This is a genomic window from Aromatoleum evansii, from assembly GCF_012910805.1.
GTDB lineage: Bacteria > Pseudomonadota > Gammaproteobacteria > Burkholderiales > Rhodocyclaceae > Aromatoleum > Aromatoleum evansii.
Genome location: NZ_WTVK01000040.1, coordinates 1 through 51,534, shown reverse-complemented (window position 1 = coordinate 51,534; position 51,534 = coordinate 1). Strand labels below are relative to the sequence as shown.

Annotated in this window: 46 protein-coding genes; 31 read left to right on the top strand and 15 right to left on the bottom strand. The window is 65.2% G+C overall.

The annotated features are described in order from the left end of the window. Positions 1 to 414: 414 nt before the first annotated feature. Positions 415 to 960, bottom strand: a complete 546-nt coding sequence (locus GO615_RS19215) for an SDR family NAD(P)-dependent oxidoreductase (RefSeq protein ID WP_211167233.1) — start codon at positions 958 to 960, stop codon at positions 415 to 417. Between the two features lie 321 nt (positions 961 to 1,281). Next, positions 1,282 to 3,120, bottom strand: coding sequence for an alkaline phosphatase D family protein (locus GO615_RS19210; protein ID WP_169130983.1), 1,839 nt, complete (start codon positions 3,118 to 3,120; stop codon positions 1,282 to 1,284). A gap of 370 nt (positions 3,121 to 3,490) precedes the next feature. Between GO615_RS19210 and GO615_RS19205 the strand changes: the two genes are divergently transcribed. From GO615_RS19205 to GO615_RS19180, 6 genes are all read left to right on the top strand, one after another. Further along, the gene (locus GO615_RS19205) at positions 3,491 to 4,768 is read left to right on the top strand and encodes a glycerophosphodiester phosphodiesterase family protein (RefSeq protein ID WP_169130981.1); all 1,278 of its coding nucleotides are present in this window, start codon (positions 3,491 to 3,493) and stop codon (positions 4,766 to 4,768) included. A 169-nt stretch (positions 4,769 to 4,937) separates the two neighbouring features. Further along, positions 4,938 to 6,968: a bifunctional metallophosphatase/5'-nucleotidase gene (locus tag GO615_RS19200; RefSeq protein ID WP_169130979.1), complete on the top strand. Its 2,031-nt coding sequence runs from the start codon at positions 4,938 to 4,940 to the stop codon at positions 6,966 to 6,968. Between the two features lie 711 nt (positions 6,969 to 7,679). Beyond that, positions 7,680 to 8,345: a ParA family partition ATPase gene (parA, locus tag GO615_RS19195; RefSeq protein WP_169130977.1), complete on the top strand. Its 666-nt coding sequence runs from the start codon at positions 7,680 to 7,682 to the stop codon at positions 8,343 to 8,345. Then, complete coding sequence (locus GO615_RS28675) at positions 8,342 to 9,100, top strand: hypothetical protein (RefSeq protein ID WP_211167227.1); 759 nt, start codon at positions 8,342 to 8,344, stop codon at positions 9,098 to 9,100. Before parA ends, GO615_RS28675 begins: the two co-directional genes overlap by 4 nt. Positions 9,101 to 9,298: 198 nt before the next feature. Beyond that, positions 9,299 to 11,248: a methyl-accepting chemotaxis protein gene (locus tag GO615_RS19185; RefSeq protein WP_169130975.1), complete on the top strand. Its 1,950-nt coding sequence runs from the start codon at positions 9,299 to 9,301 to the stop codon at positions 11,246 to 11,248. Between the two features lie 86 nt (positions 11,249 to 11,334). Next, a complete protein-coding gene (locus tag GO615_RS19180) occupies positions 11,335 to 13,179 on the top strand; it encodes a GGDEF domain-containing protein (RefSeq protein WP_169130991.1) in 1,845 nt (614 codons plus the stop codon). A 150-nt stretch (positions 13,180 to 13,329) separates the two neighbouring features. On the opposite strand, the gene GO615_RS19175 is transcribed toward GO615_RS19180, so the two are convergent. From GO615_RS19175 to GO615_RS19165, 3 genes are all read right to left on the bottom strand, one after another. Continuing rightward, on the bottom strand, positions 13,330 to 14,517 hold the full coding sequence (locus GO615_RS19175; RefSeq protein WP_169130973.1) for a glycosyltransferase: 1,188 nt from the start codon (positions 14,515 to 14,517) through the stop codon (positions 13,330 to 13,332). After that, positions 14,514 to 15,197: an HAD family hydrolase gene (locus tag GO615_RS19170; RefSeq protein ID WP_339380085.1), complete on the bottom strand. Its 684-nt coding sequence runs from the start codon at positions 15,195 to 15,197 to the stop codon at positions 14,514 to 14,516. Before GO615_RS19170 ends, GO615_RS19175 begins: the two co-directional genes overlap by 4 nt. A gap of 268 nt (positions 15,198 to 15,465) precedes the next feature. Then, positions 15,466 to 15,723, bottom strand: coding sequence for a hypothetical protein (locus tag GO615_RS19165; protein ID WP_169130969.1), 258 nt, complete (start codon positions 15,721 to 15,723; stop codon positions 15,466 to 15,468). A 437-nt stretch (positions 15,724 to 16,160) separates the two neighbouring features. Between GO615_RS19165 and GO615_RS19160 the strand changes: the two genes are divergently transcribed. The 6 genes from GO615_RS19160 (at position 16,161) to GO615_RS19135 (ending at position 21,982) form a co-directional block, all read left to right on the top strand. Continuing rightward, positions 16,161 to 17,252 (top strand): M14 family metallopeptidase, encoded by a 1,092-nt coding sequence (locus GO615_RS19160; protein WP_339380084.1) that lies wholly within the window; start codon positions 16,161 to 16,163, stop codon positions 17,250 to 17,252. Next, positions 17,221 to 18,030, top strand: a complete 810-nt coding sequence (locus GO615_RS19155; RefSeq protein WP_211167226.1) for an alpha/beta fold hydrolase — start codon at positions 17,221 to 17,223, stop codon at positions 18,028 to 18,030. The genes GO615_RS19160 and GO615_RS19155 overlap by 32 nt, the downstream gene beginning before the upstream one ends. A gap of 283 nt (positions 18,031 to 18,313) precedes the next feature. Then, positions 18,314 to 19,510, top strand: coding sequence for a glycosyltransferase (locus GO615_RS19150; RefSeq protein WP_169130962.1), 1,197 nt, complete (start codon positions 18,314 to 18,316; stop codon positions 19,508 to 19,510). A 319-nt stretch (positions 19,511 to 19,829) separates the two neighbouring features. Next, positions 19,830 to 20,129 (top strand): metal-sulfur cluster assembly factor, encoded by a 300-nt coding sequence (locus GO615_RS19145; protein ID WP_211167229.1) that lies wholly within the window; start codon positions 19,830 to 19,832, stop codon positions 20,127 to 20,129. Positions 20,130 to 20,207: 78 nt separating this feature from the next. Further along, a complete protein-coding gene (locus GO615_RS19140) occupies positions 20,208 to 21,269 on the top strand; it encodes a DUF8744 domain-containing protein (protein WP_339380083.1) in 1,062 nt (353 codons plus the stop codon). Between the two features lie 206 nt (positions 21,270 to 21,475). Next, entirely contained in the window at positions 21,476 to 21,982 is a 507-nt protein-coding gene (locus GO615_RS19135; protein ID WP_169130959.1) for a TIGR00645 family protein, read from the top strand. Between the two features lie 67 nt (positions 21,983 to 22,049). Here GO615_RS19135 and GO615_RS19130 read toward each other — a convergent pair whose 3' ends face one another. Both GO615_RS19130 and map read right to left on the bottom strand, forming a co-directional pair. Next, entirely contained in the window at positions 22,050 to 24,629 is a 2,580-nt protein-coding gene (locus tag GO615_RS19130) for a [protein-PII] uridylyltransferase (RefSeq protein ID WP_169130957.1), read from the bottom strand. A gap of 22 nt (positions 24,630 to 24,651) precedes the next feature. Next, entirely contained in the window at positions 24,652 to 25,467 is an 816-nt protein-coding gene (gene map, locus GO615_RS19125) for a type I methionyl aminopeptidase (RefSeq protein ID WP_169130955.1), read from the bottom strand. A 282-nt stretch (positions 25,468 to 25,749) separates the two neighbouring features. Between map and rpsB the strand changes: the two genes are divergently transcribed. From rpsB to GO615_RS19040, 17 genes are read left to right on the top strand one after another with little or no spacing between them, the layout of a single operon-like run. After that, positions 25,750 to 26,505 carry a 30S ribosomal protein S2 gene (gene rpsB, locus GO615_RS19120; RefSeq protein WP_169130953.1) on the top strand — a complete coding sequence of 252 codons (756 nt, stop codon included), beginning with the start codon at positions 25,750 to 25,752 and terminating at the stop codon, positions 26,503 to 26,505. Positions 26,506 to 26,559: 54 nt separating this feature from the next. Next, a complete protein-coding gene (tsf, locus tag GO615_RS19115) occupies positions 26,560 to 27,465 on the top strand; it encodes a translation elongation factor Ts (protein WP_169130951.1) in 906 nt (301 codons plus the stop codon). Between the two features lie 10 nt (positions 27,466 to 27,475). Continuing rightward, entirely contained in the window at positions 27,476 to 28,192 is a 717-nt protein-coding gene (pyrH, locus tag GO615_RS19110; RefSeq protein ID WP_169130985.1) for a UMP kinase, read from the top strand. 10 nt (positions 28,193 to 28,202) lie between these two features. Continuing rightward, complete coding sequence (frr, locus tag GO615_RS19105; RefSeq protein WP_169130949.1) at positions 28,203 to 28,760, top strand: ribosome recycling factor; 558 nt, start codon at positions 28,203 to 28,205, stop codon at positions 28,758 to 28,760. A gap of 49 nt (positions 28,761 to 28,809) precedes the next feature. Beyond that, positions 28,810 to 29,625, top strand: a complete 816-nt coding sequence (gene uppS / locus GO615_RS19100; protein WP_169130947.1) for a polyprenyl diphosphate synthase — start codon at positions 28,810 to 28,812, stop codon at positions 29,623 to 29,625. Next, positions 29,612 to 30,439 carry a phosphatidate cytidylyltransferase gene (locus tag GO615_RS19095; protein WP_169130945.1) on the top strand — a complete coding sequence of 276 codons (828 nt, stop codon included), beginning with the start codon at positions 29,612 to 29,614 and terminating at the stop codon, positions 30,437 to 30,439. Before uppS ends, GO615_RS19095 begins: the two co-directional genes overlap by 14 nt. A 3-nt stretch (positions 30,440 to 30,442) precedes the next feature. Further along, the gene (gene ispC, locus GO615_RS19090; RefSeq protein ID WP_169130943.1) at positions 30,443 to 31,645 is read left to right on the top strand and encodes a 1-deoxy-D-xylulose-5-phosphate reductoisomerase; all 1,203 of its coding nucleotides are present in this window, start codon (positions 30,443 to 30,445) and stop codon (positions 31,643 to 31,645) included. Beyond that, positions 31,642 to 33,006 carry an RIP metalloprotease RseP gene (gene rseP, locus GO615_RS19085; protein WP_169130941.1) on the top strand — a complete coding sequence of 455 codons (1,365 nt, stop codon included), beginning with the start codon at positions 31,642 to 31,644 and terminating at the stop codon, positions 33,004 to 33,006. The genes ispC and rseP overlap by 4 nt, the downstream gene beginning before the upstream one ends. 7 nt (positions 33,007 to 33,013) lie before the next feature. Beyond that, positions 33,014 to 35,365, top strand: a complete 2,352-nt coding sequence (gene bamA, locus GO615_RS19080) for an outer membrane protein assembly factor BamA (RefSeq protein WP_169130939.1) — start codon at positions 33,014 to 33,016, stop codon at positions 35,363 to 35,365. 34 nt (positions 35,366 to 35,399) lie between these two features. Continuing rightward, entirely contained in the window at positions 35,400 to 35,903 is a 504-nt protein-coding gene (locus GO615_RS19075; RefSeq protein WP_169130937.1) for an OmpH/Skp family outer membrane protein, read from the top strand. 17 nt (positions 35,904 to 35,920) lie between these two features. Further along, positions 35,921 to 36,943, top strand: coding sequence for a UDP-3-O-(3-hydroxymyristoyl)glucosamine N-acyltransferase (gene lpxD / locus GO615_RS19070; RefSeq protein WP_169130935.1), 1,023 nt, complete (start codon positions 35,921 to 35,923; stop codon positions 36,941 to 36,943). Between the two features lie 5 nt (positions 36,944 to 36,948). Beyond that, positions 36,949 to 37,386: a 3-hydroxyacyl-ACP dehydratase FabZ gene (gene fabZ / locus GO615_RS19065; protein WP_169130933.1), complete on the top strand. Its 438-nt coding sequence runs from the start codon at positions 36,949 to 36,951 to the stop codon at positions 37,384 to 37,386. Beyond that, positions 37,383 to 38,153, top strand: a complete 771-nt coding sequence (gene lpxA / locus GO615_RS19060; protein WP_169130931.1) for an acyl-ACP--UDP-N-acetylglucosamine O-acyltransferase — start codon at positions 37,383 to 37,385, stop codon at positions 38,151 to 38,153. Before fabZ ends, lpxA begins: the two co-directional genes overlap by 4 nt. A 4-nt stretch (positions 38,154 to 38,157) precedes the next feature. Beyond that, positions 38,158 to 39,333 (top strand): lipid-A-disaccharide synthase, encoded by a 1,176-nt coding sequence (lpxB, locus tag GO615_RS19055; protein WP_169130929.1) that lies wholly within the window; start codon positions 38,158 to 38,160, stop codon positions 39,331 to 39,333. Continuing rightward, positions 39,306 to 39,920, top strand: a complete 615-nt coding sequence (gene rnhB, locus GO615_RS19050; protein ID WP_169130927.1) for a ribonuclease HII — start codon at positions 39,306 to 39,308, stop codon at positions 39,918 to 39,920. Before lpxB ends, rnhB begins: the two co-directional genes overlap by 28 nt. Then, complete coding sequence (locus GO615_RS19045) at positions 39,917 to 40,372, top strand: CopD family protein (protein ID WP_169130925.1); 456 nt, start codon at positions 39,917 to 39,919, stop codon at positions 40,370 to 40,372. The genes rnhB and GO615_RS19045 overlap by 4 nt, the downstream gene beginning before the upstream one ends. A gap of 24 nt (positions 40,373 to 40,396) precedes the next feature. Further along, a complete protein-coding gene (locus GO615_RS19040) occupies positions 40,397 to 41,191 on the top strand; it encodes a TrmH family RNA methyltransferase (protein WP_169130923.1) in 795 nt (264 codons plus the stop codon). 20 nt (positions 41,192 to 41,211) lie between these two features. On the opposite strand, the gene bioD is transcribed toward GO615_RS19040, so the two are convergent. From bioD to bioA, 5 genes are read right to left on the bottom strand one after another with little or no spacing between them, the layout of a single operon-like run. Continuing rightward, on the bottom strand, positions 41,212 to 41,889 hold the full coding sequence (bioD, locus tag GO615_RS19035; RefSeq protein ID WP_169130921.1) for a dethiobiotin synthase: 678 nt from the start codon (positions 41,887 to 41,889) through the stop codon (positions 41,212 to 41,214). Next, positions 41,882 to 42,697 (bottom strand): methyltransferase domain-containing protein, encoded by an 816-nt coding sequence (locus GO615_RS19030; protein ID WP_169130919.1) that lies wholly within the window; start codon positions 42,695 to 42,697, stop codon positions 41,882 to 41,884. Before GO615_RS19030 ends, bioD begins: the two co-directional genes overlap by 8 nt. After that, on the bottom strand, positions 42,690 to 43,439 hold the full coding sequence (locus GO615_RS19025) for an alpha/beta fold hydrolase (protein ID WP_169130917.1): 750 nt from the start codon (positions 43,437 to 43,439) through the stop codon (positions 42,690 to 42,692). The genes GO615_RS19030 and GO615_RS19025 overlap by 8 nt, the downstream gene beginning before the upstream one ends. After that, entirely contained in the window at positions 43,436 to 44,596 is a 1,161-nt protein-coding gene (gene bioF, locus GO615_RS19020; RefSeq protein WP_169130915.1) for an 8-amino-7-oxononanoate synthase, read from the bottom strand. The genes GO615_RS19025 and bioF overlap by 4 nt, the downstream gene beginning before the upstream one ends. Before the next feature lie 5 nt (positions 44,597 to 44,601). Then, positions 44,602 to 45,936, bottom strand: a complete 1,335-nt coding sequence (gene bioA / locus GO615_RS19015) for an adenosylmethionine--8-amino-7-oxononanoate transaminase (protein WP_169130913.1) — start codon at positions 45,934 to 45,936, stop codon at positions 44,602 to 44,604. 124 nt (positions 45,937 to 46,060) lie between these two features. Here bioA and yaaA point away from each other — a divergent pair, with 124 nt between their 5' ends. Both yaaA and GO615_RS19005 read left to right on the top strand, forming a co-directional pair. Continuing rightward, positions 46,061 to 46,846: a peroxide stress protein YaaA gene (gene yaaA, locus GO615_RS19010; protein WP_169130911.1), complete on the top strand. Its 786-nt coding sequence runs from the start codon at positions 46,061 to 46,063 to the stop codon at positions 46,844 to 46,846. Between the two features lie 10 nt (positions 46,847 to 46,856). Further along, positions 46,857 to 47,984 (top strand): M14 family metallopeptidase, encoded by a 1,128-nt coding sequence (locus GO615_RS19005; protein WP_169130909.1) that lies wholly within the window; start codon positions 46,857 to 46,859, stop codon positions 47,982 to 47,984. A 109-nt stretch (positions 47,985 to 48,093) separates the two neighbouring features. On the opposite strand, the gene serB is transcribed toward GO615_RS19005, so the two are convergent. From serB to GO615_RS18990, 3 genes are all read right to left on the bottom strand, one after another. After that, positions 48,094 to 48,924 carry a phosphoserine phosphatase SerB gene (gene serB, locus GO615_RS19000; RefSeq protein ID WP_169130907.1) on the bottom strand — a complete coding sequence of 277 codons (831 nt, stop codon included), beginning with the start codon at positions 48,922 to 48,924 and terminating at the stop codon, positions 48,094 to 48,096. Next, positions 48,921 to 50,000, bottom strand: coding sequence for a 3-deoxy-7-phosphoheptulonate synthase (locus GO615_RS18995; protein ID WP_169130905.1), 1,080 nt, complete (start codon positions 49,998 to 50,000; stop codon positions 48,921 to 48,923). The genes serB and GO615_RS18995 overlap by 4 nt, the downstream gene beginning before the upstream one ends. A 272-nt stretch (positions 50,001 to 50,272) precedes the next feature. Then, positions 50,273 to 51,433 carry an NAD(P)/FAD-dependent oxidoreductase gene (locus GO615_RS18990; RefSeq protein ID WP_169130903.1) on the bottom strand — a complete coding sequence of 387 codons (1,161 nt, stop codon included), beginning with the start codon at positions 51,431 to 51,433 and terminating at the stop codon, positions 50,273 to 50,275. Positions 51,434 to 51,534 lie beyond the last annotated feature (101 nt).

Here is a 51,534-nt window from a genome sequence, read left to right as displayed (position 1 = left end):
GAGATTTGTATAAGAGACAGGTTGATGAGGGCGTCGTGCGGGCGGCGACGCAGGTCAGCGCCGATGTGCAGGTCGTCCCGATCGTTGGGCGGGCCTTCGGTCATGCAGGTCGTAGCGCTCGATCGACGCTGCGCCGGGGCGGTAGCGCGGTCTGCCGACAATTTCACCCAGCACATCGACATCGGCACTGTGGACAGCGCATTCCCGAAGGGGAAGCTGCTACTCGTCGTCGCAGCCGCCGTAGCAACGGCGCCTCTGGAGCGACACGACCGAACTGGCACTAACGGCCGAGCCTGTGCAGAAACGCTGGCTTCAAGGTCCCAATGAACGTGCCGGGCAAGGTTTCGAACAATTTCGTACTTGCCGGGCGGATTTTCGGATCAGTCCGGCAACTTTGCCTCCTGCCAGCACCGATTACCGGATATAGCTACCGCCGTTGAAATCCAGGGTAGTGCCGTTGAGTGAGGCTTGCGAGGGCCGGAGCGCGAATGCAACGAGTTCGGCAACGTCTGATGGCGCTGCCATCTCGCCGATGGGAATATCAGCGACCGCAGCGGCCTTGCCATGCGTCGCGATGAACTCTTCGGCCATGTTTGTCCGTATCCAGCCCGGTGCGATAGCGATGGCCGTCACGCCGTCCTGCGCAAACGATCGAGCGATGGACTTGGTCAGGTTGACCAGTGCCGCCTTGGTTGCCCCGTAGGGCATCGCATCGCCGACATAACCGCGCTGCCCGGCCCGGCTTGCCATGTTGACGATCCGCCCTCCACCGTTTTCCTTGAAGTGCCGGATCGCTTCCTTGCAAAGGTCAGCGGCGGCGAATAAGTTGATCTGGAATTCCTTCTCCCAAGCGGCCTTCCAGTCCTCTGGTGACGCTTCGATAGAAATCTCAGTGCGGATGCCGGCATTGTTGATGAGACCATGGATGCGGCCCGCTGCTTCGACGGCCGTACGCCACAGCGCGAACGGTCCGCGTCACGTGGGACCGGAGGGCCGCGTGGTCGCGCTGTGTCGATAGGGATGAGTGGCGGAGGACGTTCGTCGAACAGGATCCGGATGTCGTACGGGCGGCAGCGCGTGGGCCTTCGATTTCCGGGATTGTCCGACGGATGGCTGGTAGCGTAGAGCGATTTTGCGTCCGTGAGCGAGCGGGAATATCGTTCGCTGAAACAGTTCAGACATCAGCACCGATGTGGCTTTCAGTCGCGAGTCGCAATGAAAAATAATCTGAACGTTTCAGCTGACGCTCAGGCGCGCGTTTTTGCGTCACCCTGATGAGAATCAGCCCGCCTTCGCGGATCCTGGTCTATTACCGAACGGCACCGAAGCCCGTCTTGCGTTCAGGTGCAGTGCGCTACCCTGTGTCCGCGCTGTGGGGTGGGATACCGCGACAGGGAGTGCGTGTTCTGCCGGGCGCAGCACTCGATTTCCCGCGCCCGGCAAAACGCGCAGCGTCGGCCCGGTGATCTTCTTGTAGCTGGGGCTCTTGACCGTGCTCACGAAATGCCAGGTCGCCTGACAGTGATCGGGGGTGGCGGTCACAACCATGAAACCGCGGTGGCCTGTTTCGGCAAACTCCAGCGCTTCGATGAGCCGGACCAGGCCGGTCGCCAGCGCGGCGGGTTGCTCGCTTGGGCGGTAGTGCTCGAGGCCCGGGGAGGACACTGATGCGGTCGCGAATTCCACGCCAACCGCAATGCCATTCTCGTCCGTGAGGTTGCTTGCCCAGGCGTTGTGTGTGTCGCCGGCGAGCACCACGAGGTTCTTGTCCAGGTCACGCGCCATGGCCAGGACGCTTTCGCGGGCGGCGGGGTAGCCGTCCCATGCGTCCAGATTGTAGGGGAGGTGTGTGCCGGCAAGCCGGTCGCGGTCCCGTCCGCTCAGTGCGGCCGGTATGAGCGTGGCCTCGTCGCGCAGTGCGAGGTACTCGGAGATGCCCAACTGGTCGAGGGCGACCGGCGCAGGGACTTTCATGCGCGCCATCAGCACCTGCTGCCCGAGCACCTGCCAGCGCGCACCCGAGCGGGTCATGGCCTGTTCCAGCCAAGCGGTCTGTGCCTCGCCGATGAGCTGCCGCGTCGGGTCGTTGAGATCGCGCGAGAATCGCGCCTCGTCGAGCTCGCCCTCGGTAGAGAGGTAATCCCAGAAGTTGAGTTGCCTGTCGCGCGCGATTTGGCGGGTATCCAGCATGTGCAGGCTGACAAGGTCGCCGAAGTCGAAGGAGCGCGTGATCTTCTGGCGGTCGGTGGAGTCCGGTGCGCGAATGGGGATCCACTCGTGATAGGCCTGCACGGCTGCCGCGCGGCGGACAAAGAAATCCCCTTCGGTATCCGCGTCGTGGTTGTCGGCTCCCTCGCGCCACACGTCGTTGCACATCTCGTGGTCGTCCCAGACGCAGATGAAGGGGACGGCGGCATGCAGGGTCTGAAGGTCCGGATCGGTGCGGTATTGGGCGTGACGCAGCCGGTAGTCCGCCAGCGTCGTCATTTCATGCCCGGGTTCCACCTCACGCCCGAGCGCGGCAGCGTCCTCGGAGGCGTAGCCACCGCGCTGGTATTCATACAGGTAGTCACCGAGGTGCACGGCAGCATGGATGCCTTCCAGCCGCGCTGCCTCCCGGTAGGCATGAAAGTAGCCCGCCGGGTAGTTCGAGCAGGAGAACACCAGCAGTTTCACCTGCTCGGTGGGACCGACGGGCAGGGTCCGCGTGCGTCCGGTGCGTGAAAACTGCTCGCCGACCCTGAAGCGGTAGAAGTAGGTCGTGTCCGCCGTGAGCCCGGTCGCATCCACCTTGACCGTGTAGTCCTGCCGCGGACCAGTCACGAAGAAGCCCGTGCGGTGGATGTGGCGAAAATCCGCGTCTGCTGCGATCTGCCACACGACCGTTTGCGGACCGGGCCGTTCCGGTGTCACCCGCGTCCAGAGAATCACGCGGTCCGAGAGCGGATCTCCGCTCGCGACGCCGTGAAGAAATGACGATTTTTCCTCGCCCCGCGTGGTCGCATCCGCCGTGCTCGGGCTCGCCAGCGACTGAAAGCTCGATAGCGTCAATGCGCCACCTGCTGCGGCTGCTCCCAGCGTGAAGTTGCGGATGAATCGGCGACGACCGGGGCGATGCATGGCGGGCTCCTGGCTGGGTTGCGGCCAGTCTCGCCGGTGTTCATGAAGGAATGATCAAGCTGGGATTGCGATTGCGTTGCAAGGGGAATGCCGCGCGGGTGGGCTGAGACGGGAAACGCGGATCATGCGTTCGCTTGACCGATGCGGATCAGTCGAATAGTCCGCCGATGCAGTCCTCGGGCTGCTCCAGGGGCGGCCGCGGAAGATCTTCCCGGTGCGATCGAACTCGATCGATTCGCGACCCCAATAGCGTCGCAGCGCTGCGGTTCCTGTCATGCGAGGGCAATACAAGAGGAATAGCGTAGGCACCTGCATTGGCAAAGTGATTCGCCTGCCACCCCCACCGCAGCTCGTCAATGAGGAGCCTTCCATGCGTATGATCCTGAATGACCTGATGGTGGTGACCGCCCTGGTCGCCATGTTTCCCCACTCCGCTTTCGCAGGTCAGGGCGCGATGTCCGGCCAGAACTACAACATGGGTCATGGAGACAGCGTCCAGCTCGGCCCACGTCCGTTTTTCCTTGTCGATGACATGGCTGACAGCCCCTTAAAGCAGGACCTGCTCGCCTGCTCGGAAGGCCCATTCAAGCGCACGGAATTCTCGATCGGCCACCGCGGGGCCGCGATGCAGTTCCCTGAGCACACGCGCGAATCATATGAGGCGGCGGCCCGGATGGGGGCAGGCATCGTCGAGTGCGATGTGGTGTTCACGAAGGACAGGGAGCTCGTCTGCCGCCATGCACAGAACGACCTGCATACGACGACCAACATCCTCGCGATTCCCGAGCTTGCTGCGAAATGCACGGTGCCCTTCACTCCGGCGACCTTCGATGCCGCGGGCAACATGCTGAGTCCCGCCAGGGCCGAGTGCCGTACGAGTGACATCACGCTGGCGGAGTTCAAGCAGCTGCGCGGCAAGATGGACGCCTTCAACCCGCGCGCGCTTACCGTCGCAGAATTCATGGGCGGCACCGCGAACTGGCGCACGGATCTCTATTCCGGCCCGACCAGCGGTACGCTGATGACGCACAAGGAGAGCATCGAACTCTTCAAGGTGCTCGGCGTGATGATGACGCCCGAACTGAAGACGCCGGCGGTGCGCATGCCGTTCAACGGCTTCACGCAGCAGGCGTACGCGCAGAAGATGATCGACGAGTACAAGGCCGCCGGCGTGCCGCCGAGCAAGGTCTGGCCGCAGTCCTTCGACAAGGCCGATGTGCTCTACTGGATCGCCAAGGAACCGGCCTTCGGTGAGCAGGCGGTGTACCTCGACGACGCAGAGTCCGTCAGCGACCTGCCGGGCGCGGCGGAATTGGCGGGCTACAAGGCGGCAGGGATCAACATCGTCGCGCCGCCGATCTTCGCCTTGCTGGCCACCGATCCGGCCGGGACGATCGTGCCGTCGGACTACGCGCGAAACGCGAAGGCCGCAGGTCTCGACATCATTACCTGGACGCTCGAGCGCTCCAGCGTGCTGGCCGACGGCAACAACGGCTTCTATTACCAGACCTTCGATTCCGCCGTCCGGCGCGAGGGCGACATGATGCAGGTGCTTGATGTACTTGCAAGGGACGTAGGCATCCGCGGCATCTTCAGCGACTGGCCGGCGACGGTCACTTATTACGCCAATTGCATGGGTCTGAAGTAACGGGCAGGGCAGGGGCGAGGCTGCTTCGTCGGCCTCGTTCCGCCCGGCTCGTTCCCGATCGCTCAGTCAGGATTCTGTGGCGGTGGTCCGCTGAGGTGCTGCGCCGCAGTCGCACTTTGTCAGCAAGGGGAATGGTCTGCTCGCCGTTCCATGCTCCCGGAGAACTGAAATGTCGCTCACGTTGAAGTCCATCGTGCCCGTCGTCGCTGTTGCACTTGCGGGCCCGGTCCTTGCGGCCGTTCCCGAATGCGGCGGTCCGGTTACCCTCGGAGACGGCCCCGCGGCCGTGATCACTACAGTCGCGAACCGGCCGATCGGCGAGGCCTGTCTCGACGCACTGATCATCGACAAGGCCGCGGAGGGCGCGCAGTACGCGTCCCACGGGGCTTTCGTATCCGTCGTCACGCATCAGGTCGATCAGTGGCTCGAAGGCGCTTTCATTGACGTGCGCGAGGCGGGGGAGCTGACGAGCGCCGCGGCGCGGTCCCGTGTCGGCAAGACGCTAAGCGTGCGCGTGATCGCGTTCAACGACTTCCACGGCAACATCGACGGCGCGGCGCTGACCCTGCGCAGTGATCCAGACGGCATTTTCGCGACGACGCCGAGCGGCGCACGAACGGGCGTGCCGGCGGGCGGCGTCGACTATCTCGCGGGCTTGGTGCGGCAGCTTCGCGCAGACGTACCGCACAGCGTGGTGGTCTCGGCGGGGGACCTGATCGGCGCAAGCCCGCTGAATTCGGCGCTGTTCCACGACGAGCCCACCATCGAGACGATGAATCGCCTCGGCCTGGAATTCAATGCCGTGGGTAATCATGAATTCGACGAGGGGCGTAGCGAACTGCAGCGCATGCAGGATGGCGGATGTCATCCCACGGATCCGAATTCCTGCCAGGGCGCACAGGTGGGTACGCCCGTGCCGTTCGAAGGTGCCGCCTTCAAGTTCCTTGCCGCGAACGTCGAAGATACCGCGACCGGTGCCCCCTTGTTTCCCGCGTATGGCATACGCGAATTCGGCGGCATCCGCGTTGCGTTCATCGGCATGACCCTGCGCGACACGCCCTCGATCGTGACGCCGTCGGGGATCGCGGGGCTTGAGTTCCGCGATGAGGCGGAGACGGTCAACCGCCTGATCGGGGAACTGCGCCGCGAAGGCATCGAAGCCATCGTGGTGCTGGTCCATGAAGGGGGTCTCGCGCCTGGCAGCATACAGCGTTGCAGCGGCGTCTCGGGGCCGATCGTCGACATCGTCCGCCGACTCGACGACGCCGTCGATCTGGTTGTTTCCGGCCACACGCATCAGGCCTACGATTGCACGCTCCCGAACGCAGCAGGACGCACGATCCCGGTGACGAGCGCCGGCTCCTTCGGGCGCCTTGTGACGAGCATCGACCTCACGCTCGACAGGAAAAGCCGGGACGTCATTGCGGCCCAGGCCGGGAACCGACTCGTCGATCGCACGAACTTTCTTGCGGCCGCTACGCCGATCGTTCCGGATGCCGAAATTGCAGCCATCGTCGCGAATTACAACGCGCTGGTGGGGCCGATCGCGAACCGTGTGATCGGCTCGATCACGGCCAACATTACCCGCAGCGCCAATGCGGCGGGGGAGTCCGCACTGGGCGACGTGATTGCCGATGCCCAACTCCGTTCGACCGAGGATGTGGAGAGGGGCGCTGCGGTCGTGGCCTTCATGAATCCGGGCGGCATTCGTGCCGATTTCATGTTTGCAGGGAGTTCTGCCGGGGAGAGCGACGGCCAGGTGACCTACGGGGAGGCCTTCACGGTGCAGCCGTTCGGCAACAGCCTGGTCGTGAAGTCGCTGACCGGGCAGCAGATCTACGATCTGCTCGAGCAGCAGTGGGCGGCCAATCAGCCTGCGTCGGGTCGCATCCTGCAGGTGTCCGGGGGCTTCTCGTATGAGCATCGCTTCTCACCCAACCAGAGTTCGCTCGGGGGCAGCTACGTGTGCGATGGTTCGGTGACGCTCGGTGGGGTGCCGGTCGATCGCGGCGCGACCTACCGCGTCACGATGAACTCCTTCCTCGCGACGGGCGGCGACAACTTCAGCGTCTTCAGCCTCGGCACAGACCAGCTGGGGGGAGAGGTCGATGTCGATGTGCTCGAGGCCTACTTCGTCAGTCACAGTCCAGTGGTGCCGGGGACGCAGGACCGGATTCGCCGGGTCGTCGACTGCAACTGACTCTGCATGATCGCTGACCGCGGGCCATATTTGGGGGCGGCCCGCCGTCAGGATTCGCTGTCACGCATGTTGCTTATGTGGGATCGTCGGCGCTGCTCGCGCGTAAGCGGGCCAGGTTTCGGCGCCAATCAGACAGGGCGTCCTGGTCGTCCACCAAGTCTGCGATCGTCCGCTTCGGCTTGGTTGCCCATGGCCGATATGCGAGGGAGACATCTGGCCAGTTGTACGCAGAATCCGTGCCGTCGACGATGGCTTGGGCTTGGTGACCGTGTTGGGTCGAACTACGCTGTTCGGGCATTAGGGCTACTCCTTGCGACACGAAGAGCTCTCATGTGTTGCGTGCGGTGAAATGCGAGGCACTCGCCACACCGCCGCCAGCACGACAAGGTAACAGGAGTTTACGCCTGTCTTTTTGCCCCGCGTATTACGGTTTCGTGAACTTGATGGTCCGATGTGAAGCTTCTTCCGAGCGAATTGAGCGACGGCTTTTCCTTTCCCGGCATAGGGGGAAATGGACGCAGACGTAGAACGCCTTGCGAGGATGCGAACCGGATTGTGTAGAAGATCATGTGCCTCTGGCGTTGCGTGTCTGTGACGCCTGGGGGGCGGCGTCACCCGGGTGCATCCGATTCCAAGATGCAGGGGATTCCGTCCCTTGCCACTTCCATTTCTCGATACGATAATAAAGTATTACTGTAAAACGAGTGCGGAATGGACGGCTGCAGCATCGTCGCTTTGGTATCGCAGAAGGGTGGGTCGGGAAAAACAACCGTGACGATGCAACTCGCGGCCGGCTTGATCTTGCGCGGCTATCGGGTCGCGGTCTGCGACCTGGATCCGCAGGAGAGCGCCTTGCGGTGGGCGGAATCGGCACCGGCGGCAACCCCGTTTCCGGGGCGGATGCTGCGGCTGGGCGGTGGCCTCGATGAGATGAGGCATGACCTTCGATCGCTCGTGCAGCATGTCGATTTCATCCTGCTGGACTGCCCACCGTCGATCGAGCACCCCAATACGGTCGGTGCGCTCGATCTGTGCGACCTGGCTGTCGTTCCGGTTGTGCCGAGCCCAACGGACCTGTGGTCGACACGCGCGATCGAGAAACTGATCCTTCAGCGCATGGAAAAGCGGCGGGGCCTGCTGGGGGTTCTGCTGCCCAACCGGGTGATGCGCACCTCGCTGGCCGCGGACGTTCTGGAGGTGATGCGCGATTTCACGCTTCCCGTCCTCGCTGCTCCGTTATCGCAACGCAGCGCCTTCGCCCAGAGCGCGGTTCTCGGAGCCTCGGTTTATGAACTCGGCCGCGCCGCCGCGGCTGCCCAGGAAGAAGTCGATCAACTCGTATCAGCCGTTCTCGAACACTTGGAGAGCAAGAAATGAACGCAAGCACGAAGACCCGTACAGCACTGCGCGCTGCACTCAAGCAGGAGGATGCTGCAATCACCGAACGCCTCCGCGAAGATGTGCAGGCCGCTGTTGGCGAACTTCGGGAAAAGGTGCAGCAGCCTGCAGCGGTTGCAACGGCACCGGAAGTCGGGACGCAGGAAGCCACTGCCGCGCAGGCGGAAAATACGCAACCGGCCAAGGTGGCGAAGATGAAGACGGTAAAGGCAAAGGTGGTGACCGCCAAGACGGCGAAGGCAAAGGAGCTTGTCCCGGCGGCGGCTGGGCGTCCTGCGGCCAGATCGCGGTCCGGCAAGCCCGTGCCCAAGGTCAAACCTGCGGAAGCGGTCGTTGCTGCACCGGCGACGGCCGAGCCGACCGCGCCGACCAAGGGCAAGGTAACGAAGAGGGCGGGCGCGGGACGTGCAAGCGCAACGGTACCCGCCGAGATCGCTGCGAAAAAGGCACCGGTAAAGGCGGCCCCAGTGAAGTCGGTTGCGGTAAAGGTCAGTGACGCAAAGAAGGAGAAGCCGGAAAAAGTGGTGCGGGACTCGTTCTCGATGCCGGCGAGCGAGCATCGGCACATCAAGGCGCTACGTGAGCGGCTGGGCAAGACCGGCCGATTGTCGAGCAAGTCCGAAGTGCTGCGCGCTGGCTTGTTCCTGCTAGGCGAGCGCAGCGACGAAGAACTCGTGGCGTTGCTGGATGGGCTGCCCGCCGTCGCCAAGGGCAAGCGCAGCAAGAAGCACTGAAGCGCCGGTGTGCCCGCCCTGTCGTCCTTGAACGGATGCGTGTTAGGGGGCATCGGGCAGGCACATCGCGTCGACCGGGAACAGAACGGTCGTAGTGGCTCCGAAAGGATGATTTGTTTCCGGCTGTAACGCGACGGACACGATGCGGCGGTATTCTCGCCCGCTTCTGCTTCTATAACTTTCGTCGTGTCGCAACCTGTGTCGCACCTTATCCTGTATCCCGCCGTTCGGCTTTCGGGCCGACTGAGCTTTCGCGGAAAGCTGCTCGGGACCTTTGTCCTCTTCGCGATCCCCCTGGCCGTGCTCGCGGTCTTCGTGCTGCGCGATGCGCTGGGGTCGATCGAACGGATCGAGCTGCAACGCGAAGGCCTTGCGCTGCAGCTCCCCTTGCTCTCGCTGATCCGTAACGTGCAGGACCACGACATCGCGACGAATGCCCCGTTGCGCGGAGACGCGGCGGTGTTCGAGCACCCCCTTGCAGGAGCGGCCGGCAAGGAGCTCCGGCGGCAGTGGGACGCGTTCGCATCGCGCGCCGCGGGCGATGCCGATTCGGCGGAGTCCGCGCGCGAGGCCCTCCTGGCCGGACTGTTCCTACTGCGGGAGACGGTCGTCGATGCCAGCGGCCTCGGCCTCAACGACGTTGTCGCGTTGCAGGCGCCGGTCGATCTCCTCGACAAGCAACTCGTCCCCCTGCTACAGATGCTCGGCGAGGCGCGCAATCTGGGCGTGAGCATCCTCGAACGCGGGCGCATCAGCGGCTCGCAGCGCGAGGCAGTCGGGGTCATGCGTGCGAGTTTCGATCCGCTGCTCACATGGATGGGCCGCAGTGTCGAAAAGACCGGGGAATCCGTTTCTCACGTGCGTGAGGCGCTCGAACCGCGGCTCTCCGACCTGAACGCCGCAACGCTCGGCCTGCAGGAATACCTGACGACAAAGCTCGTCAATGCGATCGAACTCGATTCATCACCCAGCGATTTCCACGCCCGCGGCAGTGCGGCACGCGATGCCTCGATGGCGCTGGCAGACGTTCTCGTGCCGAAGATCGACCAATTGCTGGCGACGCGCATCGATGAGGCGCGCGCCGTGCTGCGCGCAATCGTCGTGGCGTCCGCGCTCACGGTCGCACTGATCGCTTACCTGTTTGCCGGTGCTTACGTGTCCATCCTGAGCTCGATCCGGGAACTCGGCAGCGCCACACGCGCCGTTCGGGACGGCGACCTGCGGGCGCGCGTTGAAGTCCGCACGCATGACGAGATCGGCCAGGTGGGCAGCGGCTTCAATGCAATGGCCGACAGCTTTGCGCGCCTGATCGGGGAGGTGGCAGCCGCTGCGGGCGAAACACAATCGGCGGCGCGCGAGCTCACCGAGCAGGTTGCGAAGGTGACCTCGGCGTCGGCGCGCCAGAGCGACGCTGCCGCGCGCTCGTCGTCGTCGGTGCAGGAACTGGCGGTGAGCGTGCAGCAGGTGGCTGCCCATGCCGAGGATACTTGTCGGATCGTCGGTCAAGCGGCCGCATTGTCCTCCGAGGGACGCGAGATCGCGATTCGCGGCGCGGCGGAGATGCAGCGCATCGTCGACGATATCGGGCAGGCCGTTGCGGCAGTCCTTGCGCTCGAGGAACGCTCGCGCGCCGTCGAAACGATCGTCGGCGTCATCGACGAGATCGCCCAGCAGACGAACCTGCTCGCCCTCAATGCCGCAATCGAGGCCGCGCGTGCCGGTGAGGTCGGACGCGGGTTTGCGGTGGTCGCCGACGAAGTGCGCAAGCTCGCGGACCGTACGGGAAGCTCCACGCGCGAGATCGCCGCGACGATCCGGGAGATGCATGCCGGGATCGGGCACGCGGTTGACGGCATACGCCACGGCAGCGACCGGGTCGGCGCCAGTGCGACCGTGTTCGCGAACATGCGTGCAGCCCTGGATTCCATCCATGGGGAGGTGAGCCGTTCGGCAACGCTCGTTGCGGAGATCGTCGACGCGACCCAGGCCCAGACGCAAGCCAGCAACGAGATCGCGCGCAGCATCGAGAACATGTCTTCGATGGCGGGCGAGAACCACCTCACGGCCCAGCAGACTGGCGGGGCCATCGACGACCTGCTGCTGCTTTCCGGGAATCTGCGGACGGCCGTCGTGGACCTCAAGGTGTGAGTGGGCGGGGCACGTCCGCGAAGCCGCCCGGGCCCGGGGTAACCAAATCTTCACAGAGAGCGCATCCCCACGGATGCGGAGTCGCCATGCAAACAGAACCGAACCGGTCCGGCCCATCCGCCGTCGAGCTGCCATCCCTCGAGTTCGAGTTTCAGCCCATCGCCGACATCGGCGGTGCCAGCGTCTTCGGCTACGAAGCCCTTATGCGTGGTCCCGCCGGCAGCCCGCTGCGCGCCCCTGAGGAGCTGTTGCGGCTCGCGAAGCGCGAAGGACGGATGGTGGAGCTTGAGCAGCGGGCATGCTGCGGCGCGATCGCAGCCTTCGGTACGCTAGGTCTTCCCGGGCGTCTGTTCCTGAACGCATCCGCGCCCGCGATCGAGGAGCTTGCCCGCGACGGTGGCGCGATCCTGCTGCAGGCCGCCACCGCTGCAGACGTCGTAGCGTCGCGAATCGTACTCGAGCTCACCGAACACGAGCGAGTCGAAAACGTCGCCGCGCTGCAGAGGGCGATGGAGGTGCTCGGCGCGCACGGCGTCGCGTTTGCGATCGACGATTTCGGTGACGGCCGTTCGAGCTTGCGCCTTTGGGTGCAGCTGAGGCCGCAGCTCGTCAAGCTGGATCGGTTCTTCGTGCAGGGCCTGCAAGGCGACGCCCGCAAGGTGGAAGTGATTCGCGCCGTCGTGCGGCTCGCCGACGTGCTCGGCACGCCCCTGGTCGCTGAAGGCATCGAGGACGTCGGCGAACTCGCCGTGTTGCGCGACCTCGGGTGCCAGTATGCGCAGGGCTACTGCATCGGGCGGCCGTCTGCTTCACCGGAGGCAGCGCTCGCCGATGCAGTTGCGGCGGTATTGCGCTCGCCGAAAATCGCGGTCATTCCGACGGATTCACCACGTCGAGTCGGATACAGCGTCGAGCGGTTGCGCGTCGAGGCGCCCTCCGTTCCTCCCGACCTGCCTTGCGGGGAACTCTTGCGGATCTTCAACGCCAACCCTGCGCTGCACGCGATCGCGGTCGTGAGCGACAGAAGGCCCGTGGGGCTCGTAAATCGGCGTGATTTCGTCGAACGCTACACCCATCCGTTCCACCGCGAATTGTCGAGCCGACTGTCCGTAAGTCAGTTCATGAATGCTGCACCACTCTGCGCCGAGGCGGACGCGCCGCTCGATTCGCTCGTAAACGTGCTGACCGGTGAGGATCAGCGCTATCTGCATGACGGTTTCATCGTGACGGCCGGCGGCCGATACTCGGGCATCGCCACCGGGGAGAGCCTCGTGCGCGCGATTACGGAACTGCGGGTCGAGGCGGCGCGCCACGCCAATCCGCTCACGCTGCTCCCCGGAAACATTCCGCTGACCGAGCATATTGGGCGCCTGCTGGACGCTGGACGACCGTTTGCGGCCTGCTATTTCGATCTCAACAGCTTCAAGCCGTACAACGACCTGTATGGCTATTGGCGCGGCGACGAGATGATCAAGCTCGCCGCGCGGGTGATTGCCGCCCGCTGCGCCCGTAGCCTGGACTTCGTCGGCCATGTCGGCGGTGACGATTTCGTTGTGTTGTTCCAGAGCGATGACTGGAAGGAGCGCTGCGCAAGCATCGTCGAGCAGTTCAACCGGGAGGCCCGAGCCCTGTTCGATCCCCGCGAGTTGGAACAAGGCGGATTCTTCAGCGAGGATCGCCGCGGATTTGTCGCCTTCTTCCCGCTTACGACAATCGCGGTCGGTCAGGTCATCGTGACCGCCGGCCGCTTCCGCGATCCGGAGGAAGTCGCCATTGCCGCAGCTGCGGCGAAAAAGATCGCGAAGGTTTCGAGCGGCGGCCTGCATCGGGAGCTCAACGCCAAGATCATTCCGCTGCGTGGACGCGCGGAAAGCATGAACGGAATGAAGTCCGGCGCGCTAAGCGCAGGATCGCCGGGTTCGGCAAGATGAACTCCAGCCATCCTTGTCTCCCCCATCTACTCCGAGTCGCGGTTATGGCATTGCTCGATGATCTGGGCGCAGGCTTGGTGGAATAGCTCGCTCACCCATCTCGTGACCGAGCAGATCCGAACGGGAGAGGGCTGATGCTGCCCTTCGTCTTCACGACGGTATGCGCAGGAATCGCGGTGGATGGCACGCGGCCTGCGCTTCATCGGAATGAATGCGGCTCGCGTCATCGAGAATGTCGTGAAGGATCTCCGGCACCTCGAAAAGGGCGCGATTGTCGATGCGGCGCACACTGGTGCGGAACTCCTCGAGTCGGCTCAACAATTCGGCGACGGCGCGGTCGATCGTGCGGAAGCTGCCGTGGACGATGCCGAGATGGTTGTCGCGAACCCACTCGGCGTTATAGCGCTCCTGCGGCATGGTCCAGGCGTTGTCCACGATGATGACAGGCAGGCCTTGCTGCACGGCTTCGCTGATGCTCCCCGGACCGGGTTTGCCGATGAAGAAATCCGCGAGTCGCATGTAGTAGGGGATGTCCGGGCTGAATTCGACGACGAGCCTGGGAGCCCCCTGCGGCAAGGCGCGTAGCTGGCGGGCGAGTGACTTGTTGTGGCCACAGACGAGGATCAGTTGCGTCGTTTCGGCGAGCTTCCGCGCGATGCCCAGCATCGCTTTCGACCCATGGCCGCCGAAAAGGACGATGCCCGTCGGCCGCAACGGGTCGAGTCTGTGGCGGCGCAGCTCCCGAACGCGGTCGAAATCGCTCACTTCATAGAAATCCGGCCGGATGATCATCCCCGAGGTCGCATGAATGCGCTCATCGGCATGCCCCAGGGCGCGGGCCTGCTCGACTGCCTTGGGTGTGCCGCAGATGAAATGCTGGGCCTGATCGGGTTCGATCCAAAAATTCGGGGGAACGTCGGCGAGATCGGTGAGCACCGTTACATAGGGCACGCCCGGTAGTGCTGACGCAACACTCTCGAACATCGCGCGATTGAAATTGGGGACCAGTGAAACCACCAAATCAGGTTCGGTTTGGGCCCAATGTTGCTGGAGCTGCTTCACGAGGGGGCCGTGAGCGAGCCGGATGCAGGTTTGCAGCAGCTTGAGTTCCTGGGCCATGCCGATCGTCCATCCGCGCGCCAGGCGTTTGTTGTACCAGTCTTCCGGAGCGCTGCCGGTGATGGCACGAAACCGGTTCTGTGGGTCGAGGACTTCGAAGAGATTTACGAGCCGCACCTGCCAATCCGGCTTGCGCTCTCGCAGCACGGCGCCGAGGGCAACGGCGGTGGCGCGATGCCCGCCCCCGGCATTGAAGTAGATCAGGTCGACGGTTTTCATCCTTGCTCCGGGTTTCGTGGGCTCGGGAGATCCAGGGCGTGCAGCAGCCGGCTGCAGAATTCCTCGGGGGAGGGCACGATGCATTCCTCCGGGACGTCGAAGGCGTCCTTCAGGCGCAGCCGGTCCTCCGCACCGTAGGCCACGACGAAGGGGCACATCGCCGCCCCGATTGCGGCCCGATAGTCGCTGTACTCGTCACCGCAGGCATAGGCACGGGCGGGGTTGACCGCATAGCGTTCCCGCGTGCGCCGGAAATGCGGCGTCTTGTCCTCGCGCAAGGGAAGGCAGAGGAGAAAATCGAATTCGCGCGTGTCGATCCCGTGCCGGCGGAAGAGGCGGGAAAGCGTTTCTTCCGGTTCCATGGTGACGTTGCGCGTGACCATGCCGATGCGCACGTCGGGTGTAGCCAGAAGCGTCCGCAGCAATGACTCAATGCCGGGGTACAGGGAAGCCTCGTACCGATAGAATTCGGTCAAGGTCGATAGCAGGTGCTTGCGGCTTTGCTTGCCGAACTGGCGCCGCAGGTTGTTCGGAAATTCGCGCAGGCCGCCAAGGTATTTGAACAACTTCCGACGCTTCTGGAATCGCTCGAGGTCACCGAGAGCCATGCCGTGGCGAAGGAAACTTTGTTCGACCGCATGGAACGCGTCGATGGTCGTGCCATCGGCATCGAAGATCACCAGACGGTCGCGATTTGGATAAGTCGTCACAGGGTCAAGCTATCCAACTGGTGTGACAGAGCAATGACAAGTCCTTCAGAAATGCTCGCGGCGGATCGCCCGCCGCGCGGTGCAAGTGTCATCCACAGGACCGCGCAATGCGGAATCGCCATGACGACCAGGGCGATGGCCCAGCGCGTGGGATCGGGGGAGGCGAGGCCGTTCTGGAATCCTGCGTGACCAGGCCTTTCGGACGGAACTCACGGTCGAGCCGACCGGCAGAAGGGAGTCAGAGCAATAGTTGCCGTTCCTGCATGGACAGGAATTGCCGTTTCGCGCGGTCACGCGCAAGATCACGGTTGATCTGCGTTTGCTGCCTGCCGAACGCGTCACGATCGGCGACGCTGCCCTGCGCCGCTTCGACCGAGCGCCGGCAGCGCCACCGGTAACCGAGTCGGGTGAGATAGCGGCACATGTCCGCGCGCGGGTGGTGAATGCGACAGCAGTGACAAAACAGCGTTTCCGACATCGAATTCAGCTTTTCCATGCGTTCGAATGGGTTTCGGCAAGAGATTGCATTCAATGTTCGCCGAACGCTGAGCGTTCGCCTTTGGTTCGGGGAGGATTGGATGCAGCGAGGTCGTCCCGTGCGATTGCCGCTATGCCGCCCGAGGGAGCAGGGATCGGGCTTTGCGCTGCGGGTTGTCCCGGAAGGTCGAGCGCCAGCAAGCTGCCAGGCGATGAGCGGAGGCTCCGCCCGGCGCGGTGTAGCAGGACGTTCATTGCGAGACCGTGGCGGTCACTGCATCCGCCTGCCACGGATAGAGCCAGTCGTCGACGAACATCTCATCGATGATTCGTTGCAGATCGAAGAATCTCCACCTCATTGGCGCTCCCGGGGGTCTGCGATGACTGACGGTGCCCACCCTATCAAGGGAATATGGCAATCGCGTTTCAGTGGGGTGACGCTCGCGCGACCAGGGAGTGACGGCATTTTCGCCCGGATCTTCACTGCTGGCCGCCCTGTCCTTCCATTCAGTCTCTTCTGACGATCCGATCGTGGCGAATTCTGCGATTTCCGAGCTGACCGAACTGGAAAACGTCATCGAGGCGGGGAATCGCTACCTCGAGACGCGCGTCGTGGCCGAGATCGATGGCGGCGGAGGAGCCCGATTCCCGCTCTACGCGATCGCATTGGGCAATCCGGACCGTGAGGTGCCTGCGATTGGCTTCTTCGGCGGCGTGCACGGGCTCGAAAGGATCGGCGCCGACGTCGTGATCGCATACCTGAAACATCTCGTGATGCGCTTGCGCTGGGATTCCACCCTGCATCGGCAGCTGGAGTCGGTTCGCCTCGTATTCATGCCCCTCGTCAACCCTGGCGGCATGTGGCGCGGCACGCGCGCCAACCCAAACGGCGTCGACCTCATGCGCAATGCGCCCCTCGACGCGCACGAGCGCGTTCCGCTGCTGCTCGGCGGACAGCGGATCAGCTCCCGCTTGCCCTGGTACCGCGGTCATCGAAACAAGGCCATGGAAACCGAGAGTCGCGCCCTGTGCGACATCGTTGTCCACGAACTGCTCTCAAGGGACTTCAGCATCGCGCTCGACTGCCATTCCGGATTCGGCCTGATCGATCGCATCTGGTTTCCGTACGCTCACACGCGCACACCGCTGCGCCATCTCGCGGAAATCCATGCATTGAAAGAGATCTTTCGCCAGACGCATACGCATCATCCCTACGTCTTCGAACCGCAAAGTCGCCAATACCTTACCCATGGCGACCTGTGGGATTTCCTGCACCTGCGCGCGTGCGAGACCGACGGGCGGGTTTTCCTGCCGCTGACGCTGGAGATGGGGGCGTGGTTGTGGATCAAGAAGAATCCGCGCCAGTTATTCTCCCGTCAGGGCATCTTCAATCCTCAGGTCGCACACCGGCAGCAGCGCGTGCTTCGTCACCACCTCTCGCTGCTGGATTTCCTCTCGCGGGCGACCTGCAGCTGCCGGCTGTGGCTGCCCGAGGGGGACGCGCGCACGAACCATCATGCACTTGCGCTCGACCACTGGTACCGGTGATACGGTGAAGACTTGGATCTTCCTCCGGGGCCTTACGCGGGAAAGTCGTCACTGGGGGGACTTTGTAGACGTTTTCCGGCGAACCATGCCGGACTCGCGTGTGGTGACGATCGATCTGCCCGGTAACGGTTCGCTGCATCGCCTGAGCAGCCCTTCCGACGTGCGCGAGATGGCCGCCTATTGCCGGAAGACCTTATCGCGGCTCGGCATAGAGCCCCCCTACAACCTGCTCGCGATGTCGCTCGGTGCCATGGTCGCCGTGGCTTGGGCGCATGCGTGTCCGGGCGACGTCGCCCGCTGCGTGCTGATCAATACCAGTTTGCGACCGTTCAGTCCCTTCTATAAACGTCTGCGCCCGCGCAGCTATCTTCCGCTGTTGAAGCTGGCACTGTTCGGGGGAAGCGGGCGCGAATGGGAGGAAAGGATCCTCGCCCTGACGAGCCGGCTACGCGTCGGCGCGGCAGACGTGCTGGATTCCTGGATTGTGTTCCGCACGGAATATCCGGTCACGCGGAAAAACGCGTGGCGCCAGCTTCGCGCGGCTGCGCGATTTCGTGCCCCCGGCGACAGTCTCGGGACGCCCGTGTTGATTCTTGCGAGCCGTAACGACGGACTGGTTCACGCAGATTGCTCCCGGGCGCTTGCTCGCGCGTGGAACTGTGCGATCAGAATCCATCCCCGCGCGGGGCACGACATACCGCTCGATGACGGCCCGTGGGTTGCCGCGCGGGTGCGGGAATGGGTGGCGCGTTCCGATTGTGCCTGCGACGCCGAATGAAGGGTGGCCTGCCCCTTGGTGCGATCCGGCAGTTGTGTCGGCCTGGCCGTGTCAGGCGACACCGTAAATTGACCCCGGCATTGACTCATCCGTAGTGTTACCGGCTAGGTTTCCGTCACGAGCGCGACATGCAAACGAGTGTCGGGACGGACATAGCTGACATCGACCGTATTCATGTTGATCGCGCTCAGGCGGCCGGCGCAACGGGTACGTTACGGTCGTGTGGCGATTCTGTGATGTTGTCCTTCAACCGGCTGTAACGAACCGGCGTCACGCTGACGGAATGAAACGCGTGCTCATGATTTCGGACGTCTACTTTCCCCGGATCAACGGTGTCTCAACGTCGATTGAAACCTTCCGCAGGGCACTGCGCGAGTTCGACGTGGAGGTACGGCTGGTCGTGCCTCGCTACGGCAACGAGGTGGAGGAGGACGGCGTCGTCCGCGTACCGGGTCGTTCCGTGCCCCGCGACCCCGAGGACCGGATCGTGGCTTGGCGGGCAATTCGAGACGCGGCACTTCGCGAGGCGGAGCAGTGCGACGTGGTGCATGTGCAGACGCCGTTCCTGGCCCACTACGCGGGACGTATTGCCGCCCGCGCGCTCGGACTTCCGCTCGTGCTGACTTATCACACGCTCTTCGAGGAATACCTGCATCACTACGCGCCATTCGTTCCCAGACAACTGCTGAGTTTTCTTGCACGCAAGGTGTCGCGTGCGCAATGCAACGAGGTCGACGCGGTAATCGTGCCCTCCACGGCAATGCGCGATCGGCTGCTGGCCTACGGGGTCCGGACGCCGCTTCAAGTGCTGCCTACCGGAATTCCTCTTTCGCGGTTCCAGAACGGGAATGGCGATAGATTCCGACACGCGCGGGGGATATCCGCAGCTACGCCCCTGGCGCTCTTCGTCGGGCGCGTGGCGCACGAAAAGAACATCGGATTCTTGCTCGACGTCGCTCGCGAAGTGCGCGCAGCCGTGCCGGACTTCCTGTTGGTTATATGTGGTGAGGGGCCTGCGCTCGCCGCTCTTCGGCGGCGAGTGGCGCACGATGGGAGCGAAGCGTTTGTCCGTTTCGTCGGCAATCTGCAGCGCCCCAGAGCGTTGAGCGATTGCTACGCGGCGGCCAACGTCTTCCTGTTCGCGTCTCGCACGGAAACACAGGGCTTGGTGCTGCTCGAAGCAATGGCGGCGGGCGTGCCGGTCATAGGGTTGGCGGCGATGGGAACCATCGACATCTTGGCGCCCGGGCGGGGGGCTATCGCTGCGGCAGATAACGTGAGTGCGTTCAGCCAAACCGTGATCGGATTGATGAGGGACCAGATCCGACAACGCCAGCTAGCCGGTGAGGCGCGGCGGTTCAGCGCAGAATGGACGGACATGGCCATGGCCTCGCGACTGGCATCGCTCTACGCAGGGCTGTGGTGCTCTCCGAGGTCTACATCCGGTAGGCCCGACGGACCTCTCAAAACTCCGCCGTAGTTCCGCGCCGTTAATGGGTTTGGCGCGACGTTGTTTTGAAAAAAAATGACGTAAGTGTTTGAGTTATTGGCCTGTCGCCCAGTCTTGTGGCTCCAGCTGTCATCAGTTTGATCCCAGACGACCCTAGGCGTCTGTTCTATTTTCTTGCGCGATTTTTTTGCCCTTTTCGCGTAAAACGTCCTGCCCCGCGCATTGTCCGGGCGGCACTTCCGTCTGCCTGAAATTCAAACCGTTGCTGACGGGATTGGAATATTTCGGGCCTTCGAGCTCATAATCCGACGTTCGAATTCGACCCAAGAGGAGGTTTACCATGCCGGAAATGCCCGACGTGGAATCCGTCAGGGAAGTGCTGCGGCAGGTTATCGACCCCGAGGTCGGGGTCAATATCATCGATCTCGGCCTCGTGTACGGCATAGACATCACCCCCGGGCAGATTTCAATCCGTCTGACGATGACCTCGCCTGCGTGTCCCATGGGCGACATGATCATGAGCGACATCGATGCGGCACTGGATGCGGCCCTGCCGCCGGAGATCGGTGTCGTGGTCAATCTCGTGTGGGAGCCGCCATGGTCCCCGGAGATGATGAACAAGGATGCGCGCGGTCATTTCGGTTGGTAAGCATGCACTACCGGGTACGCGGGGGAGCTGGGGCAGGGAGGGTGCGTGGTGAGTTCTGATTCGCGGAACGTTCCGCGCGTGCCGTTGCTGGTGCTGGGGATGCTGTCACTCGTGCTTGGCGTCGGTGCGGGGTTGGCACGCCTGGGTACGGACGTGCCGGCACCCGCGGCGGCGCTTGCCGGTTGGCATGCTGCCTTGATGATCTGTGCATTCTTCGGGACCGTCATCGGGCTAGAGCGGGCGGTGGCGCTGGGGCGTGCCATCGCCTATCTGGGACCACTGCTTTCCGGCATCGGGGGCGTCGCGCTGCTTGCCGGCTTGCCCTTGCCGTGGGCGCAATCGCTGTTCGTCCTCGCGTCATGCGTGCTCGTCGGCGGCGCGATCGCAGTCGTGCGCCGGCAGTCGGCATTGTTCACGCGCACGCTGGCGGTCGGGGCTGGGTGCTGGCTGGCGGGAAACCTGGCCTGGGCCGCAAGTGGCTCGATCCAGACCGCGATTCCGTGGTGGCTCGCGTTTCTCGTCGTCACGATTGCCGGTGAGAGACTCGAGCTCACCCGTTTTCTCCCCGCGCGGCGCGAGGCAGCGCCACTTTTCCGCATCGCCATCGCGACAACGCTCGGCGGCGCCGTCGCGGCGTGGTTCTCGTCGTACGGGCTGGTGTTGTTCGCTGCCGGACTCTTGGCGCTATCGCTGTGGTTGCTGCGCTACGACATCGCGCGGCATAACGCGCGACAGCGCGGGCTCGTTCGCTACATTGCGCTCTGCCTGTTGTCCGGCTATGCGTGGTTGGCCGCAGGGGCGCTCATCGGGCTCGCGGGAGGCTTCGCGCCAGGTCATCCGCTGCGCGATGCGGCCCTGCATGCGATCGCGCTCGGTTTCGTATTCGCGATGGTGTTCGGACATGCTCCGATCATCTTCCCGGCCATCGCGCGGGTCAGAATTCCCTATCATCCGGTGTTCTATCTGCCGCTGGTGCTGCTTCATCTCTCACTCGTGGTCCGCATCGCGGGGGGCATCGGCGGCGGCGAAGCAGGGGCGCTGCTGCGCATCGGAGGGATGGCCAACGCGTTCGCGCTTCTCCTCTTCGTGCTGACCATGGTGGGGAGCGTGCTGCGCGGCCGGGGCGCCGGGCGGGGCTGAGGTCGAGCGATTCCGGGCACGCTGAGCGGGTACTCGCTACATGCGTATGAAATGTGGCAGCCCGCGCTGCGGCCGCTACCGCCGGTCGGGTTGGGGCCGGTGCGTTGCAGTATGTATCGGAGGCCGCAGGGGCCGACCAGGTGGGCGTGCGACAGCTGCTAGAATTGCAGCCCCTCCTGATTCACTGCATAAATTCTGCCTGAGAAATGAAAAGACTCGAGTCGGCCTTCGAACACATGCTCTTCGCCAGCCGCTGGCTGATGGCGCCCGTCTATTTCGGACTGATCCTGGCCTTGCTGGTGCTGCTCGTGAAGTTCGGCAAGGAGGTCTGGTTCCTCTTCAGCCACATCATGAGCGCGACTGGCTCAGAGATGATCATCGGGGTGCTGTCGCTGGTCGACATCGCGCTGATCATGAGCCTGCTCATCATCATCATGTTCAGCGGTTACGAGAACTTCGTGTCGAAGATGGAGGATCTGCATTCGCACACCGACCGTCCTGAGTGGATGGGACATATCGGCTTCTCCGACCAGAAGATCAAGCTGATCGGTTCGATCGTGGCAATTTCGGGTATCGAGCTGCTGAAGGCCTTCCTCAACGTCGATAACGTGAGCGACCGCCATCTCGCATGGATGGTCGGGATCCACGTCACCTTCCTGGTGTCCGGCGTGCTCTACGCCTTGATGGACCGCCTGCAGGGCAAGGGGCACTGACGCCCCGCATCTGTCCGGTCCGTGTGCCGGGAGGAGGCAGCCGTTTTCCTCGCCCTCCGCCGGGAGCCTAGACCTGCAGGCGTTCGAGCAGCTCGCGTTCGACCTGCAGGATCTGGCCGTCGAGAGTGAGGCGCGGCCCGCTGATCAGGAAGGTGTCTTCGGCCCGCTCGCCCAGTGTCGCGATCTTTGCCGTGTGCAGACGAATCTCGTAACGTGCGAGCACCTCGGCGACGGCGAACAGCAGGCCGGGGCGGTCGGCCGCGACGAGGGACAGGATGAAGTGCTTGCCCGGTTCGTCGGGCTGGATGCTGATCTGCGGGGTGATCGGGAAATGCTTCATCTGGCGGGAGAGCCGGCCCTGCGTCGGGCGGTCCGGCGGTCCCGGATGTTTGAGCCGTTCGGTCAGGTCATGCTCGAGTAGCTGGACGACGTCACGATAGTGTGCGGCATTGCCCGGATCCTGCAGGATGAAGCTGTCGAGCGCGTAGCCATGGCGCGTCGTGTGCACTTTGGCGTCCAGGATCGAGAACCCGAGCCGGCCGAAGAAACCGGTCATGCGTACGAACAGGTCCTTCTGGTCGGGCGTGAACACCATTACCTGCACGCCCTCGTCGCCGTCCAGAACCCGGGCCTTGACCACCGGTTCTTCGCTCAGCGGACGGAAATAGAGGACGCGTGTATGCCAGGCGATTTCCTCCGCGGAATGGCGCATGAAGTAGACCGCATCGAGCTGCGTCCATAGTGCTTCCTCGATGCCGGGGCGCAGGCCGTGATAGCGGAGCAGCCCGCGGGCGTCCTCCTGGCGGTCGTCGAGCCCCAGCGCCTGCTGGGGGGTGGCGCCGCGCAACAGGCGCTGCGTGGCGAAGAACAGGTCCTCGAGCAGCTTGCCCTTCCAGCCGTTCCAGACCTTGGGGCTTGTGCCGCGGATGTCCGCATGCGTCAGGAGGTAGAGGGCCGTGAGGCGCCGTTCGGTCTGCACCGTGTCCGCGAAGCGGCGGATGACCTCGGGATCGGAGGTGTCCTCCTTCTGGGCGACCTGCGACATGGTGAGGTGGTGTGCGACCAGCCATATGACGAGATCGGCGTCCTCCGGCGGCAGGCCGTGATGCTCGCAGAATTCCCGTGCGTCGGCCATCCCGAGCTGGGAGTGGTCGCCACCGCGCCCCTTGGCGATGTCGTGGAAGAGGGCGGCGATGTACAGCAGCCAGTGGCGCTCGAATCCCAGGATCAGGCGCGTCATCAGCGGGTACTCGTGCGCGTGCTCGCCCATCGTGAAGCGGCGCATGTTGCGCAGGACCATGAGGATATGCTGATCGACCGTGTAGACGTGGAACAGGTCGTGCTGCATCTGGCCCACGATGCGCCGCCACGCAGGCAGATAGTGGCTCAGGATGCCGTACTGGTTCATCCGTCGGAACTCGTGCACGATTCCGCGTTTCTGCTTCAGCAGCTCCAGGAACAGCGCACGATTGGCCGGATCGGCGCGGAAGGCCGCATTGATGCGGGTGCGGTTCAGCCACAGTGCGCGCAGCGTCCGCGCCGTCATGCCCTTGAGTTCGGACCGCTGCTGTAGTAGCAGGAAGCACTCGAGGAGCGCCTGCGGATAGCGCTCGAAGGTGTCTTCGCTGCGGATGTCCAGCAGTTCGCGCACTGCCTGGAAGCGTTCGTTGATCCCGAAGGCGGCGCCGCCCCGGTTGGGGAAGATCTCGGCGCCATAGTTCTGCAGCAGGATGGTGTTGGTCTGCGTGACCTTCTTCGCATTCACATAGTAGCGCTGCATGAACACTTCGGAGGCGCGCTTGGCCGCCGTCGCCTCGATGCCGAAGGCGCGCGCCAGCTTTTCCTGGTGGTCGAACAACAGGCGATCCTCGGCCCGACCCGTCAGGTAATGCAGGCGGATGCGCACATGCTGCAGGAAGCGCTCGATGCTGCGCAGCTCGCTAGCCTCCGCGCCGGTTATGAGCCGCCGCCGCGCCAGGTCGCGCCAGTTTCGGCCCAGTCCCGCTGCGCGTGCGATCCAGCCCAGCATCTGCAGGTCGCGCAGGCCGCCCGGGCTCTCCTTGCAGTTCGGCTCGAGCGAATAGGGCGTGTCGTTGAAGCGCGCGTAGCGGTTTTCCTGTTCGAGTTGCTTCGCCTTGTAGAAGGTGCGCACATCGAGCTGCTCCCGATAGCGTCGGGCGAACTCCTCGAAAAGATGTGCGTTGCCGTCGAGCAGCCTGGCCTCCAGCAGGTTGGTCTGGATGGTGATGTCGTCCTCGGCGGCTTCCAGGCATTCGTCGGGCGTGCGCACGCTTTGGCCGATCTCGAGGCCGACGTCCCACAGCGCCCCGATCAGGGTGCTGATTCGCGCCTGCAGCGGGTTGTCGGCCGGGGTCGGCAGAAGCACCAGCAGGTCCACATCCGAGTGCGGAAAGAGTTCTCCACGTCCGTAGCCGCCCACGGCGAGCAATGCCACGTCGCGCGGCATGGCGCATGCGCGCCAAAGGTGCACGATCGCCTCGTCGACCAGCTGGGCGCGCCCCTTGAGCACGGTCGACGTCGCCGGATGGGCCTCGTAGGCGGCGCGGATGCGGGCATTCCCGTTTGCGAGGCGCTCGCGCGCATGCGCCAGCGCCGCCTGGAAGTCATCGATCGACATGGCGCTCATGGCTTCCTCGGCATGTGGGCTGTTACCGGACGGATGGCGTGGCGATCGCAGGGGCGGGCGGGCAGCCCGGCGACAGGGTCAGGACCTCGAAGCCGGTATCGGTCACGAGTATGGTGTGCTCCCACTGCGCGGACAGGCTCCGGTCCTTCGTGACGATGGTCCATCCGTCGGGCAACTCCGAGATTGCCGCCTTGCCGGCGTTGATCATGGGTTCGATCGTGAAGGTCATGCCAGCCTGCAATTCGGGCCCGGTGCCCGCCTTGCCGTAGTGCAGCACCTGAGGCTCCTCGTGGAACTTCGCGCCGATGCCGTGACCGCAGAATTCGCGCACGACCGAAAAGCCGTTGCCTTCAGCGTGCTTCTGGATGATGTGGCCGATGTCGCCGAGCCGGGCTCCGGGCTTCACCACCGAAATCCCCAGCCACAGGCATTCAAGCGTCACCTGGCACAGGCGCTTGGCGAGAATGGATGCGTCTCCGCCGACGATGAACATCCTGCTCGTGTCGCCGTGGTAACTGTCCTTGATCACGGTGATGTCCAGATTGACGATGTCGCCTTTCTTCAGCGCCTTGTCGCCGGGGACCCCGTGACACACCTGATGGTTGATCGAGGTGCAGATGGACTTCGGGTAGGGCGTGTATCCGGGCGGCGCGTAGTTCAATGGCGCCGGAATGGCCTGCTGCACGTTGACCATGTAGTCGTGGCAGAGGCGGTCAAGTTCGCCCGTGGTGATGCCCGGCTTGACGAAGGGTTCGATGTAGTCGAGCACTTCGGCCGCAAGGCGGCCGGCAACGCGCATTTTTTCGATTTCGTCGGGCGTCTTTATGGTGATGCTCATTTTCTGGGGTTGGTACGCAAATGAGAAAGGCTAGCGCATGGTGGGAGTTGCGGCAAATGCGGGCCGCGCCGCCTGTGCGTGAGCGGCATGTCTATCTTGAGCGGGGTGGTGCGAACCTGCTATCATCACGGGCTTGGCTGCCAATGGTGGCAGGCAAAATCCACACGCCCGGCAGAATGCCGTGAGGGTCCGTCGAACAGCCATGTGCTCGGGACGGTTCGGGTCATCCTCGAATGACCATGTCGGGCGGAGGCTCAACCCTTATAGTTCGGAGTAGTACAAATGTCCGTCACGATGCGTCAGATGCTGGAAGCCGGCATCCACTTTGGTCACCAGACCCGCTTCTGGAATCCGCGCATGGCCCCCTACATCTTCGGCCAGCGCAACAAGATCCACATCGTCAACCTCGAGAAGACGATGGTCAAGTACAACGAGGCGATGGACTTCGTGCGCAAGCTGTCCGCCAATCGCGGCACGATCATGATGGTCGGCACCAAGCGCCAGGCGCGCGAGATCATCGCCGAGGAAGCTCGCCGTGCAGGCATGCCCTTCGTTGACGAGCGCTGGCTCGGCGGCATGCTGACCAACTTCAAGACCGTCAAGCAGTCGATCAAGCGCCTGAAGGAAATGGAAGCGATGGTCGAGGACGGCTCGATCGAGCGCCTGTCCAAGAAGGAAGCGCTGATGGCGTCGCGCGAAATGGAAAAGCTGCAGAAGTCGATCGGCGGCATCAAGGACATGGGCGGCCTGCCGGACGCGCTGTTCGTCATCGACGTCGGCTACCACAAGATCGCCATCACCGAAGCCCAGAAGCTCGGCATCCCCGTCGTCGCGGTGGTCGATACCAACCACTCGCCCGAAGGCATCAACTACGTGATCCCGGGTAACGACGACTCGTCCCGCGCGATCCGCCTCTATGCCCGCGGTGTTGCCGACGCCGTGCTGGAAGGTCGTAGCCAGGTTCTGCAGGACATCGTCGCCGCCGGTTCGGACGAGTTCGTCGAAGTCGACGAGTCGTCGTCGGACGAGCAGGCCTGAGTTTCGTCGGCCCCGAAATCGGGGCCGATATGCATACGAATTTGAGGAGTTAGCATGGCGGAAATCACCGCAAGCATGGTCAAGGAACTGCGCGAGAAGACCGACGCGCCCATGATGGAGTGCAAGAAGGCTCTGGCCGAAGCCGCTGGCGACATGGGCAAGGCCGAGGAAATCCTGCGCGTGAAGCTTGGCAGCAAGGCCACCAAGGCGGCGTCGCGCGTTGCCGCCGAAGGCGTCGTTGCGATCAATATCAGCGCCGATGGCAAGCTCGGCAGCATCCTCGAGATCAACTCGGAAACCGACTTCGTCGCCAAGAACGACGAGTTCCTGAAGCTGGCTGCCGATTGCGCCGCCCTGGTCGCCGAGCGCAATCCGGCCGACGTTGCCGCCCTGTCGGCCCTGCCGCTGGGTGACGGTACGGTGGAATCCGTGCGTGCCGGGCTGGTGGGCAAGATCGGCGAAAACATGACGCTGCGCCGTTTCGTGCGCGTCGAGGCGAAGGGCAGCCTGGCCTCGTACATCCACGGCGGTGCCAAGATCGGCGTGCTGATCGACCTCGTCGGTGGCGACGAGCAACTGGCGAAGGACCTGGCGATGCACATCGCCGCGTCGAAGCCGCGGGCCCTCGACGCTTCCGGCGTGTCGCAGGAACTGATCGAGTCCGAGCGCCGCGTTGCGCGCGAGAAGGCTGCCGAGGACGCCGCCAAGTCCGGCAAGGCGATCCCCGAAGACATCCTCGCCAAGCGTGTCGAAGGTTCGGTGCAGAAGTTCCTGAAGGAAGTTACCCTGCTCGGCCAGCCTTTCGTCAAGGACGACAAGCTCACCGTCGAAGCGCTGCTCAAGTCGCGCAATGCCTCGATCGCGAGCTTCACGCTCTACGTCGTGGGTGAAGGCATCGAGAAGAAGGTGACCGACTTCGCCGCCGAAGTCGCCGCCCAAGCCGCTGCCGCCAAGAAGTAAGAGGTCCATGATGAGTGTCGCCGCCTACAAGCGCATCATGTTGAAACTGTCCGGCGAAGCCCTGATGGGTGACGACGCGTACGGTATCAACGAAGAGGTGGTCAGCCGCATCGTCGCCGAGATCGCCGAGGTCACCCGCCTCGGCGTGCAGGTCGGTGTGGTGATCGGCGGCGGCAACATCTTCCGCGGAATGAAAGGCGCAGCGTCCGGCATGGACCGCGCCACCGCGGACTACATGGGTATGCTCGCAACGGTAATGAACGCCATGGCGTTGGCCGATGCGTTCCGCCGTGCCGGCGTCGAGGCGCGCGTGCAGTCCGCGCTGCGCATCGACCAGGTCGTCGAGCCGTATATCCGCGGCCGTGCCATCCGCCACATGGAGGAAGGCCGAGTCGTCATTTTTGCTGCCGGTACCGGCAACCCGTTCTTTACCACCGATACGGCCGCAGCCCTGCGCGGGTCGGAAATGGCTGCGCAGATCGTGCTCAAGGCGACCAAGGTCGATGGCGTATATACCGCCGATCCGCACAAGGATCCGCAGGCCCAGCGCTACCACCGCATCAGCTTCGACGAGGCGATCGGCCGCAATCTCGCCGTGATGGACACCACCGCGTTCGCGCTGTGCCGCGACCAGAAACTGCCGATCAACGTGTTTTCGATCTTCAAGGCGGGTGCGCTCAAGCGCGTCGTGCTGGGCGAAGACGAAGGCACGCTGGTTCATTCCTGAGGATTCGAGAATGATTGCCGAACTCAAGAAAACGACCGAGCAGAAGATGCACAAGTCGATCGAGGTGCTGAAGGCCGACCTGGCCAAGGTGCGCACCGGTCGCGCCCACACCGGTCTGCTCGATCACGTGATGGTCGAATACTATGGCAGCCCCGTGCCGATCAACCAGGTCGCCAACATCACCCTGGTCGACGCACGCACGATCGGCGTCCAGGCATGGGAGAAGCCCATGCTGGCGAAGATCGAGAAGGCGATCCGCGACAGCGACCTCGGCCTCAATCCGGCCAACATGGGCGAGATGCTGCGGGTGCCGATGCCGGCCCTGACCGAAGAGCGCCGGCGCGACCTGACGAAGGTCGTGCGCCACGAAGGCGAGAACGCCAAGGTGGCCGTGCGCAACCTGCGTCGCGATGCCAACCAGCAGCTCAAGGATGCGGTCAAGGACAAGGCGATCTCGGAAGACGACGAACGCCGCGCCCAGGACGACATCCAGAAGCTCACCGACAAGCACATCGCCGAGATCGACAAGCTGCTCGCACAGAAAGAGCAGGAACTGATGCAGATCTGATCCCCTCGGGATCGGACCTGTCGGCGGGATACAACGCGGGAGACGCTTGATGGCGCGTAAACCCTTTACCAGCTCCACGCGCGAAATCCCGGAGGTGTCGGGCGTTCCGCAGCACATTGCCATCATCATGGACGGCAATGGGCGCTGGGCGCGCAAGCGCTTCATGCCCCGTGTGGCCGGCCACGGCAAGGGCGTCGAGTCCGTTCGCGCCGTGATCCGCGGGTGCATGGCGAAGGGTGTGTCGCACCTGACGCTGTTTGCCTTCAGTTCCGAGAACTGGCGTCGCCCCGCGGACGAAGTCTCGTTCCTGATGCAGCTCTTCATGCGCTCGCTGCAGAAGGAAGTCGATCGCCTGCACGAGAACGGCATCCGCTTTCGGGTGATCGGCGATCTTTCGCGCTTCGAACCCTCGCTCGTCGACATGATCCGCCGCGCCGAAGCGCTGACGGCGCGCAACGACAGGCTTACGCTCACGATTGCCGCCAACTACGGCGGACGTTGGGACATTCTGCAGGCGGTCGAGCGCATGCTGGCGAAGGACCCGGAGCGCCGAACGGGGTTCTCGGAAGAGGATCTGAGCGCAGAGCTGTCGCTGAACTACGGTCCCGAGCCGGATCTCTTCATCCGCACCGGCGGCGAGCAGCGCATCAGCAATTTCCTGTTGTGGCAACTGGCTTATTCGGAGTTGTACTTCACGGATACGCTCTGGCCGGATTTCGACGAGAAGGCGCTCGATCTCGCGATCGCGTCCTACCAGTCCCGCGAGCGCCGGTTCGGCCGCACGAGCGAGCAGTTGTGTGCGGCGGAAAAGGCTCCGAATCAGGATGAGGTGGGCCGGAACCCGGCCGATCATGCTCAAGACTAGGATCATCACCGCGTTCGTTCTGCTGGGTGTCCTGCTCGGCGCGCTATTCTTCCTTCCGCCCTTCGGGTGGCTTGCTTTCGCCAGCCTGATCTGCGCAGGGGCCGCATGGGAATGGGGCGGGCTGGCACGTTTCGCGGGCGCTCGGCGTGCCACGTTTGCCGTGTTGATGGGGGCAGCCTGCTTGCTGCTCGGAGCCGTTGCCGGGCTCGCGAGCGATGCGCCGCAGCGTCCGGTCGGGCTTTTAGGTTTCTATGGTGTCAGTGCGGCGTTCTGGCTTGCCGTGGTGCCGTTCTGGCTGAAGCATAAATGGCGTTTGCAGGGGAATGCGAGTGCGATGCTGGTCGGCCTCATCGTGCTTCTTCCCCCTGCTCTTGCGATGGCGCATTTGCGCGCGGTCAGTCCGCTGCTGCTGCTGGCTGTGATTGCTGCCGTGTCGATCGCCGATATTTCGGCCTACTTCACGGGGCGGGCTTTCGGGCGGCGGAAGCTTGCACCGGAGATCAGCCCGGGAAAGACCTGGGAAGGGGCCGGCGGGGCGGTGGTGGGCGTCACGGTCTTCGGCTTCGTGTTGGCCCTGGGCTCTTCGCTGGCGATCACAAGCACTCCGCTCATCGCGGGACTGGTTCCGCTGCTGGCAGGGTTCACCGCGGTGAGCATCATCGGCGATCTGTTCGAGTCCCTGCTGAAGCGGCAGGCCGGACTCAAGGACAGCGGCACCTTGCTGCCGGGGCACGGCGGCATCCTCGACCGCATCGACAGCCTCACCTCAACCCTCCCGCTGGTGGGGCTCGCCGCCCTCTGGCTCGCAATTTGATCGATGCCTGATACGACAATGCAACGTGTGACGGTGCTAGGAGCGACGGGCTCCATCGGCATGAGCACGCTCGACGTCATCGCCCGTCATCCCGACCGCTTCGAAGCCTTTGCGCTCACGGCGCAGGAGAGCGTCGACCGGATGTTCGAGCTGTGTGTCCGCTTCTCGCCGCGCTTCGCGGTGATGGTGAATCCGGCCGCGGCTGCCCGGCTGCGTGAGCGGCTGCATGGCGTCGGGGGGAAGACCCATGTGCTCGACGGCGCCGATGCGCTGATCGAGGTTGCGCGCCACGAGGAAGTGGATGCGGTCATGGCGGCGATCGTCGGCGCCGCGGGACTCGCTCCGACGCTGGCCGCGGCGCGCGCCGGCAAGCGCGTGCTGCTGGCGAACAAGGAGGCGCTGGTTCTTTCGGGCGCACTGTTCATGGATGCCGTTGCCGCGAGCGGGGCGCAGTTGCTGCCGATCGACAGCGAGCATAACGCCGTGTTCCAGGCCCTGCCGCAGGATTTTCGGCGCAACGCCGATGAACGCGGTATCCGGCGCATTCTCCTCACGGCGTCGGGCGGACCGTTCCGTGAGCGGTCGGCGGAGAGCCTCGCCAGCGTCACGCCGGAGGAGGCCTGCGCGCATCCGAACTGGGTGATGGGGCGGAAGATTTCCGTTGATTCGGCGACGATGATGAACAAGGGCCTCGAAGTCATCGAGGCGCATTGGCTCTTCGGCCTGCCGGCAGAGCGCATAGACGTCGTGGTCCACCCGCAGAGCGTGATCCACTCGATGGTCGAGTATGCCGACGGCTCGGTCCTGGCGCAGCTCGGCAACCCGGACATGCGCACGCCCATCGCGCACGCCATGGCTTACCCCGACCGCATCGACGCAGGGGTGCGTCCGCTGGACCTGTTCGAGATCGCGCGTCTGACCTTCGAGCGCCCGGATTTCGAGCGCTTCCCCTGCCTCGTGCTGGCCTACCAGGCGCTTCGAGAGGGCGGCGCAGCGGCGGCGGTGCTCAATGCGGCGAACGAAGAGGCGGTGGCGGCATTCCTCGACGGGCGCCTTGGTTTCCGCGGGATCGCGGACGTGATTTCGGCGACGCTGGAACGCGCGCACGGCTTGTCGGTCGACTCGCTCGATGCAATCATCGATGCGGATGCGCGGGCGCGTGACATGGCGTGCACGGAGATCCTCGCCCGCAGCACGAGCCAATGAATCTTTTCGAATACCTGATCCCCTTCATCCTGGCCCTCGGGCTGCTGATCCTGGTCCATGAGCTGGGGCACTACCTCGTCGCCCGCTGGTGTGGCGTCAAGGTGCTGCGCTTTTCCATCGGCTTCGGGCGCCCGCTACTCAGTTGGACCGCGGGCGCCGATCGCACGGTGTGGGCGCTCGCCGTCTTCCCGCTTGGCGGCTATGTGAAGATGCTTGACGAGCGCGAGGGCGACGTCGCGCCCGCGGAGCTGCCTCGCGCCTTCAACCGGCAAAAGGTCGGCAAGCGTTTTGCGATCGTCGCCGCCGGTCCGATCGCCAATTTCCTCCTCGCGGTGGTGCTTTACTGGGGGCTCTTCGCGACCGGCACCGAGGAGCTCAAACCGCAGCTCGCGGTGACCGGTCCGGCGACGCCCGCAGCGGTTGCGGGAATCCGCGACGGCGATCTGGTGCTGGCGGTGGACGACGAGGCCGTGCGGAGCTGGCCCGAACTGCGCTGGGTGCTGCTGCGCCATGCACTCGATGCGCGCGCGATCTCGCTGCGGGTCCGCACCGCGGAGGGTGTCGAAACCTATCGGTCGCTCGATCTCACCGGCGTGAAGATCGAGGATGGCGAGCAGGATCTGATTGCGAATGTCGGCTTGCGGGCGTGGCGTCCGGTAATTCCGCCCGTCATCGGGAAAGTCGTCGAAGGTGGTGCGGGGGCACGCGCCGGCTTGCTGCCGGGCGACCGCTTCGTCGAACTCGACGGGCAGAATCTCGTGTCGTGGAGCGAGCTGGTCGAACGCGTGCGCCAGCGCGCCGGACAGTCGATCGCGGTGGTGGTGCAGCGTGGCGAGCAGCGGATCGAGCTGAAGCTGGTGCCGGATGCGGTCGATGAACGTGGCACCCAGGTCGGCAAGATCGGGGTGGCGGTGGCCGACGGCGGTGCGGGCAGGGAGGCGCTGTTTGCCGTTGTCCGCTACGGTCCGGTAGATGCGCTCGGTAAGGCGCTGGCGCAGACTTGGGAGACTAGCGTGCTGAGTCTCAAGATGATCGGGCGCATGATCACCGGCGAGATTTCGTGGAAGAACTTGTCCGGTCCGGTGACGATCGCCGACTACGCTGGCCAGTCGGCGAAGCTCGGCCTGGATCACTACCTGAAGTTCATCGCCCTCATCAGCATCAGCCTCGGGGTGCTGAACCTGCTGCCCATCCCGGTGCTGGATGGAGGGCATTTACTGTATTATGTGATAGAGATTATCAAGGGCGGTCCCATCCCCGAGCGCATCATGGAGATCGGTCAGCAGATCGGTCTGGTCGCGCTTGCGATGCTGATGGCGTTTGCCTTCTACAACGACATAACCCGTCTCATTTCCGGCTGACTCCCCGATGAAACTGAAGCTCCTGTCCGGGCTCGTAGCGGCCCTTTTTGCCGCTGCCCCGGTGTTTGCATTTGAACCGTTCGTCGTCAAGGACATCCGCGTCGAAGGCATCCAGCGCACCGAAGCCGGTACCGTCTTCAACTACCTGCCGGTGCGTGTCGGCGAAACCTTCACGGAAGCACAGGCGGCAGAGGCGATTCGCGGCCTGTTTGCCACCGGGTTCTTCAAGGACGTGCGCATCGAAGCCGAGGGCGATGTCCTCGTGGTGCTGGTCGAGGAGCGTCCCGCGATCGCGCAGATCGACTTCGTCGGCGTCAAGGAGTTCGACAAGGACGCGCTGAAGAAGGGCCTGAAGGATGTTGGTCTCGCCGAGTCGCGGATCTTCGACCGCGCGCTGCTCGAGCGTGCCGAACAGGAACTCAAGCGCCAGTACCTGAGCCGCGGCAAGTACGCCGCCGTGATCGAGACGACCGTGACGCCGCTGGAGCGTAACCGCGTCGGCATCAACTTCAAGGTCGATGAGGGCGATGTCGCGAAGATCCGCCAGATCAGCATCATCGGCAACAAGGCCTTCAAGGAGTCGGAGCTGCTGGACCTTTTCCAGCTCACGACGCCGGGCTGGCTGACGTGGTATACGAAGAACGACCAGTATTCGCGCCAGAAGCTGTCGGCCGACCTCGAAACCCTGCGTTCGCACTACCTGAACCGCGGCTACCTCGATTTCAACATCGACTCGACGCAGGTATCCATCACCCCGGACAAGAAGGACATCTACATCACCCTGAGCATCACCGAGGGCGAGCGCTACTCGGTGTCCGCAGTGCGCTTCGCGGGTGACCTGGTGCTGCCCGAGGAAGAGTACAAGAAGCTCGTCGCGATCAAGCCGGGCGAGATCTTCTCGCGCGAGAAGCTGACCGAGACGACCAAGGCGGTGGCCGACCGACTGGGCAATGAAGGCTACGCGTTCGCGAACGTGAACGCGGCGCCGGAAGTCGACAAGGAGAAGCGCGAGGTCGCGTTCACGATCTTTGTCGACCCCGGTCGTCGAGTGTATGTACGCCGCATCAACGTCGGCGGCAACACCAAGACCCGCGACGAGGTCATCCGCCGCGAGATGCGCCAGATGGAAGGCGCGTGGTACGACGCCGCACAGATCAACCGGTCGCGCACGCGGGTCGATCGCCTGGGGCACTTCGAGGAGGTCAACGTCGAGACCCCCGCCGTGGCGGGCACGACCGACCAGGTCGACGTGAACTTCAACGTCAAGGAGCGCGCGACCGGCAACCTCTCGCTGGGTGCCGGCTTTTCGAGTTCGGAGAAGGTCGTGCTGTCGGCGTCGGTGTCTCAGCAGAACCTGTTCGGCTCGGGCAATGCGCTGACCCTCGCGCTCAACACCAGCAAGTCGAGCCGTACCTATGCGCTGTCCTTCACCGACCCGTACTACACGATCGACGGCGTGAGTCTGGGTTGGGATCTCTACCACCGCACCTACGACCCGTCGAACACGCTGTCGGTCGCACCCTACAAGACCGTGTCGACCGGCGCCGGCGTGCGCATGGGCTATCCGATCGGCGAGGATGACTCGATCAACTTCGGTCTTGCGGTGGACCGCACGAAAATCACGACCTTCGCGGACAGCCCGATCCAGTACATCGATTTCTGCAAGGAACAGGGTTGCAGCGACGATAGCGGCGTCGGTAACGTCACCGTCAACAGCCTGCTCGCGTCGGCCGGTTGGGCACGTGACACGCGCGACAGCGTGATCTATCCGCGCAAGGGCAATTTCCAGCGCGTGTTCGGCGAAGTCGCGGTGCCGCCGGGGGAGCTCAGGTACGCCAAGCTCAACTACCAGTACCAGCACTGGTTCCCGTTCGGTCGCGACTATGCGCTGATGCTCAACACCGATCTGGGTTGGGCCAAGGGCTATAGCGGCGAGACACTGCCGTTCTACAAGAATTTCTATGCCGGCGGTATCGGCTCGGTGCGCGGCTTCGAACAGAGTTCGATCGGCCCGAAGGACAATCGCGCGATTCTGAATCCCGATGGCAGCGTATTGCGTTCGGCGACCGGCGATTCGCTCGGCGGAAACCGCCGCTTGATCGGCAACGCGGAGTTCTATTTCCCGCTACCGGGCTCAGGCATGGACCGCTCTTTCCGCATGTCGGCCTTCATCGACGCGGGTACCGTGTGGGCATCCGGGGACAAGGCGAATCTGGCCGACCTGCGCTACAGTACCGGCTTGGCCTTCTCGTGGAGTTCGCCGATTGGTCCGCTGAAGTTCAGCCTCGGCATCCCGCTCAAGAAGGAAAAGGATGACGATCTGCAGAAATTCCAGTTCCAGCTGGGCTCGGTGTTCTGACCGACACGCCCCCTGATATCCGTTGGAGAGATAAGTGAAAGCAACGACTTTGTCCGTTCTCGCCGCTGCCGTTCTGAGCATTGCGGCTCCGACGGCATTCGCCGAGTCGAAGATCGGGTTCGTGAATTCCGATCGCGTCATGCGCGAGGCGGCACCGGCAGTGCGTGCCCAGCAGCGTCTCGAGAAGGAGTTCGAGAAGCGTGACCAGGAGCTCCAGCGCCTCGGGAAGGAACTGCAGGCGACCCAGGAAGACCTCGAGCGCAATGGCGTGACGATGGCCGAAGCGGATCGCCGCACCAAGGAACGCACGTTCAACGACCTGAACCGCGACTTCCAGCGCAAGCAGCGCGAGTTCCGCGAGGATCTCAACCAGCGCCGCAACGAGGAGCTCGCGTCGGTCCTCGATCGCGCCAACCGCGCCGTCAAGCAGATCGCCGAAGCCGAGAAGTACGACGTGATCCTTCAGGAAGCCGTTTACGCCAGCCCGCGGATTGACATCACCGACAAGGTGATCAAGGCGCTGGCCGATACCAAGTAAGGCGGACGTCGGGCCACATGTTCAGGCTGGAAGAGCTGGTCGCCCGCCTGGGCGGCGAACTGGTGGGCGATCCGGCCACGGTCGTGCGGCGTGTTGCGACACTGGATCAGGCCGGCGAGGGCGATCTCGCATTCCTCGCGAATCCCAAGTATCAGTCGCGTCTGAGCGCCTGTCGGGCCTCGGCGGTCATCGTCGCACCGGCTGCGCGATCGCTCAGCGACCGGCCGCTGATCGTCACCAAGGATCCGTACGCCTATTTCGCACGCGTCGCGCAACTGTTCAATCCGCCCGAGGCGTTTGCTCCGGGTGTGCATGCGATGGCGAGCGTCGCGTGCCCCGTTCCGGCCTCGGTGTCGGTGGGGGCCGGGGCCTCGATCGAGGCCGACGTGACCCTGGGCGAAGGCGTGGTGGTGGGCCCGGGGTGCCGTGTCGGCAGGGGGGCGAGCATCGGCGCACGCACGCGCCTGCATGCCAACGTCTCGATTTATTCCGGCTGCGTGCTCGGAGCCGACTGCATCGTGCATTCGGGCGCGGTAATCGGATCCGACGGTTTCGGTTTTGCGCGCGAACGCGACGGCAGCTGGATCAAGATTCCGCAGGTCGGACGTGTCGTAATCGGTGACGACGTGGAGATCGGCGCGAACACGACGATCGACCGCGGCGCGCTCGACGACACCGTGATCGGCAATGGCGTGAAGCTCGACAATCAGATCCAGATCGGCCACAACGTGCGCGTCGGCGACTACACGGCGATCGCGGGCTGCGTAGGGGTGGCGGGCAGCACGACCATCGGGGCTCGCTGCATGATCGGCGGCCAGGCCGGGATCATCGGTCACCTCAACATCGCGGACGACGTCGTCGTGTCCGCAGGTACATTGGTCACGAAGTCGATCGCCAAGCCCGGCGTCTATACCGCCAACCTCCCGGTGCAGGGCCACGCCGACTGGGTCAAAAACTTTGCGCATCTGCGCCATCTCGACGCGCTCGTGGATAGAATACGCGCCCTCGAACAACGCCTCGAAGAACACAAGCCTGAGTGAGCTCCATGGACATCAACGAAATTCTCCAATACCTGCCGCATCGCTACCCGTTCCTGCTCGTGGACCGGGTGCTGGAGCTCGAGGAAGGCAAGCGCATCCTGGCGCTGAAGAACGTCACGATGAACGAGCCCTTCTTCCCGGGGCATTTCCCGCATCATCCGGTGATGCCGGGCGTGCTGATCGTCGAGGCGATGGCCCAGGCCGCTGCGCTGTTGTCGTTCAAGACGATGGGCATCAAGCCGGACGAGAATTCGGTGGTGTATTTCGCGGGCATCGACAACGTGCGCTTCAAGCGCCCCGTCGTGCCCGGGGACCAGCTCCAGTTCGACGTCGAGATCACGCAGGGCAAGCGCAACATCTACAAGTACAAGGGCGTTGCGCGCGTTGGCGGCGAGATCGCAGCCGAAGCCGAACTGATGTGCGCGCTCAAGACCCTGTCATGATTCACGCGAGCGCCATTGTCCACCCCCGTGCCAGGCTCGGGGAAAACGTCTCGATCGGCCCGTACTCGATCATCGGCGAGCACGTCGAGATCGGCGACAACACTCGCATCGGCCCGCACGTCGTGGTCGAGGGGCGCACGAAGATCGGCCGCGACAATGAGATCTTCCAGTTCTGCTCGATCGGCGCCGCGCCGCAGGACAAGAAATACGACGAGGAGCCGACGCGGCTCGAGATCGGCGATCGCAATACGATCCGCGAATTCTGCTCGTTCAACGTCGGCACCAGCCAGGATGCGGGGGTCACGCGCATCGGCAGCGACAACTGGATCATGGCCTACGTGCACGTGGCGCACGACTGCCATGTCGGCGACCACACGATTTTCGCGAACAATGCGACGCTCGCGGGACACGTGCATGTCGGCGACTGGGCGATTCTCGGCGGCTTCACGGGCGTGCATCAGTTCGTGCGCGTCGGCGCGCACAGCTTCTGCGGTGTCGGCACCGTGCTGCTGCAGGACCTGCCGCCGTATGTGACGGTCGCGGGCAACCCCGCCAAGCCGCACGGCATCAACAGCGAAGGGCTGCGCCGGCGCGGCTATTCGGCCGACGGCATCGCCGCGATCAAGCGCGCCTACCGTGCGCTGTACCGCGCTGGTCTGAGCCTCGACGATGCGCGTGCGCGCGTCGGCGAGATCGCCGCCGAGCATGCGGAGGTCGCAGCCTTCGCCGACTTCATCTCTGCGTCGGGGCGCGGTATCGTCCGCTGACGCCATGGCAATCCGCATTGCGATGGTGGCGGGCGAGGCTTCGGGAGACCTGCTCGCGAGTCACCTGATCCGGGCGATCCGGCACAAGATCCCCGATGCGGAATTCTTCGGCATCGGCGGGCCGAAGATGCAGGCCGAGGGCTTCGATGCGCGCTGGCCGTGCGAGTTGCTCGCGGTGCATGGCTATGTCGATGCGCTGAAGCGCTATCGCGAACTCTCGGGGATACGCAGGACGCTGCTGAAGCAGGTGAAGGCCGAGCGGCCCGACGCCTTCATCGGTGTCGACGCACCCGACTTCAACCTCTGGCTGGAGGGGAAGGTCCGCGCCGCGGGCATGCCGGCGATCCATTTCGTCAGTCCGTCGATCTGGGCATGGCGCGGCGGGCGGATCAAGGGCATCGCGCGTTCGGTGTCGCACATGCTGTGCCTCTTCCCGTTCGAGCCGGCGCTGTACGAGCGGGCAGGTGTTCCGGTCAGCTATGTCGGCCATCCGCTGGCGGACGCGTTCCCGCTGCATCCGGATCGCGCGCAGGCGCGCGAACTCCTGGGCTTGCCGGCCGAGGGGCGGGTGATTGCCCTGCTGCCAGGCAGCCGGCAGTCCGAGGTGCGGAATCTGGCACCGACCTATATCCAAACGGCGAAGATCCTGCTTGAACGCCACCCGGAGCTGTCCTTCGTCGTTCCGCTGGCGACGCGCGAGACGCGCGAGCTGTTCGCCGCGGCGCTGTGCAGCGCGCAGGCAGGGGAGCTGCCGATCCGCATGCTGTTCGGGCATTCGGTGGAGGCGATGACGGCGGCCGACGTAGTGCTCGTCGCGAGCGGCACGGCGAGCCTCGAAGCGGCGCTGCTGAAGCGGCCAATGGTCATCAGCTACCGCATCGGCAAGTGGCAGTACCGGCTGATGAAGCGCATGGCCTATCTGCCGTGGGTGGGCCTGCCGAACATCCTGTGCAACGAGACCGTGGTGCCCGAGCTGTTGCAGGACGATGCGACGCCGGTGGCGCTGGCGGACGCGCTCGAACGCTGGCTCGGCGATCCCGACGGCTGTGCTCAGCTCGCCGAGCGTTTCGACGCGCTGCACCGGCAACTCCGCCAGAACACCGCCGAGAAGGCGGCGGCGGCGATCCTTCCCTACCTCAACAGGACGCCAGAATGGAATCCGTCCCGGCAACCGGCCTGATCTGCGGCGTCGATGAGGCGGGGCGCGGGCCGCTCGCCGGGTCGGTGGTTGCGGCGGCGGTGATCCTTGATCCGGCGCGGCCGATCGAGGGGCTCAACGATTCGAAGAAGCTCAGCGAACGTGCGCGCGATCGATTGGCGCCGGTGATCCGCGAGCGGGCGCTGGCCTGGGCGGTGGCGGAGGCGACGGTGGATGAGATCGATCGGCTCAACATCCTGCATGCGACGATGCTCGCGATGCAGCGGGCCGTCGCAGCGCTGGGGCGGGCGCCCGATCTGGTGCGCGTCGACGGCAACCGTTGCCCGAAGTTGAATGTTCCGTGCGAGGCGGTGGTGAAGGGCGATGCGACGGTGCCGGCGATCGCAGCCGCCTCGATCCTTGCCAAGACCGTGCGCGACGCGCAGATGCTGGAGCTGGATGCGGCCTTCCCGCAGTATGGCTTCGCGGCCCACAAGGGCTATCCGACCGCGGCGCATCTGGCTGCCTTGCGGCAGCACGGGGTGATCGGCTGCTATCGGCGCAGTTTCGGTCCCGTGCGGGCGCTGATCGACAATCCCGAACTCTGGCCTGCGGGGACCTTGCTGTGACACTTCGACATCTGGTGCTCTTCCTCCATCTGGCCAGCGTGATCGTGTGGGTGGGTGGCATGGCCTTCGCGTACCTGTGCCTGCGGCCGGCTGCGACCGCGCTGCCGCCGTCGCAGCGCCTGCCCTTGTGGGTGGGCGTGTTCGAGCGCTTCTTCCCGATGGTGTGGGGGGCGATCGTGCTGCTCCCGGTGACCGGTATCGGCAGGCTGATCGAGGTCGGGTTCGGCAATGCGCCACGCGCCTGGCACGCGATGATGCTGACGGGGCTGGTGATGATTGCGGTGTTCCTGTCCATCTGGTTCGGCCCATGGCGGCGCCTGCGCGCGGCCGTGGCGTGCGAGGAATGGGCGGCGGGCGCGGTGGCGCTCAACCAGATCCGGCAACGGGTCGGGTTCAACATCGTGCTCGGCGCGGTGACGGTGGCGATCGCGACCTTGGGGCTGGGCGTCTGAGACGCGCGGTTTTTCGGTGCCGGCTTGAAAGCGATCTCCTCCCGTGACAACGCCAATGTGAAGCGCCTGCACGCGCTCGCGACCTCGGCGCGCGAGCGCCGCAGCAGTGGATCGACCTTGCTGGATGGCGCCCATCTGGTTCAGGCGGCGCTCGATGCGGGCTGGCCCCTGCGCGAGATCGCGGTGAGCGAGCAGGGGCTGCAACGGCCCGAGATCGGCGCGATCATCGCACGCTGTGGTGCTCTGCCAGCGCTGCAGCTCACCGATCCGTTGTTCGCGCATGTGAGCCCGGTGGATTCACCGTCGGGCATCCTTGCGGTGATCGACATTCCCCATGCGCGGATGCCGAAGGGGCTGCGGGAATCGGTGCTCGTCCTCGATGGCGTGCAGGACGCGGGAAATCTCGGCACGATTCTCAGAACGGCTGCGGCTGCGGGGCTGAAGGAGGTCCTGCTTACGCCCGGCTGTGCGCAGGCGTGGTCGCCGCGCGTGCTGCGCGCCGGGATGGGAGGGCACTTCTGCCTGAACATTCATGAGCATGTGCAGGTCGGCGAGGCGCTGCGCGGCTATCCGGGGCAGATCCTCGCGACGGGGCTCGGTGCGGGGGCGCGGGAGCTCTACGACTGCGACCTGCGCGGGCCGGTCGCGTGGCTGTTCGGGGCGGAAGGGCAGGGACTGTCTGATGAGGTTGCGGCGCTGGCGAACGGACTGGTCGTGATTCCGATGCCGGGGGCGGTGGAGTCGCTGAATGTCGGGGCGGCGGCTGCGATCTGTCTGTTCGAGCAGGTGCGCCAGCGGCGTGCGGACGGGCGCGCGTAGTCGGGTACTGCGGCGCGGTATCAGTCCGGCAGGCGCAGTGCGTCGCTCGCCTTCGCTGGATCGCCATCCGCGAAGTGTGGGACAACTCCCAACAGAGGGGCGGGAATCCTCGCTTTCAGCGCAGCGAGGTTTTCATCGAAACGCAGCATCGCGGGATCGACGCGGTTCGCGATCCAGCCGGCGAGCTGCAGGCCGCGGGCAGCCAGCGCCTCGACCGTCAACAGGGCGTGATTGATGCAGCCCAGGCGCATGCCGACGACGAGGATCACGGGCAGCGCGAAGTCCACGGCGAGGTCAGCGGTGTCGTAGCGTTCGTCGAGCGGGACACGGAAGCCGCCGACACCTTCGACGATGACAACATCGGCACGTACGGCGAGCTCCTCGAAGGCGCGCAGGATGCGTGCGGGTTCGAGCCTGACGCCTTCCTCCGCGGCGGCGATGTGCGGGGCGATGGGGCTCGTCAGGCAATAGGGGTTCAGCAGCTGCAGGCCCGGATCGAAGCTGCCGGCGGCGCGGATGCGGGCGGCGTCTTCGTTCACACGCTCGCCATCGACGAGGTCGGCGCCGGCGGCGATGGGCTTCATCCCGACCGCCTGGTGGCCGGCGGCGCGTGCGGCGTGCAGCAGCGCGCAGGTGACGAAGGTCTTGCCGATTTCGGTGTCGGTGCCGGTGAGGAACCAGGCGCGGCGCTCAGTCATGGTCGGTCTCCTGTTTCCTGAGGGCTAGCAGGATAAGGTCGTAGGTGGCGGGCAGCTGGCCGTCGGGCCGGCGGTGCGTTTCGTAGGCGGCTTCCAGCGTGCGCCATGCGGCGCGGCCGAGGGGTTTGCGGCGCCGTTGTTCGCCGACGCTGTGGGCGCCGATCGCCTTGATGTCGCGCAGGAGGCCGCGCAGGTCGGGCGCCAGGGCGTAGGCGGGCTCCAGGTCGCTGGCGACGGCCGTCAGGCCGGCTTTCTCCGCGGCGGCGATCCAGTAGGCCGGCGGGTGGAAGCGGATCACGTGGCTCGCCTCGTCGACGCGTGCGAAGGCTTCGCGCAGCTCCCACAGCGTGGCCGGGCCGAGGGTGGCGATCCAGGCGACGCCACCGGGGCGCAGTGCATGGGCGATTTGGGCGAGGGAGAGTGCGGGGTCGCACCATTGGAGTGCGAGGCTGGACCAGGCCGCATCCAGGCTGCCGGCGGCGAGGGGCAGTGCTTCCAAATCGGCGCACAGCGGTGAAATCGTTGAGGCGGAGCTGTTCTGGCGCACGCGCGCGAGCATGGCTGGGGCGAAGTCGAGCGCGACGATGTGGGCGTCCGGCTGGGCTCGCGCGATCAGGTCCAGGCCGAAGCCGGTGCCGCAGCCGGCATCGAGGATGCGGGACACGGATCCGGACGGGGGCGTGGTCGCTGCGAGGGTGGCCAGGCGATGGCAGACCTCGCGCTGCACGGCGGCTGCGCGATCGTAGCTGTCGGCGGCGCTGTCGAAGGCCTTGCGTACCTGCTGCTTGTGGCGACGGCGCTCAGTCATCGAGGCTTCCCGCGATGAGTGCGGCGCATTCGTCCGGACGTGACAGGAAGGGGGCGTGGCCGCAGTCGTCGAAGATTGCGAGCCGTGCGTCGGGGAGTTGCTGCGCGAGCCATTCCGCTGCGGCGAGCGGCATCAGTGCATCGCTTGCGCCGTGGATCAGCTGTGCGGGTTGGCGGATCTCCGGGATGAAGGCGCGCAGGTCGGTGTTCGCGAGGACTTCCAGCCCGCTGGAGAGGCTCGGGGCGCGCTCGGGACCGGTGTCGGCGAGGGCGGCCGCGAGTTCTCCCGCAACGGCCCTCCGGCGTGCGTCGCCAAGCGACTGCAGTGCGACGAATTTCTTCTGCGTGCCGGCGGGATCGGTTGCGAAGTTCGCGTTGAAGGCAGCGACGGTTGCCGCGTCGAGGCCGTGTGGCCACGGGCCGTCATCGCTGCGGGCGACGAAGCGGGGCGTGCTGCCGATCAGGATCAGGCGTGCGACCCGTTCGGGATGGCGGCGAGCGAGGTCGAGCGCGATCAGGCCGCCGAGCGACCAGCCGCACAGCGCGGCGCGGTCCGGCAGGGCGGGAAGCAGTGCGTCGCTCCACGCCGCGAGATCGGCGGAGGGCGCCGGGAGCGCGTTGCCGTGACCGGGCAGGGCGGGCGCGAGGGTGACGGCGCGCGACGGAAGGGCTTCGCGCAGGCCGCGCCAGACGCTCGGGGTCAGGCCCCAGCCGTGCAGCAGGACCAGCGGCAGGGCGCTCAAGCGCTGTGCTCCAGGTCGTTCAGCGCGGCGACGAGGCGCTCGACGTCCTGATGGGTGTGCGCGCCGGTGAGCGAGATGCGCAGGCGGGCGCTGCCTTGCGGGACGGTGGGCGGGCGGATCGCCGGGACCCACAGGCCGGCGTCCCACAGCGCGCGGGCGGCGGCGACCGTTTCGGCGTTGTCGCCGATCACAACCGGCTGGATCGGGGTGCGCGAGGGCATCAGTTGCCAGCGCCGCAGTTGCAGTCCGGTGCGGAGATGTTCTATCAGGGTGGCGAGATGCACCCGGCGCGTGTCGCCGTGCTCGATGAGATCCAGGCTCTTCAGCAGGGCCGTCGCGAGGGCGGGCGGCGCGCCGGTCGTGAAGATGTAGGTTCGGGCCTTCTGCATCAGCCATTCGACCACGTCGCCGTGGCCGGCGATGAAGGCGCCGGAGACGCCGGCGGCCTTGCCGAGGGTACCGATATAGACGAGGCGCCACGACGCGAGGCCCGCTTCGCGCAGTGCACCACGGCCGTCCGGGCCGAGGACGCCGAAGCCGTGGGCGTCGTCGACCATCAGCCACGCATCGAAGCGATCGGCCAGCTCCAGCAGTCCGGCGAGCGGTGCGACGTCGCCGTCCATGCTGAACACGGAGTCGGTGACGATGAGCTTGCGCTTCGCAGTGCTAGTGGTGAGCGCGCGTTCGAGTGCGCCGAGGTCGGCGTGCGGGTAGCGGTGCAGGTCGGCACGCGAGAGCAGCGCGCCGTCGACGAGCGAGGCGTGGTTCAGGCGGTCGGCGAAGATCGCGTCGCCGCGGCCGACGAGGGCGGGGATCACGCCGGAATTGGCCATGAAGCCGGTCGACAGGTAGAGCGCGCGCTCGCAGCCGACGAAGGCGGCGAGCCGGCGTTCGAGTTCGTCGTGCACGGTGTAGTGGCCGCTGACCAGATGCGAGGCGCCCGAGCCGCTGCCCCAGCGGTCGGCCCCGGCCTTGAGCGCAGCGGCGAGTTCGGGTTCGGCGGCGAGGCCGAGGTAGTCGTTGCTGCAGAAGGCGAGCATGTCGCGGCCGTCGACGCGCGCGTGTGGGCCGCAGGGGGTGTCGAGGCTGCGGCGCACGCGACGCAGGGACTGGGCATCGAGTTCGGCCAGGTCGGCCTTCAGCGAATCGAGCAACATGGGTATCAGGCGAGGGCTTCGGCGAGCGCGGTGGCGGCCCCGGCGACGAGGTGGGCGACGTGGCCGTCGTCGAGCACGTAGGGCGGCATGAAATACACGGTGTTGCCGATCGGGCGCAGCAGTACGCCGTGTTCGAGCGCGGCCGAGAAGAAGCGGCGCGAGAAGTCCGGGCGCTCGCTTGCGACGTCGAACGCGAGGATCATGCCGCGCTGGCGCAGGTGGCTGACCGCCGGATGATCGCCGAAGCGGGCGCGGACCGCGTCGCCCAGGCGTTGGGCGAGGCCGCGGTTGGCGGCGAGGACGTCGTCCTGTTCGAAGATGTCGAGCGTCGCGAGCGCCGCGCGGCAGGCGAGCGGGTTGCCGGTGTAGGAGTGCGAGTGCAGGAAGCCACGCGTCGTCGCGTCGTCGTAAAAGGCGGCGTAGATGGTGTCGGTCGCGAGCACCAGCGACAGCGGCAGGTAGCCGCCGGAGATGCCTTTCGACAGGCAGATGAAGTCGGGCCAGATGCCGGCCTGCTCGCACGCGAAGAAGGTGCCGGTGCGGCCGCAGCCGACCGCGATCTCGTCGGCGACGAGGTGCACCGCGTAGCGGTCGCACAGCGCGCGGGCGAGGCGCAGGTATTCGGGGTCGTACATGACCATGCCGGAGGCGCCCTGCACGAGCGGTTCGACGATCAGCGCGGCGGTTTCGGCGTGGTGTTCGGCAAGGTGCGCTTCGAGGGCGGCCGCGGCGCGGCGGGCGACGTCGGCCGCCGATTCGCCGGGCTCGGCTAGGCGGGCGTCGGGCGTGGGCACGATGCTGCCGGGGCGCACCAGCGGGGCGTAGGCGTCGCGGAAGATCGCGACGTCGGTGACGGCGAGCGCACCGACCGTCTCGCCGTGGTAGCTGCCGGCGAGGCTGACGAAGCGCGATTTTTCCGGGCGGCCGACATTGCGCCAGTAATGGGCGCTCATCTTCAGCGCGATCTCGGTCGCGGAGGCGCCGTCCGAGGCGTAGAAGGCGTGGCCTAGGCGGTGGCCGGTGAGGGCGGCGAGGCGCTCGGAGAGCTGGACCACCGGTTCATGCGTGAAGCCGGCGAGCATCACGTGTTCGAGGCGCTCGAGCTGGTCGCGCAGGGCGGCGTTGATGCGCGGGTTGCAGTGGCCAAAGAGGTTCACCCACCAGGAGCTGATGCCGTCGAGCAGCCTCCTTCCGTCCGCATCGATCAGCCACGGGCCTTCGCCGCGCACGATGGGCACCAGCGGCAGATTTTCGTGCTGCTTCATCTGCGTGCAGGGGTGCCAGACGGACTTGAGGGAGCGGTCGAGCAGGGATCGGTCGAGCGGGGAGGGGACGTGCATCAGGGCTTCCGGCGGCGTGCAACCGGGAAATGTCGCGCAACCGGGGTTTCCTGTCAAACCCGCTCCGGCACTGCGTGTGCGATTTGCTAACATGTGGCATCCCCAATCCGAAGAAACCTTTCCCATGATTTTCGTGATTTCCCCGGCCAAGGCGCTCGACTATGAAACGCCGCCGGTGACGCAAGTGCATACGCAGCCCGACTACCTCGCGGATGCGGCCGAACTGATCGCGGTGATGCGCGAGAAGTCGCCTGCCGAGGTTTCTGCCCTGATGGATATCTCCGACCAGCTCGCGACGCTCAACGTGGCGCGCTATGAGACCTGGGCGCCGCCGTTCTCGCTCGCGAACGCGAAGCAGGCGGTGCTGGCATTCAACGGCGACGTCTATGACGGGCTCGACGCGACGACGCTGTCGGCAGCAGAGCTCGAATGGGCTCAGGGGCATCTGCGCATCCTGTCGGGCCTGTACGGCCTGCTGCGGCCGCTGGACCTGATGCAGGCCTATCGTCTGGAGATGGGCACGCGGCTCGCGACGGCGCGCGGGAAGAACCTCTATGCCTTCTGGGGCGACAAGCTGACCGTGGCGCTCAACGGCCTGCTCGCGCACGAACGCGAGGCGGGGGCGGTGCCGGTGCTGGTCAATCTGGCGTCCGAGGAGTACTTCAAGTCGGTGATGCCGGCGAAGTTGTCGGCGCCGGTCGTGACGCCGGTGTTCGAGGACTGGAAGGGCGGACGCTACAAGATCATCAGCTTCTACGCGAAGCGTGCGCGCGGCCTGATGTGCCGCTACGCGATCCGCAATCGCGTCGAGGATGTCGAGGGGCTGAAGGGGTTCGATCTGGACGGCTACGTATTCGCGCCGGAGGCGTCGGACAAGGACACGCTGGTGTTCCGCCGGCGCGTCGAGTGAGGGGGCGGACATGAAGATCAGTTCCAGCTTCGACTCCGGTGCAGTCGAGGTGCTGAGCCTCGACAACCCGGAGGACATCCGCCTGCGCCTGCGCGCGGACAATGCGGCGGAGTTTCGCCAGTGGTTCCACTTCCGCGTCCAGGGCGCGGCCGGGCAGAGCCTGCGTATGGTGTTCGAGAATGCCGCGGAGGCGGCGTATCCGGACGGCTGGCCGGAGTACCGCTGCGTCGCGTCCTACGACCGGCGCAACTGGTTCCGCGTCGCGGCGACACGCTACGAGGACGGCCACCTGATCGTCGAGCACGCGCCGGCACACGACAGCGTGTATTACGCGTATTTCGAGCCGTATTCCTACGAGCGCCATCTCGATCTCGTCGGTTGGGCGGAGACTTCTCCCTTCGCCCATGTCGACAGCGTCGGATCGACGGTCGAAGGGCGGGAGCTCGACCGCATCGTCGTCGGGCGGGAATCGCCGGCACACCGGCCGGTGTGGATCCTCGCTCGCCAGCATCCGGGCGAGACGATGGCCGAGTGGTTCATCGAAGGTCTGCTGGAGCGCCTGCTGGATGCGGCGGACCCGGTCGCGCGCCGGATTCGCGAAAAGGCGGTGCTCTACATCGTGCCGAACATGAATCCGGACGGGGCGATCCACGGCAACCTGCGTACGAACGCGGTGGGGCGCAACCTGAACCGCGAATGGCGCACGCCCGATGAGCAGGCGAGCCCGGAGGTCTTCCACGTGCGGAACGCGATGGAGGTGACGGGCTGCGACCTGTTCCTCGACATCCACGGCGACGAGGCGCTGCCCTACGTGTTCTTCTCTACCGCGGAAGAGGTGCCGGGTTTCACCGCCGAGGCGGCAGCGCGGCAGTCACGGATGGTCGCGGCCCTTTCGGCGGCGAGCCCCGATTTTCAGACCGAGCACGGCTACAAGCCGGGGCGTTTCGGCGAGGAGCTGCTGACGCTGGCGAGCAAATGGGTGGCGCACCGCTTCGGCTGCGTTTCGCTGACGCTGGAGATGCCGTTCAAGGACAACGCGAACATGCCCGACGGCCATACGGGGTGGAGCAGTGCGCGCAGCAAGCGGTTGGGGGCGGCGATGCTCAATGCGATCCTCGCGCATCTGGAGGGTGGTTGATACGGAGCGTCGCAGTGTGAGCGGTCATGTGGGAGCGGCTTCAGCCGCGAATCGGGCTATCGCAGACTGCACGGCCCATTCGCGGCTGAAGCCGCTCCCACGGTGTGTGCTACGCGAACAGGTTGAGCAGGCCGTCGAGACCGACGTGGTCGAGGCGGCAGTCCGCCGCCTTGCGCAGCAGCGGTTTGGCACGGAACGCGACGCCGAAGCCCGCTTCGGTGAGCATCGGCAGGTCGTTCGCGCCGTCGCCGGCGGCGATGACCTGTTCCGGGCGCAGGCCGAGGCGTTCGCGGGCGGCGCGCAGGTGGGCAGCCTTGGCTGCGCCATCCACGACCGGGCCGCTGACGCGCCCCGTAAGCTTGCCCTCGACGACTTCGAGCTGGTTGGCGTGGGCTTCGTCGAAGCCGAGGCGGGCCTTGAGGCGTTCGGTGAAATAGGTGAAGCCGCCCGACACGAGCACGGTGTGGATGCCGGCCGACTTGAGGCCGCGCATCAGGCGTTCGGCGCCGGGGTTGAGCTGCAGGCGCTGTTCGTACACTTCCGTCAGCGCGGATTCAGGCAGGCCGGCGAGCAGACTTACGCGGCGCGTGAGCGATTCGGTGAAGTCGATCTCGCCGCGCATCGCGGCCTCGGTGATCGTGGCCACTTCTGCCTTCAGACCCTGCATGTCGGCGATCTCGTCGATGCACTCGATGTTGATCAGGGTCGAGTCCATGTCGGTGACGAAGAGGCCGAAGTCGGCCAGCCGACGCCCGGGCTCGACCCAGGTCCAGTCGAGCGCGGCGGTGGCGCATACCGCTTCGACTTCTCCATGCTCATGCGCGCCGACGAGGCGGAAGGCCTGCGGGTTGATCTGTTCGATGGCGCTGGCGCCGGTGAGCTTTGCGACGGTTTTCAGGGCGACCGAATCGACGTCATCGCCCTGCACGACTAGATTCATTCGGCGCGGCTCCGGCGTTGCAGCGCGTCGCGCAGGACGGCGTGGGCCTTGCGAATCGTCTCGGCGGTGTCGTCCCAGCCGACGCAGGCGTCGGTGACCGAACAGCCGTACTTGAGCTGCGACAGGTCGGCGGGAATCGGCTGGTTGCCGGCTTCGATGAAGCTCTCGATCATGAGGCCGACGACCGACTGGTTGCCTTCGCGGATCTGGTGGATGACATCCTTCATCACCAGCGGCTGCAATTCGGGCTTCTTCCACGAGTTGGCGTGCGAGCAGTCGACGACGATGTTCTGCGGCAGCTTGGCCTTGGCGAGGGCCTGTTCGGCGAGCGAGATCGACACGGTGTCGTAGTTCGGGCGGCCGCCGCCGCCGCGCAGCACGACGTGGCCGTAGCGGTTGCCGCGCGTGCGCAGGATGGCCGACTGGCCCTGGCCGTTGATGCCGAGGAAACTGTGCGGATGCGAGGCCGAGACGATGGCATTGATCGCGACGTCGAGGTCGCCGTCGGTCGCGTTCTTGAAACCGACCGGGGTCGATAGTCCGGAGGACATCTCGCGGTGGGTCTGCGACTCCGAGGTGCGGGCGCCGATCGCGGTCCAGGAGATGAGGTCGCCGTAGTACTGCGGCGCGATCGGGTCGAGCGCCTCGGTGCCGGCGGGCAGGCCGATCTCGTTCACATCCATGAGGAAGCGACGCGCCTTCTCCATGCCTTCGTCGATGCGGAAGGAGTCGTCCATGTAGGGGTCGTTGATGTAGCCCTTCCAGCCCGTCGAGGTGCGCGGCTTTTCGAAATACACGCGCATGACGATCAGCATGGTCTCGGAGACTTCGTCGGCGAGCGCCTTCAGGCGGCGGGCATAGTCGACGCCGGCGACCGGGTCGTGGATCGAGCACGGACCGACGACGACGAAGATCCGGTTGTCCTTACGGTCCAGGATTTTGTTAAGCGCCCGGCGACCGGCCAGAACCGTCTCGGCGGCTTTCTCGGTCAGCGGGACGCGTGCCTTGATCTCCTCGGGCGAGGGCATGTGATCAAGGGCGACGATGTTGAGGTTGTCCGTATTGGCGACAGGCATGGCGCGCTCCGCAGTGCAGCAAAGAAGACGATTGTAACCCGAAGCGAGGAGGCTTCGCGGGGGCGCGAGTTTGCCGGGTTAATCGCAGAACCGGTGCAGGGCGGGAGGAGCGCAGCGTATTTCGCCAGTCCTGGGGGCGGAAGCGGCCCAGGTGCCGCATGGCGGGATACGCCTTCGGCCCCACCCGCCCTACGGATCTGTGCTTCCAGGCGCTGCGTGAGACAAACTGGCGAAAAGCGCCTCCATGCAATTCCCCTGGGGCGGCCGCCGTGTCAGGCGAGCGCGGCGGGGGCGAGTGCCGTGAGCGCCTGTTTGCGGGCAGTGGCTGCGCCGAGCAGGGCGAAGCCGAGCAGCGTGCCGTCGGGGGCAAGGAACCGTGCTTCGACGCCCGCCTCGCCGTCCGCTGCGGGTTCGATGTGCCAGCGACCTTCGGCATTCGCGGCCGGGGGGCAGACGACGGTCGGGCAGGCAGGGGTCTTGACGACGACGGGCATCGCGGGGTAGGCGAGCGGCGTCGGCTTGCCGGCCAGCGTGGCGGCGAGCGCGCGCGCCTGGTGCATGATCGGCATCACGAAGGGCAGGACCAGGCCTTCGACCTCGGCGCAGTCGCCGAGTGCGTGGATGTGCGCGTCGGACGTGGCGAGCCGGCGGTCGACGCGGACGCCGCGATTCACGGTCAACCCGGCAGCCGCAGCGAGCGCGGTGCGCGGGCGCAGGCCGACGGCGGAGAGCACGAGATCGGCGTCGAGGATGCTGCCGTCGTCGAGGGTGACGCGGTAGGCGTTGCCGTTCCTTTCCACGGTGGTGGCCGAGACCTTCATGCGGAAGCCGACGCCGGCCGCTTCCAGTTGCTGGCGGAACCAGGCGGCCGCGGCTTCGGGTAGCAGGCGGCCGAGCGGCCACGCGGCGATGTCGATGACGGTGGGGGCGATGCCGCGGGCGAGCATGTCGTTGGCGAACTCGCAGCCGATCAGGCCCGCGCCGAGGACGACGATGCGCTTCGCGCCGTCGAGCCGCGCGGCGAAGCGGGAAAAATCGTCGAGGTCGTTCACGGAGAGGATGTCCGCCGCACCGTCGCCGGCGATGGGCAGGCGGATGGGATCCGCGCCGATGGCGAGGACGAGGTCGCGGTAGGCGATGCGTTCGCCGCTGGTCAGCACCGCGACGCGGTTTGCCGTTTCGATGGACGCGATCTCGACGTGGGGGCGAATCGTCGCCAGCACTTCACCGGCCATCTTCTCGGCGGACTTCATGACGAGGCTCTCGGCGGTCTTGTTAGCCGAGAGTGCATTGGAAAGCATCGGTTTGGAGTAGAAGCCGGCCGCGTCACGGCTCAGGATCATCAGCGGCGTGTCGCGGTCGAGCTTGCGGAATTCGCGCGCCAGGTTGTATCCGGCAAGGCCGCTGCCGGCGATGACGATGGGCTGGGTCATGGATGCGGTCTCTCTGCGGGCGTTGTGATTGTTCGGGAGCGCGGAGCGGTTGGGGCCTGCCGCCACCCCTTGCGACGTTGGGGTCGGGGGTGAGTCGGGGC

Bases quoted from the DNA above. Each gene is read 5' to 3' on its own strand.
- GO615_RS19210 (WP_169130983.1), bottom strand. From the start codon at position 3,120: ATGCATCGCCCCGGTCGTCGCCGATTCATCCGCAACTTCACGCTGGGA.
- GO615_RS19205 (WP_169130981.1), top strand. From the start codon at position 3,491: ATGCGTATGATCCTGAATGACCTGATGGTGGTGACCGCCCTGGTCGCC.
- GO615_RS19200 (WP_169130979.1), top strand. From the start codon at position 4,938: ATGTCGCTCACGTTGAAGTCCATCGTGCCCGTCGTCGCTGTTGCACTT.
- parA (WP_169130977.1), top strand. From the start codon at position 7,680: ATGGACGGCTGCAGCATCGTCGCTTTGGTATCGCAGAAGGGTGGGTCG.
- GO615_RS28675 (WP_211167227.1), top strand. From the start codon at position 8,342: ATGAACGCAAGCACGAAGACCCGTACAGCACTGCGCGCTGCACTCAAG.
- GO615_RS19180 (WP_169130991.1), top strand. From the start codon at position 11,335: ATGCAAACAGAACCGAACCGGTCCGGCCCATCCGCCGTCGAGCTGCCA.
- GO615_RS19175 (WP_169130973.1), bottom strand. From the start codon at position 14,517: ATGAAAACCGTCGACCTGATCTACTTCAATGCCGGGGGCGGGCATCGC.
- GO615_RS19165 (WP_169130969.1), bottom strand. From the start codon at position 15,723: ATGGAAAAGCTGAATTCGATGTCGGAAACGCTGTTTTGTCACTGCTGT.
- GO615_RS19155 (WP_211167226.1), top strand. From the start codon at position 17,221: ATGCACTTGCGCTCGACCACTGGTACCGGTGATACGGTGAAGACTTGG.
- GO615_RS19150 (WP_169130962.1), top strand. From the start codon at position 18,314: ATGAAACGCGTGCTCATGATTTCGGACGTCTACTTTCCCCGGATCAAC.
- GO615_RS19145 (WP_211167229.1), top strand. From the start codon at position 19,830: ATGCCCGACGTGGAATCCGTCAGGGAAGTGCTGCGGCAGGTTATCGAC.
- GO615_RS19135 (WP_169130959.1), top strand. From the start codon at position 21,476: ATGAAAAGACTCGAGTCGGCCTTCGAACACATGCTCTTCGCCAGCCGC.
- GO615_RS19130 (WP_169130957.1), bottom strand. From the start codon at position 24,629: ATGAGCGCCATGTCGATCGATGACTTCCAGGCGGCGCTGGCGCATGCG.
- map (WP_169130955.1), bottom strand. From the start codon at position 25,467: ATGAGCATCACCATAAAGACGCCCGACGAAATCGAAAAAATGCGCGTT.
- rpsB (WP_169130953.1), top strand. From the start codon at position 25,750: ATGTCCGTCACGATGCGTCAGATGCTGGAAGCCGGCATCCACTTTGGT.
- tsf (WP_169130951.1), top strand. From the start codon at position 26,560: ATGGCGGAAATCACCGCAAGCATGGTCAAGGAACTGCGCGAGAAGACC.
- pyrH (WP_169130985.1), top strand. From the start codon at position 27,476: ATGAGTGTCGCCGCCTACAAGCGCATCATGTTGAAACTGTCCGGCGAA.
- frr (WP_169130949.1), top strand. From the start codon at position 28,203: ATGATTGCCGAACTCAAGAAAACGACCGAGCAGAAGATGCACAAGTCG.
- uppS (WP_169130947.1), top strand. From the start codon at position 28,810: ATGGCGCGTAAACCCTTTACCAGCTCCACGCGCGAAATCCCGGAGGTG.
- GO615_RS19095 (WP_169130945.1), top strand. From the start codon at position 29,612: ATGCTCAAGACTAGGATCATCACCGCGTTCGTTCTGCTGGGTGTCCTG.
- ispC (WP_169130943.1), top strand. From the start codon at position 30,443: ATGCCTGATACGACAATGCAACGTGTGACGGTGCTAGGAGCGACGGGC.
- rseP (WP_169130941.1), top strand. From the start codon at position 31,642: ATGAATCTTTTCGAATACCTGATCCCCTTCATCCTGGCCCTCGGGCTG.
- bamA (WP_169130939.1), top strand. From the start codon at position 33,014: ATGAAACTGAAGCTCCTGTCCGGGCTCGTAGCGGCCCTTTTTGCCGCT.
- lpxD (WP_169130935.1), top strand. From the start codon at position 35,921: ATGTTCAGGCTGGAAGAGCTGGTCGCCCGCCTGGGCGGCGAACTGGTG.
- fabZ (WP_169130933.1), top strand. From the start codon at position 36,949: ATGGACATCAACGAAATTCTCCAATACCTGCCGCATCGCTACCCGTTC.
- lpxA (WP_169130931.1), top strand. From the start codon at position 37,383: ATGATTCACGCGAGCGCCATTGTCCACCCCCGTGCCAGGCTCGGGGAA.
- lpxB (WP_169130929.1), top strand. From the start codon at position 38,158: ATGGCAATCCGCATTGCGATGGTGGCGGGCGAGGCTTCGGGAGACCTG.
- rnhB (WP_169130927.1), top strand. From the start codon at position 39,306: ATGGAATCCGTCCCGGCAACCGGCCTGATCTGCGGCGTCGATGAGGCG.
- bioD (WP_169130921.1), bottom strand. From the start codon at position 41,889: ATGACTGAGCGCCGCGCCTGGTTCCTCACCGGCACCGACACCGAAATC.
- GO615_RS19030 (WP_169130919.1), bottom strand. From the start codon at position 42,697: ATGACTGAGCGCCGTCGCCACAAGCAGCAGGTACGCAAGGCCTTCGAC.
- bioF (WP_169130915.1), bottom strand. From the start codon at position 44,596: ATGTTGCTCGATTCGCTGAAGGCCGACCTGGCCGAACTCGATGCCCAG.
- bioA (WP_169130913.1), bottom strand. From the start codon at position 45,936: ATGCACGTCCCCTCCCCGCTCGACCGATCCCTGCTCGACCGCTCCCTC.
- yaaA (WP_169130911.1), top strand. From the start codon at position 46,061: ATGATTTTCGTGATTTCCCCGGCCAAGGCGCTCGACTATGAAACGCCG.
- GO615_RS19005 (WP_169130909.1), top strand. From the start codon at position 46,857: ATGAAGATCAGTTCCAGCTTCGACTCCGGTGCAGTCGAGGTGCTGAGC.
- serB (WP_169130907.1), bottom strand. From the start codon at position 48,924: ATGAATCTAGTCGTGCAGGGCGATGACGTCGATTCGGTCGCCCTGAAA.
- GO615_RS18995 (WP_169130905.1), bottom strand. From the start codon at position 50,000: ATGCCTGTCGCCAATACGGACAACCTCAACATCGTCGCCCTTGATCAC.
- GO615_RS18990 (WP_169130903.1), bottom strand. From the start codon at position 51,433: ATGACCCAGCCCATCGTCATCGCCGGCAGCGGCCTTGCCGGATACAAC.